Origin of the sequence: Pseudarcicella hirudinis (assembly GCF_900115665.1) — a bacterium.
Lineage (GTDB): Bacteria > Bacteroidota > Bacteroidia > Cytophagales > Spirosomataceae > Pseudarcicella > Pseudarcicella hirudinis.
Genome location: NZ_FOXH01000004.1, coordinates 1 through 57,671 on the forward strand (window position 1 = coordinate 1; position 57,671 = coordinate 57,671).

Consider the following 57,671-nt stretch of genomic DNA (forward strand, 5'->3'; position numbering starts at 1 on the left):
CACACCCGATGATTTTAAAGATGTAGTAGATAATTCTGATTTGATTGGAGAGGATAAAACTATTGATGCAATCTCTGGTATGTGGTATTGGCAAAAAGAAAACATTAATTCAAAGGCTGACAGTATAGGGGAAGGATGCACGCTTAAGGAATTTAAAAAGATTACTCTAGCAATAAATAAAGCTGCTTTAGATGATGATAAAAGAAAAGAAATTTTTGATCATGCAATTAAAATATTAAAATAATTATGAAGAGAATATATCTATTGCTGAGTATAACTCTAAGCATATCAACTAAGGGGCAGATTCCAACTATACGTCAATATTTACAGGGAATTTGGAAAATGGAATGTTGTGATCCTGATTATTGGGTTTATAATAAGAATCAAATATATTGGGTTAATAAAGATACTACTCAAAACTATTTAAAACCGAATAGTTTATATTGTATACCTAGAACTCCTATTTTCAACTATAATAAATTTTATAACAAAGCATATAAAGAAAAAATACCTTTAGATTCTGTTGATTTTGATCGCCCATTTTATTTAGAGGAAACAACAAAATCAGAAATTTTTTATGTTCTCTATTATGATAGTACGGATATTGTCCATAATCAATGGCTAAAAGTTCGAGATAATATTTCTCGTCTTAATTATGACTACTATATAACTCCTAAGGAATTGAATCACTTCTATGTTTGGGATGGTGGGGCTCCATCAGCAATTGTCAATTACAATCGCATACTTTCGCCACCTAAATATGTCTTAGATTTTTATAAAAAAATTGCTTTTGAAAGTTTTAAGAAAATCAGATTTCAAAAAAGGTTCATTCTTGATGATTCGTTTACATTAACAAAAATGTATCTAATTGAAGGCGACGAAGTAGAAATATTAGAAGAAAAGTTAGTAAAAGGCATAAGTTGGCTAAAAATCCGATACTACGGCTCGAAAACCATCGAAGGCTGGATAAAGAAAACAGATGTAGAATAGCTATATATAATAAAGCAGGTCGGAAGGCTTGCTTTTCTTTTTGGCAGATCAATGTTCCCCCCCCTCATCTGTGTCCGTATAAATGAGCAAAACGTAAACAACATCGAAAATATCTTCCGTGAACAACAAACAGGTAAGAATTTGCTCGCCTTGACTCAAAACTTTTTTTGCTATTGCTTTATAACTGCCAATGAGTATAATTTTCAATTCCCCCAAAAAATCAGTTTGAGCCAGCATCATTCATCCTCCTGCTATTGTCAATTATTATAAAAAGGGTTATTTTGCCATACATTTTCAACTAAAAATCTTTATGAAAAAACTGAGACTATTATGCAATTTAACCATTGCAGCTCTACTACTATTCCTGAGTACTTTTAAGTCATTGGCACAAAAAATTCAATGGGATAAAAATTCCAGTTCATACACCAATCTGGAAAAAGGTGAAATTGTCAGAGTAACCTTACCTGACAAGCAAAAAAAAGTTGTTGCCTCTTCTGAACTGCTTACCCCTAAAGGTGCTAAAAACCCTCTCTCCATTCGGAGTTATGACTTTTCCGAAGACAATCAGAAAGTCATGATTTTTACTAATACCAAAAAGGTTTGGAGATATCACACCAGAGGTGATTACTGGGTGCTGAATTTAGTTACAAAAGAACTGAAGCAAATTGGTAAATCTTTCCCTGAGTCATCTCTGATGTTTGCCAAATTTTCTCCAAACGGGCAAAAAGCTGCCTACGTCTGCAAGCATAATATCTACGTGGAAGACCTTTCAGCGAATCAGGTAAAAGCGCTTACCAGCAATGGTACAACCAAATTGATAAATGGTACTTTCGACTGGGCTTACGAGGAAGAATTCAGCTGCAAAGACGGCTTCAGATGGAGTCCTGATAGTAAATCCATCGCCTACTGGCAGATTGATGCCAATACAATCAAGGATTTCTACATGATAAACAATACAGATTCTATCTATTCTAAAATCATTCCGGTAGAATACCCGAAAGTTGGCCAGAAACCTTCTGCCTGCAGGATTGCTGTAGTGAACATCGCAACGGCAAAAAGTGTCTGGATGAAAATTCCGGGAGATCCTGCCAACAATTATATTCCGAAAATGGAATGGGCTGCCAATTCTTCAGAATTAGTTGTTCAGCAACTTCCGCGCAAACAGAACGAAACCAAATTGTTTTTATGTAACGCCGCTTCCGGAGAAGCCAAAGCTTTTTATACAGAAACAGATAAAGCCTGGGTGGATGTAAATAATCGCGGGGATGATGCCATTGGCTGGGATTGGTTGAAAAATGGTAAAGATTTCATCTGGTCTTCGGAAAAAGACGGATGGAAACATCTCTTCAAAATTGGGAAAGACGGGAAAGAAACTCTTCTGACGACAGGTGCATATGATGTAATCAGCTTTCTTGGTTTTGATGAAGAGGGAAATAACCTCTATTTTACAGCATCTCCGGAAAATGCGACGCAGCAATATCTTTACAAAACAACACTCGATGGTAACGGAAAAGCTGAACGCCTTTCTTCGATAGATCAACTAGGTACTCATAATTACAATATTTCTTCTAATGGGAAATATGCTCAGCACAGTTTCAGCAGCAGCCTTTACAGCCCTTCTTCTGAACAGATTTCTCTGCCGGATCATAAACCATTGAATGAAAATGAGAGTATTAAAGCCAGATTAGCCAGAATCAAGCCAGCCAGACGTAATATCGAGTTCTTTCAGGTAACCACTGAAGATAATGTTACCATGGACGGCTGGATGGTAAAGCCTTTTGATTTTGATTCTACCAAAAAATATCCGATCGTATTCCATGTATATACCGAACCTGCCGGTGCTACCGTAAAAGATAGTTATGGTTACGGCGTAAATAGCCTTTATATAGGTGATATGGCTAAAGAAGGCTACATCTATGTCTCATTAGATGGAAGAGGAACTCCTTCTCCGAAAGGAAGAGAATGGCGGAAATCAATTTATCGAAAAATCGGGCAAGTCAATATCAGAGATCAGGCTATGGCTGCTAAACAGCTTTTAAAACGAGCTTATATTGATTCGTCAAGAGTAGCGGTATGGGGCTGGAGCGGCGGTGGCTCTACGACCTTAAACCTGCTTTTCCAATATCCTGAAATTTATAAAGTCGGTATTGCAGTTGCTGCGGTTGCCAATCAGCTTACCTACGACAATATTTACCAGGAAAGATATATGGGAGTTCCACAGGAAAACCCTGAAGATTTTGTAAAGGGTTCCCCTATTACTTATGCCAAAAATCTACAGGGAAAATTGCTGTATATCCATGGAACCGGAGACGATAACGTTCATTATCAAAATGCGGAAATGCTCATTAATGAACTCATTAAATATAACAAACAATTTCAGGTAATGCCTTATCCTAACAGAACACACAGTATCAGTGAAGGAGAAGGTACTGACTTACACCTGGCTACTTTATTTACCAATTATCTGAAACAAAACTGCCCTCCGGGTGCAAGATAAGCAGAAAGACTAATTATTCTAAAAAGGTGTTGGGAAACCAGCACCTTTACTCAGGCCCAAACCTGAGTTCCCTCTGTACAGTTTTTACACATTTCTATATCCGAACGGGATTTTATCAGAGTTTGTCTGAACTGCCGGTAAGCTTCTCCCTGCCAGAGTTCTGTAAAAGTCTGGTTCTTCATATCTCCCAACCTGTGGTGCGCATCTTTATCAAAACAACAGGGAACCACCAGCCCGTCCCAGGTAATTACACAGGAATGCCACATTTTCCAGCAATGATCTACCAGTTTGTTTTTGATTTTAAAAGTCCCGTCACTTTTCTGAGAATACCTCGAATATTTATCAATCGTCGGAATCAGTTCAGAACCCTCTTCATAATCATAAATCTGAGCTGTTTTCAAGCCTACTTCATCTACGCCCAATTCTTTCGCCAGTTGTTTTACTTCCTCAATCTGATGTTCGTTAGGTTTTACGACCAGAAACTGGAAAATCACATGAGGGGTACTCGATTTAAGCTCTTTTTTCCATTTAAGAATATTTTTTGTACCCTCAATCACTTTGTTCAGCTTACCCCCTACTCTGTATTGTTCGTACACTTCCTGTGTCGTCCCGTCAATCGAAATAATAAGTCTGTCCAGACCTGATTCCACGGTTTTTTTTGCCTGGGCATCTGTCAGATAATGAGCATTGGTTGATGTGGCAGTATAAATTCCCTTTTTCGAAGCATATCCAACCAGGTCCAGAAACTGTGGATGTAAATAGGGCTCTCCCTGAAAATAGAAAATAAGGTATAATAAGGTATCTGAAAGTTCATCAATTGTTCTTTTGAATAAATCCCCTTCCAGCATACCTGTAGGGCGTGTAAATGAGCGTAAACCACTCGGACACTCCGGACATCGCAGGTTACAGGAAGTAGTTGGTTCAAAAGAAATACTCATGGGCAAACCCCATTGAGAGGGCTTTTGTGAAACCTTGGAAGAATAAAAGCCGGAAATTACTTTCACAGCATTCCAGGCCCTTCTGAAGGTAAGCTTACTAAGAAAATTCAGCCCATCACTGATATTACTATTCATACGTTGTCTAATAAGATATTAATCGCAAGAAGTCAGACTTTAGAAGCGCAATTTTGTTTTTGGATAAAATTCAGACAAATCCTAATGAAATTAATTAACCTCCACGATATTAACAGGTCTCTCTCTTCAATCTTTTTTTGTGCCTCATTTTCCACGGCCCATGTCTCATTTCCCGTACTCTGACACCCCTAACAACGTTAAAGTTACTCCAAACATTTCATATAATCAGGACAAGTCATTATTCAAATCTCTTTATTTACTTTTATTTTTAAGTTGAAACTTTATTAACCTGAAAAACTATGAATAACTCAAGACGTGATTTTATTAAAAAACTGAGTGGTAGTTCTGCCTTAATGATAGGTGGTGCCAGTATTGCTGAATCCTATGGAAAAACATTTATTTTACAATCGGAAGCAAAAATTACCGCAAATGATACCGTTCGCATTGCACTCATCGGTGCCGGTATAATCGGCCATTATGATCTGGGAACAGCACTCAAAGTACCAGGAGTAGAATTGGTGGCAGTTTGCGATTTATATGACGGAAGATTGATTCGTGCCAAAGAAAAATGGGGGAACAACATTTTTACAACCCGTGATTACAGAGAAATTCTTCTCAGAAAAGATATAGATGCCGTGTTGGTCTGTACTTCAGATCATTGGCACGACAAAATTTCAATTGATGCCATGAATGCCGGGAAACACGTGTATTGTGAAAAACCGATGGTTCATCACATCGAGGAAGGACAGGCTGTAATTGATACCCAAAAGAAAACCGGAAAGGTTTTTCAGGTAGGAAGCCAGACAGCCAGCTCTGTAGCTACAGCAGAAGCTCGGAAGTATTTCGAACAGGGAATTATCGGAGATTTAACCTATGTGGAAGTTTTCAGAGACCGGTCTGATGCCAAAGGAGCCTGGCAATATACCATTCCGAATGATGCTTCTCCCCAAACAGTAGACTGGGACAGATACCTTGGCGATGCTCCTAAAGTACCTTTTGATGCCAACAGATTCTTCAGATGGAGAAATTACAAGGATTATGGAACAGGTTTAGCAGGTGATCTATTTGTACACAATGTCACTGGACTTCATAGCGTAACAGGTGCTATCGGGCCAAATAAAATATACTCTCTGGCTGCCTTAAATTACTGGAAAGATGGCAGAGATGCCTATGACCTGATAACCGGAATCATGCAATATCCTAAAACGGCCAAACATCCTGCTTTTCAATTTGTAACGAGGGTAAATCAATCTGACGCCAGCGGTGGAATTAATTCAACAAGATATGTCGGAACAGAAGGTGTTATCGAAATGGGCTGGACAGGTTTTACCGTAAGACATTTCAAAAGGCCTAAAGCGCCGGGGATCGGCGGGTATGATTCTGTGGAAAGTTTCCCTAAAGCTCAACAGGATGAACTCATGAAAGCTTATAACGAACTTTATTCGGCCGAGGATAAATTGTGGCAGAAAGATCCGGAAATCAAATTCCAGGCTCCGGATGGTTATGATGACAGATTAGACCATTTTATCAATTTCTTTGAGTCAATAAGAACCGGAAAAGCCGTATTTGAGGATGCCACTTTCGGTCTGCGTGCTGCAGCGCCATCATTAGCCTGCAATCTCAGTGCCCAATTACAAAGACCAGTGAACTGGGATCCGATAAAAATGAAAGTATTACCTTCATAAATAAAAAAGAGAGGCTTTTCAGCCTCTCTTTTCTTTGCTCTATCCGTATAACTCTTTCTTCTGCTCTTTTACTCTTGCATCTGAAATATAATCATCGTAAGTCATTAACTTATCGAGGTATCCTTTCGGAGCTAATTCGATAATTCTTGTCGCAACAGTCTGAGTAAGCTGGTGATCATGACAAGTAAACAAAACCGTTCCTGAAAAATCTACCATCCCGTTGTTCAGGGCCGTAATAGATTCAAGGTCAAGGTGGTTAGTCGGTTCATCAAATACACAAACATTAGCACCAGAAAGCATCATTCTTGAGAACATACAACGTTGTTTTTCTCCTCCGGAGATTACTGTACATTTCTTAAGCGCTTCATCTCCTGAGAAAAGCATTCTTCCGAGGAATCCGCGGATGAAACTTTCGTCTTTTTCAGTAGAATACTGACGAAGCCAGTCAACCAGATTCAGAGCTCCGTCTGTAAAATACTTTGTATTATCATTTGGCAGGTAAGTCTGTGTTGTGGTAATTCCCCATTTGAAATCACCGCCGTCAGCCTTACGTTCTCCCATAAGGATATCAAACATTGCAGTTACAGCCAAACCACCCTGGCTGAAAAACGCAACTTTATCGCCTTTATTAAGGGTGAAAGAAACGTCTTTAAAAAGATAAGAACCATCTTCCGCTTTAGCAGAAAGGTTTTCAACTGTCAGCAACTGATCTCCGGCCTCTCTTTCAGGTTTGAAATTGATGAAAGGATATTTACGAGAAGAAGGTTTAATATCGTCCACCTGAAGCTTATCAAGCATTTTCTGACGGGCAGTAGCCTGTTTAGACTTAGCCACGTTAGCAGAGAAACGTCTGATAAATTCTTCGAGTTCTTTACGTTTTTCTTCCGTTTTCTTATTCTGATCAGATCTTTGGCGGGCAGCTAACTGAGATGATTCATACCAGAAAGTATAAGTACCACCGTACAATTGAATTTTACCAAAATCCAAATCCGCAATGTGTGTACACACGTTGTCCAGGAAGTGACGGTCGTGAGAAACTACAATTACAGTATTTTTAAAGTTCTGAAGGAATCCTTCCAACCACATAATTGAATCAATGTCAAGGTTGTTGGTTGGTTCATCCAATAACAAAATATCAGGGTTTCCGAATAATGCCTGTGCTAAAAGTACTTTTACTTTATCCGCACCATTCAGTTCTTTCAATAAAGAATAGTGCTGATCTTCTTTGATACCCAAACCACTCAGGAATGCGCCGGCTTCAGACTCAGCTTCCCAGCCATTCATTTCAGCAAATTCAGCTTCCAGATCTGCGGCACGGTTTCCATCCTCTTCTGTAAAATCTTCTTTGGCATAAATCGCATCTTTTTCGATCATAATATCAAAAAGGCGCTTATTTCCCATAATAACCGTCTGTAAAACAGGCACTTCTTCATATTCAAAGTGGTTCTGCTTCAGAATTGACATACGCTCACCCGGATTCATGCTTACTGAACCAGTCTGCGATTCCAATTCTCCTGACAATATTTTAAGAAAAGTAGATTTTCCGGCTCCGTTTGCCCCGATTAAGCCGTAACAGTTACCTTCAACAAACTTGATATTAACTTCTTCAAAAAGGACCCGTTTGCCGAAACGGAGTGAAACATTAGATACGTTGAGCATTATTTTTAATTTCGGATTTCATCAGTAAGGTAATTTTGCCATTTACTTTCTCTGATGGAACGACCTGAACTTCTTTCGGGTACGTTTCTATTGCATTTCTAAATAAAGTGCAAATTTACTACATTGCAGCCACATAGTCACGCAGCTGATTCGTTTAATCACAAAAAAATCATTAAATTTTAATTATGACCCCTGTAATTCTTTCCCGGCTTCAATTTCAGCATTTAGTTCTTGATTCTTTGCTGGAAAATGTATCATCAGAAAAAATCAGCACCCGGCCCGAATCAGGTAAATGGTCAATTTTAGAAAACATCTGCCACCTCGGAAGGTACCAGGAAATTTTTCTGGAAAGAATCGAATTGGTGCTGCAAGGAGAAAAACCTCTTTTTGAAAGATATGATGCAACCCTGGACGATGGTTTTACCGAATGGACAAAAAAGGATTTTGAAGAAATCTTACAGGAATTAAAAATTTCCAGAATCAGTATGATCCAGCGGATCAGTGCTTTATCAGAAGAAGAGGAATTACATAGCGGATCACATCCGGTTTATGGAGATATGACTATCAGAGCCTGGTGCGACTTTTTCCTTTTGCATGAAGCGCATCACCTTTTTACCATCCTGAAACTCAAAGCATAATTATTTAGTTTCTCAACTGTTTATTCCTTTTAAATCCATTGAGTCAACAAATGAAAGAATCTGCTGAAAATGAAGTCCGGCAACTTTACGGCCGGAAACTGCGGCTCAGGGTTTGCGGAATTTGTCTCAGCAATGACAGGATTCTAATGATCCGCCATTCAGGAGTAGTCGAAAACGAAGATTTCTGGAGTCCTCCGGGCGGAGGTTTACAATTTGGAGAAACAGCTCATGAGGCATTAATCCGGGAATTTAAAGAAGAAACCAACCTGGAAATAGAGGTTGGGAAACTGCTTTTTGTCAACGAATTTCTGGGACCTCCGCTCCATGCCATTGAGTTATTTTTTCAGGTAAACTGTTTAAACAACGACATGGTCAGAGGGTATGACCCGGAAATGAAAAATCAGATTATCGAAGAGATACGATGGATGACCTGGAAAGAAATCAAAGCCATAAAAGCGCAAAATCTGCATAGAATATTTTCACTGGTGAATAGTTTTGAGGAGTTCAGCCATCTGGATAATTTTCTTGGTCAAAATCATCAATAATCCAATAAAATTCCCTGGAAAGCGCTCCTTTAACTAGATTATATTGAGCTACTGGCTTTATTTTTCAATAAATTTATAATTTTACAAACCTTAACATACTATTCACGTACTTTAAAACAATTTTGGAAAACATCATTACCATAGCTCCACAACTGAAAATCAGCAATCCTGCCTTTGATATCGAGTCAATCGCTCAATATAATATTTGCCAGGAAATCACTGAAAGCCGTTTCCGTTTTTGGGTTATTGACCATTTAAGTAATGAGTATATATGGTTGGAAGACTTCCATTTACAGGTTCCGGGAGAAGAGCTTAGTGCATTTGAAAGCCTGAAACTCATTTATTCAGAACACGATTTTTTAAAGTCAAACAAGTGGAAAAGTGTTAAAATCACTATTAACAACCAATCATTTACACTAATTCCTGCTGACATTTTCAGAAAAGAATACGCATTAAGGTATTTGCAGTTAGCCAAGGGAATGACCATCGGAAAAGATGAAGAAATTCATCAGGATCTGATCCCGGAGCATGAAGTTATCAATGTTTATAGTTCAGAAAGGGAATTGTATAACTGGTTTTCAGAAACATATCCTTTGATGGATGTACAATTTTCTCATCAAAGCAGCCAGATGATTCGTTTTGCACTGGCTTACGGAGCAGAACAAACGGCTTTTCTCTATCTGGAAGAAAAAACGGTTACGATGGTAGTCAGCCATGAAGGAAATTTGAAATTTTGTAATCGTTTTTCTTATGAAAATGCCCGGGACCTCGTTTATTACGTTCTTTTTGTCATGAATGAAATCCGGATTGAACCTGATGAAATTCTTGTCAAACTATTCGGGGAAGTCAGTGATGAATCTGAAGAGTTCAACCTTCTGACTAAATATTTACCTAAAATTCAGATTGGAGGTATTCCGGGCGAGACTTTGCGCTTTCAGGAAATCCCGGCACATCGTTTTATCAATTTATACCTCTAGTAATTATCTTAAAAATGGCCAAAAAAATCGCCTTTTTCCCTGGTTCTTTCGATCCTTTCACCAAAGGTCATGAAGATATTGTCCTGAGAGCCCTGTCCCTATTCGATGAAATAATCGTAGGTATCGGACACAATGCCAATAAAACAAGGTATTTCTCTTTAGAAAAAATGACGGAGTGGATTGAAGCCACTTTCGAAGGAAAACCTGTTAAAGTAGTAACTTATAATGATCTGACAGCCAATGTGGCCAGAGATATGGGCGCTGGGTTTCTGCTGAGAGGTTTGAGAAATACCACAGATTTTGAGTATGAAAACTCTATTTCTCAGGTAAACAGACATCTTGTGGAAGGGTTAGAGACAATATTTCTGATTACCTCTCCGCATCTGGCTCCGATCAGCTCAACTATTGTCAGAGATCTTCACAAATACGGAACAAAAATTGACGAATTTATTCCTTACAACATTCACGAGTAACAGATTTCTGTCCATAAAAAAAGCACAAGCCCGGTTATAGAACTTGTGCTTTTTTTATGTTAGTCCTCCGCTTCATAATAAGTTTCAAGAACATATCTGATTGAAGTATAAGAGTTTAACATAGCTACTCTGATTTCTTTTCTTTCCATCCAGGACAATTTTTCGATATTTTCCTCTATCTGCGGTTTCATTTTCGAATCATCCAGCAAATCCATCTCATACCATTTGGTTTGTTTGAGAATTCTTTCACTCTTCTGGGTGTAAGTATGATAAGTTGTACATATTTTTTTGCCCAATGCTACCCTTACATTACATTCCTCTTCTACTTCTCTTACCGCGCCGTCTTTGGGCTTTTCATTCCTTTCCAGTTTTCCTTTAGGCAAATCCCATTTTTTATAACGGTACATCAGCAAAAGTTCTCCCTTTACATTTCTTACAACTCCTCCCCCTGCTTTGATTACCTGATAAAGTCCCTTTATAAATGCTTTGGTTTCTTCCGGATTTTTAGAAAACAGTACAATCGACTGTAAGTGAGACAATGGATTTTCTTCTAAAATTCTGAAAAGTCTTTCGATAGTCGGGTTAGTAACATTCAGCAGTAAGACATGCCCTGACAAACTTTCCGGCTTAATTACTTCAAGTTGAGCATCAATCAGGCGGTCATATTCCACATCTGCCTGGATCTGCTTTGCTTTTTTTTCACCCACAATTTTGATGGGGCGGTCATTAATAAAAATTATCATTGATTTGTAAATGTTCTCCTTGGAATAAAAGATCTGACTTGTCGTAATTACACCTTAAAAATAACAATGTTAAGAATAATGTTTCGCAAAATTAAGATTTTGTCTTAAAAGATAAGCCAGACTTTTTAATTTTGCATTTGAACATGACAAATATCGAATGCTCTTTCGATATTTAACCCTTCAAACTCAATTTATGGAACAAACCACCATTGCACAGAATGTAGCTTCAATGCTACTTGAAATCAAAGCTATTCGCCTTAATCCAGACAAACCGTTTAAATGGGCATCCGGCTGGAATTCTCCAATTTATTGCGACAATCGTGTTTCTCTGTCCTATCCTAGCGTAAGAACCTATGTAAAAGATGCTATTTCTGCTGCTGTGAAGGCTTATTGGCCTGAAACTGAAGTAATTGCAGGTGTTGCTACTGCCGGGATTGCTCAGGGGGCTTTGGTGGCTGACTTCCTTGATTTACCTTTCTGCTATGTTCGTCCTGAACCCAAAAAACATGGCATGGGTAATCAGATTGAAGGTCAGGTTAAACCGGGTCAGAAGGTTGTATTGATTGAAGACTTAGTATCTACCGGAGGTAGTTCATTAAAAGCCGCTGATGCGCTTCGCGAAGCTGGCGTAGAAGTATTGGGGATGATTGCTATTTTCACTTATGGCTTTGATATCGCCAAACAGAATTTTGCAAGCAAAGGCGTTGATTTTTATACTCTGAGCGATTATAACACTTTAATTTCAGAGGCTGTAAAAAACAATTATATTTCTGAAAGCCAACTCATTACTTTACAGGAATGGCGTAATGATCCGGCAAACTGGAATGCCTGATATCGAGAAGCCCCGGAGCTATTCCGGGGCTTTTTCATATATAAAAAGCATAAAATCCCGGAAATTTCACAAATATACCAGTGAGTATTTCTTGCCGGGCAATGATCTCACTATGCCCTGAAATTCAAGATTAAGGAGCAAAGAAGCTAATTGCCCCATATAAATCTGGGTTTTCCAGGCCATTTCATCTATCTGCATTTCCCTGTGTTGTCTTAACAGGAAAATTACCTGACTTTCATTTTCAGTAAAACCTGTTAAGTCAAGCTCTTTCGGGTGGAGTTCAATATGCTGATCCGGAGCCGAAAAGTTCCAGTTCATTGAATCAATAAAGTCGCTTGTTCCGGTAAAAATCTGTGCCTTATTATTGCGGATTAACCGGTTACAGCCTTCAGAGGAAGGTTTTCCAAGAGGCCCCGGTACCGCAAAAACTTCCCGGTGGTAATTATTGGCAAATTCTGCGGTAATCAATGCTCCTCCTTTCGAAGCTGCCTCCACCACAATAACCGCGTCTGACATCCCTGCGATAATCCTGTTTCTTTGCGGGAAAAAACGTTGATCCGGTTCTGTTCCAAAAGTATGCTCCGTCAGCAATCCTCCGTAATTTATCATTTGTTTCGCCACTGATTTATGGCTTTTCGGATACACAATATCAATACCACTGGCCATAACGCCAATGGTTTCAACCTGACTTCTCAGGGATGCCCGATGTGCAACAATGTCTATCCCGTAAGCCAGTCCGCTAACGATCAGGGCATTATATTGTTTCAATTCTGAGACAAGCTGCTCCGTAATCTGTTTTCCGTATTCCGTTGACTGACGTGTACCAACAACAGCAACCACACGCTGCTTGTTCAAATCAGCATTTCCCCGGTAAAAAAGCAATACAGGCGCATCATACAATTGTTTCAGACGTGCGGGATATTCAGGGTCTGTATAGAAAAGAAGTTTCGTTCCCGAATCATCAGCCTGCTGCAATATTTTCCGGGCCTTCTCCAGCACAGACTTATTCTGAAGACTATCGGCCAGAATGTTTCCGATATGAGGTATTTTAAGAAGCTTACCTTTGGGGGTTTTGAAAACCTGTTCTGCCGATCCGCAATAACTGATTAATTGCCGGACCAGAACATCACCGATTTTGGGGATGAGGGTTAAAGCGATCTGGTGTAGTTTTTTTTCCGTAGTTTCCATAAAGAAAACAAAGATAAAATTTACACCCCGAAATGTCTAGCTGACTGGAAAATAACGAATGAACTCTTAATTTTATCTAATGAATCGAGCATTTTCGATTGATTTTCATCAAAATTTTCAATTTATTTTCTGAAAATTAAAAAAAGAATGGCTGATATCTGTAGCTGATTTTACTCTTCTTCCGGCAGAAAATTATCGGGATTTGACTCTTCTGAATCTGATTCATTTTCATTATCAAGTCCTTTTCTCAAAAATACCAGAAAGTCTTTCAGATCTTCCAGTGTCTTAATTACTTCAGCATTCTGCGGTTTTTTATACTCTTTTGTTCTGATAGCCCGCTTCGCCCCTTCAATGGTATACCCCTGAGTATCAATCAGATTTACCAGTAATTTCACATGATCAATATCTGCCGAAGTATATTTCCTGTCACCTGCACGATCACGCTTAGGTTTTAATGAAGGGAACTGTTCTTCCCAAAAACGTAATTTTGAAATATTCATTTCAAACATTTCAGCTACTTCTGAAATCGAATAATATCTTTTGGTCAGTTCCATATTGGGCTGATGCACGATTTGTCTCATCGTGTAACAATTAAGCTACTTTTTTCTGTAAATTTGCGAAATTTCTGTCAGGAACTACTTAAATAAAAGCAATCCCTTACATCGAAATTAAAAACAAAATCCGAAACAGCAATGACTGAGTCGCAAATCCGAAATTAATTCATGATGACTTCCAAAGAAATACGTCAACAATTTTTAGACTTTTTTAAATCAAAAGAACATTTAATTGTACCTTCTGCTCCATTAGTGGCCAAAAATGACCCTACTTTGATGTTCAACAATTCGGGGATGGCTCAGTTTAAAGATTTCTTTCTGGGAAATGGTACTCCCCCGTCAAAAAGAATTGCTGATACCCAAAAATGTTTAAGAGTTTCCGGAAAACACAATGACCTGGAGGATGTGGGTTTTGATACTTACCATCATACCATGTTTGAAATGCTGGGAAACTGGTCGTTTGGCGATTATTTCAAAAAAGAAGCATTGAGCTGGTCATGGGAACTGCTCACGGAAGTTTACAAATTACCGAAAGACAGAATCTACGTTTCGGTATTTCAGGGTGATGACAAAGACGGCGTGCCTTTCGATCAGGAAGCATGGGATATCTGGAAAGCCATTGTTGGAGAAGAACGTATTATTTTAGGAAATAAAAAAGATAATTTCTGGGAAATGGGTGAGACTGGTCCTTGCGGTCCATGCTCTGAAATCCATATTGACTTACGTGATGAAGCTGAAGTAGCGCTGAAATCAGGAAAAGAATTAGTCAATAATGATCATCCTCAGGTAGTTGAAATCTGGAATAACGTTTTCATGCAATTCGAACGCATGGCTGACGGATCTCTCGTGCCGCTTCCTTCCAGACATGTTGATACCGGAATGGGCTTTGAGCGTCTTTGTATGGCTGTTCAGGGCAAACAGTCTAATTACGATACTGACGTTTTCCAGCATACTATTGGTTTTGTCGGTAATAAATGTGGTAAAGTTTACGGACAGGATAAATGGTCTGATATCGCTCTCAGGGTTATTGCCGATCACATCCGTGCTATTGCCTTTGTTATTGCAGATGGTCAGCTTCCTTCAAATAACAAAGCTGGTTATGTAATTCGCCGGATTTTACGCCGTGCCGTACGTTATGGCTATACTTACCTGGGATTCAGAGAACCTTTCATGCACAGCATTATTCCTTTACTGGCTGATCAGTTTGCGGAAGTCTTTCCCGAATTGAAAGCACAGCAGGACTTTGTGGCAAAAGTAATTCTGGAAGAAGAAAACTCTTTTTTGAGAACACTTGAAAATGGTCTGACTCTTTTAGACAAAATTATCGCTGAAACCAAAAGTCAGCAATCAACTGTCATCAAAGGAGATGCCGTGTTTGAGTTGAATGATACTTTTGGCTTTCCGGTAGATTTAACTGCTCTGATTGCCCGTGAAAACGGTTTGTCAATCGATGAGGAGGGTTATAAAGCTGCGCTTCAGGCGCAAAAAGAGCGTTCACGCAAGGACGCCACCACTTCTGCGGAAGATTGGGTGATTCTGGACGAAGATTTTGAAAAAGTCGAGTTTGTCGGATATGACGAATTTGAAACGACCTCACAACTTGTAAAATTCCAGAAAGTTCAGAATAAACAAGGAACGCAATATAAAATTGTGCTTGACAGAACTCCATTCTATGCCGAATCCGGAGGACAGGTTGGGGATACCGGAACTTTAACAATCGGAAACACGGTTATTAAAATAGAGGATACTAAAAAAGAGAATGATCTGATTGTTCATCTGACCTCAGATAAAAACTTTGAAAAACTGGTAGCTGAAAATGGTTCTCAGATTTCTGCAAAGGCCAGAATTGACCTTTCCCGCAGAAATTTAACCAATAACAATCACTCGTCAACACACTTGATGCAGGCAGCCTTAAAACAGGTTCTGGGTGCTCATGTGAACCAGAAAGGGTCTTTGGTAAACAATGAATTACTTCGTTTTGATTTCTCTCATTTCCAAAAAGTTACAGATGAGGAAATTGCAAAGGTTGAGGACATTGTCAATCAGAAAATCCGTGAAAACATCAGTTTACTGGAAGAAAGAAATGTGCCGATCGCAGAAGCTACTACCCGTGGAGCTATGGCACTTTTTGGTGAAAAATACGGTGATTTTGTCCGGGTAATAACTTTCGACAAGAATTTCTCTGTTGAACTTTGCGGAGGAACTCATGTTCCTTCAACGGGTCATATCGGTTTATTCAAAATTATTTCTGAAAGTTCGGTAGCAACGGGTGTCCGTCGTATTGAGGCGGTTACTTCAGAAAAAGCCCTTGCGTTAATCAATGAGCAGTTATCAATTGTCAATTCTTTGAATGATTTGCTGAAATCACCAAAAGACCTTGTTAAAGCTGTTTCCTCATTGATTGAAGAGAAAAATGCACTGGCTAAGAAAATCGAAGTGTTTGAACAGGAAAAATTACAGGAGGTAAAAGAAAGACTTCTGACTAAAATTGTTTCTGTAGGTACGGTTAACGTTATTGCAGAAATTGTAGAGGTGCCTTCGGCAGATGCTTTGAAGCAACTGGCTTATGAACTGAAAGCAAAAATCGGGGATTTATATTGTGTATTAGTAGCTGAAATTGCCGGAAAACCACAGTTAGCGGTTATGATTGCAGATAACCTTGTTGCAGAAAAAGGATTAAATGCCGGACAAATTATCAGAGAGATGGCAAAAGAGGTAAAAGGCGGTGGCGGCGGACAGCCATTCTTTGCTACAGCAGGAGGTTCAGATGTTTCAGGTTTATCAAAAGCACTTGAAAAAGGTAAAAGTTTTGTAGCGTAAGATTAAAGCCCATTAAATTAAGTTTCTTTGAAAGAAGTATTTTCTTCTTTTAATAAATTTCAGACCAATAAATATCTTAGTCTTCACTTCGTATTTATTGGTCTTATTAATTTCTGAAATCTTATGAAAAACCGCTCAATTAATCAACTCAGTAAAGCCATTCTGGCAATATTAGGTTTGATGTGTCTTGGTTTTTCTATCGTAATTATTATTTTACTAACTCCGGGAGAGCAATTTATACAAGAACCTAATTACTCCTTTTATTGCGGCGTTCAAAGCGAAACGGAACCTCATACAGACATTACGCAAATTTCCGTATTGGAACAAAGGGGAATGATTTTATTTAAAGAATCATGTGCACCATGCCATCAATGTTCTTCGGAAGCTTTGGTCGGACCTGGTCTTAAAGGTATTAGTTCCAGAAAATCTTTCAGGTGGATTGTTAATTGGATTCAGAATCCATCAAAAGTCTTAAAAAAAAGAGACAAGTATGCATTAAAACTATTTGAAAATTTTAATCGTGCTGAAATGCCAGCCTTTCCAAATTATAAGAAGGAGGACATTAAAGCCATTTTAGCTTACATCGAACTATATCCTTGAATTACAAAAAACAAATATTAACCCCGGAGGCATTAAAGGCCTGTGAGAAAATGAATGCCTTGGGTTCACAAAGAACACCATTCATTTTCATCATTGATTACGGGATGAATCATCCGGAGGTATTCACCTTTGAAGAACTGGAAAAGAAGAATATTTTTTTCAAAATTAACGATACGACTAATTATTCTTCCGAAGCTAACCAATATCTTCACGATACTTCTCTCAAAAAATTTCCGATTAGTTTCGAGGCTTATCACCAGGCATTCGGAACGGTAAAGCACCATTTACAAAGAGGAGACAGCTTTCTGATTAACCTCACTCAGCCTACTCCTGTAGAAACTGAGATGAGTTTACTCGAAATTTTTGAAAGAAGTCAGGCGAAATATAAACTTTATTTTCAGGATCAGTTTGTCTTATTTTCTCCTGAAACTTTCGTCGGTATTCAAAACGGGATTATTTCTTCTCATCCCATGAAAGGTACCATCTCTGCCAACATTCCGAATGCCGAAGAAGAGATTCTGAAAAATAAAAAGGAACTGGCCGAACATACCACAATCGTAGATTTGATCCGGAATGATATCAGCATGGTTGCCGAAAAAGTATGGGTTGAACGTTTCAGATATATTGACAGAATTACTACCAACGACGGAGATTTGTTACAGGTAAGCTCTGAAATATGCGGAATTTTACCGAAAAACTATCATCATCAGCTCGGTACGCTTTTATTCAGGATGCTTCCCGCAGGATCTATCACAGGAGCTCCTAAACCTCAGACAATTGAAATTATCAGAGAAGCAGAAGGTTATAACCGGGGATTCTATACAGGTGTTTTCGGGATTTTTGACGGAGAAAATCTTGATAGTTCTGTGATGATACGATTCATTGAAAAAACAAAAGATGGTCTCATTTTTAAAAGTGGAGGCGGTATTACCGTATTTTCAGACGAACAGTCTGAATATCAGGAAATGATTGATAAAGTTTATTTATCTTTTTAAATTAAGCCCCGGGATCAGAAATCAGATTAAAACAAACACTCTCATACGTTATGAAACTTCTTGAAACAATACAGGTAAGTGACGGGAAAATGCTGAACATAGCCTACCACTCTGCCAGATTCAACAGGGCAAGAGAGGAACTATTTGAAGTAATAACAGAAATTCACCTGGAAAAGATTATAGGGATTCCCTCCCAATTCAAACAAGGGCTTTTCCGATGCAGGGTAATTTATGATGAGCGGATTGAAGAAGTAAGTTTTACGCCATACCAATATAAAGACGTTAAAAAACTTAAAGTTGTTGAAGCTCCTCATATTTCTTATCACTACAAATGGGCAGACCGCAAAGAATTTTCTGACCTGTTGACACTCCACCCCGAAGCAGACGAAATCCTGATTGCGCAAAATGGCTTGCTTACTGATTGTACCATCGCCAATCTTGCATTCTGGAATGGAAAATCCTGGATTACTCCCTCCAGTCCGTTGCTTAAAGGAACCCGGAGGCAGCAACTGCTTGACCAGAAACTGATTACGGAAAATGAAATAAAGATTTCAGACCTTAAGAAATACAAAAAGGTCTGTCTGATTAATACTTTCCGGGAATTAGACCCTGAAAATTCAATTGATTGCAAGGGAATCATTTACTAAGCCGGCAATAGTAATTTGTGATTCTTCTGGCTATTTTCTTTATTTTTGCGATATGTCAGAACAACCAACTCCCTCATTCCTCCTCCGGCAAAAATTTCCATTTGAACCAACAGACAGTCAGGTTGAGTTATTCAAAAAAATGGATGATTTTTTGTTGAATGATGATGATTTCGGACCTATTTGTTTTCTCCTGAAAGGTTATGCAGGAACGGGAAAAACAACTGTTATCAGTTCAATCATTAAGGTTCTGCCAAAATTTGGTTACAAATCAATTCTTTTGGCACCTACCGGACGGGCCGCTAAGGTAATGAGCAATTATTCCAGGAAAAAAGCCCAGACCATTCATAAAAAGATTTACAGACAGGTTGCCAATCAATATACCGGAAACCTGGAATTTCAACGTCAGAATAACTACGCAACCAATACCATTTTTATCGTTGATGAGGCTTCAATGATTTCTGATGATGCCGAATTTGGCACAGCAGGATTACTGACCGATCTGATGGAATTTGCTTTCACTCATCCTGAAAGCGGACATACAGGTAATAAAATCATTTTTGTCGGAGATACCGCCCAGCTTCCTCCGGTCGGGAAATTGATGTCGCCCGCGCTGGAGCGGGATTACATGGAAGGTCAGTTTCATATTGCTTGTCTGGAGCAGGAATTGACGGAGGTTATGCGTCAGGATTCAGCTTCGGGGATTCTCTTTAATGCTACCAATCTTCGTTCCCTGCTCAAAGTTGAAAAACCTGCTATCAGTTTCAACACAAAGGGTTTTCGAGATTTTTATAAAATGACCAGTGAAAAACTGGAAGACGGTTTAACTTATGCTTACCGGAAATTTACCAGGGAAAATACCATTATTCTAACCCGCTCCAATAAAACCGCAGTACAGTATAACCGATATATCCGTCAGAGAATTTTCTTTCAGGAAGATGAATTATCTACGGGAGATTTATTGATGATTGTGAGAAACAATTATCACTGGCTGGATGAGGATTCTCCGGCAGGATTTCTGGCCAACGGGGATTTTGTGGAAGTAATGAAATTAAGAGGCATTGAGGAAATGCATGGTTTCAGGTTTGCAACACTATCTCTGCGTTTGCTGGATTATGAAGAACATCCTGAAATAGAAGCTAAGGTTTTACTGGATACACTTTATTCAAATTCTCCGGCCATGTCTAAAGAAGACAACAAATTACTCTATGAGTCTGTTGTACAGGACTATGCCCATATAACCAGTAAAAAAGAACGGAATGAGGAAATAAGAAAAGATCCTTATCTGAATGCTTTGCAAATAAAGTTTGCTTACGCGCTGACTTGCCACAAGTCTCAGGGTGGACAATGGAATGCTGTATTTATTGACCAGGGTTATCTTACCGATGAAATGATTAATGAAGATTTTATCAGATGGCTTTACACAGCAATTACCCGTGCTACCCATGAGGTTTTTTTATTGAATTTTCACCAGGATTTCTTTGATTAATGATTCAGGAAAGCATAAAACTCTCATTAAACTCAGTTTCAGGGAGTTTTATGCCTGATAAAAGAATTTCAGCTATTTCCTTTCACAACCATCTGCATATCATTTGCAAATTTAGGACGATTATTTCCCTGTGCTTCTACTTCTGTAACCAATTCCTCAAGGATATCTTTCAGAACCGACAGCTTCTCCTGTCCTAATATTTCCCCGATTTTCTTATCTATATATAAGGAACATCCTTTCCAGTCTAAAATAAACTGCCCACCTGCCTGCGTAAGTGTAACAATGGTTGCCCGTGCATCTTTCGGATGTTTTGCTGTCTCTATAAAACCATATTCCACCAATTCCTTAACCATTTTACTCATGGCCTGCTTGGTAACATTAGCTCTTTTGGCTAATTCATTATTAGTTGTACCATCCAGATCAAGATTTACCAATAAAATCAAATGCCCGACCTTAAATCCGTCATATCCCAATGAGGATAAATATTCATTGGCTAACTCCGACATATATCTGTAAGATTTATTCAAAAGTCGGCCCATCAATTTATTTCTATGCGATTTAAATTCCATTAGTTTCTGCTTCAAATCTTCTGTCATGGCTTTTCTATGTGCATTTATTGGTAATTGAATGAGCAATTTAGGATTTATTTCACATTTAATTTAAACATTCTCCTACCAGTAATCAATAATTATTTTCTAAGTATCTATTTATTTTTTTGCCAAAATTAATACAAAAAAAAATAATTGTCAACTTACTTGACTTTTTTAGTCAACTTAGTTTACATTTGTACCGTCAATCAAGTTTACTATCTAATCAATAGCATGAATTGATGAGCGAAACTGAGCGAAACTCTCAAACCAAAATTCTTTAGTTTTTCTCTTTAATTAGTTTAAAAACATACCGTCATCGCTCAACATTCACAAAATCAAACAAACATGGAAAATCAAAGTCCAATCAAAAAGTATTTACCAAAAGTTATTCTGGTTGTTGTTCTGGTTGCAGGAGCATTTTTAGGTTATTCAAAATATAAATACGCTCAAACGCACGAAGATACAGACAACGCTCAGGTTGAAACCTATTTCGTACCGGTACTTCCACGTATGGCTGGTTATGTAAAAAGCGTAAGTGTTAAAGATTACGACAATGTTCAAAAGGATCAGTTACTCGTTGAAATTGATACAGACGAGGCAAAATTAGCGTTAGATGAAATGGAAGCTGATTTAGTGCAGGCTCAGACTGACGTTGAAAATGCTAAAGCAAATATTCAAAACCTTCAATTGGTAATCCGTTCAAACGAAGCGAATCTTAAAGCCAGTATTTTAAGAAGAGATAAAGCCAAAAAAGATGCTGATCGTGATGCAGCTTTAGTAGCAGACCATGCTATTACACGCAAACAATCTGATGATACAAAATCTGCTTATGAGGTACTTGCTGCACAATATGAGGCAGGTGTAAGTGACCTGACTGCTTCAAAATCCCGTTTGCCAATCCTGACTTCAATCCTTCATAAAGCAGAAGCTTCACTGACCATCAAAAAGGTTAAAATTGATCAGCAGAAACTAAAACTTTCATATGCAAAGGTATATGCTCCGGCTTCTGGCAAAATCGGACGTAAGAACGTAGAGGTAGGTCAGTTCATTCAGGCAAGTCAACCGCTGATGACCATTGTGAAAGATTCTACATTCTGGGTTATTGCCAACTTTAAAGAAACGCAGGTTGAGCATCTTAAAATCGGAGACGTAGCTGAATTGAAACTGGATGCTTATCCTGAAATTAAACTGGAAGGAAAAATTGCCTCAATTGCAGAAGCAACAGGTGCAAAATCTTCATTACTTCCTCCGGATAATGCTTCGGGTAACTTTGTGAAAGTAACACAGCGTGTTCCGGTTAAAATAGAGATTATTGACTTCCAGAAACACCTTGACATTCTCAGAGCCGGACTTTCATTAGAAGTTTCTGTAGAACTGAAAAAATAGTTTAAGAGTCAGCCATAAAGCAGAATATCTCTGTCTTTACAACTGTTCATTTAAACTTTAAACGCAAAGATTATGTCATCGGTAAAAGGTTTCGCAAAATTTATAATCGTTCTCACGACGATCACAGCGGCGATAATGGAGCTGTTGGATACGACCATCGTGAACGTTGCCCTAAACCAAATGGCTGGTTCTTTAGGAGCAACAATTGAGGACATCGCCTGGGTAATTACTTCTTATGCCATCGCAAACGTAATTATCATCCCAATGACGGGATTTCTGGGAGAATATTTCGGTAGAAAAACATATTATCTGACCTCTATGATTCTCTTTGGTATCGCTTCATATTTCTGCGGTGCCTCTCATGGATTATGGGAGCTGGTATTCTGGAGATTTATCCAGGGTATCGGAGGTGGAGCGCTTCTTTCTACTTCTCAGGCCATTTTATTTGATGCTTTTACACCACAGGACAGACCAATGGCTTCCGGGCTGTTTGGGATGGGGATTATTTTAGGACCAACACTCGGACCTGTAATTGGTGGGTACATCGTTGATAACTTTACCTGGCAGCAAATATTCTTCGTAAACATTCCGATTTGTATCTTAGCAAGTATTCTGACCATAGTCTTTATTGATAAAAAGGAAGGGGAAGGACAGAAAAAGCACCTCATAACCATAGATTATACAGGTATTTTTCTTCTCACGCTGGGGATTGGTTCTTTACAGTATGTACTTGAAAAAGGTGAATCTGAAGATTGGTTTCAATCCCGTCAGATTGTAACCGTCAGTCTTTTGGCCGCGATAGGACTTATAGGCTTTATCTGGAGAGAATTAACAACAGACCACCCGGTTGTAAACCTGAAAATCTTTAATCACAAAGTTTTTGCTGTTTCAACCATTTTTACACTGGTTGCAGGGTTTGGTTTGTTTACTTCGGTCTTCGTTTATCCGGTATTGGTACAACGTATCAATGGATTTACACCTTATGAAACCGGGCTTTCATTACTTTTCCCGACATTGGCCGGGGTCGTACTTTTTCCACTCATGGGAAAAAGGATGTCGAAAGGAGATTCTCCTATTCCGTACATGACTATTGGTATTTTGTTCTTTATCTTCTTCGGATTTTACAGTGCAACAGCCACAACAGATATGGGAAGATGGGATTTCTTTCCGATGCAGTTAATGAGGATCATAGGAGTTGCAATGCTTCAGATGCCGCTCATTAATCAGGCAGTGGCCGGTCTTAAGCCAAGTGAATATCCGACAGGTATTGCTTTGACAAACATGATCCGTCAGCTGGGTGGGGCTTTCGGGATTGCACTCGCCAATAACTTTACCACCAACCGTGCTGCACAGCACCGTTCGGATCTGATGGCAAATATGGTGCAGGAAAATCCTTTGTTTAACGAAAGAGTATCAAATGCAGCAAGGAACATGATTAACCTTACGGGAGACGCTTATACAGCTACCACAAAGGCTTATATGCAAATTGAAATGGCAGTTAATAAGCAGGCATATTACCTCGCTTATCTTGATACTTTCAGATTGGTTTCAATCTTTTTCGTATTCGTTCTGCCCTTCCTCTTTTTGCTGAAAGGTAAAAAAGTTTCAGCCGAAGAAGCAAAAGCAGTAGCCAAAGCAGCCGCAGAAAGTCATTAACAGACTCGCGGTTCCGATATAAAATCAGTCAAATTTCTCCAGGAAACATTTTAATAAAACGATAAGTTTTTGGGAAATTTTAACCATAGGCTTTTCAATTCAAATGAAGACAAACAAATTATTCATACTTTTTTCTCTCTTAGCGGTACAACAGGGATTTGCCCAAGGGAAAACCGATGAAGCGCTGAATCAGTTAATCCGCTCAGCCATTGAATATTCTCCGAAAATTAAAGAACAGCAGCAAACCATTCTGATCGGAGATTATAAAACCAGAATTCATCAGGCTAATGAAAAACCAAATATCGCCGGTGAAGTCGGGGTTACCCGTTTCGATCCGGTAGCAAAAGCAACTTTGGGCGGTACAACCATTCAGTTTCAGCCAAATATGAACTATAATGCCAATGTAGGGGCAAATTATACAGTTTATGATTGGGGTAAGAATGCGCTGGAAGTTGAAAAATCAAAACTTGAAACAGAACTCTCTAAGACGAATGTAGAAGGTTTGAAAAATATCTATGCTTATCAGGTGGCAAATCTGTACTATGGAATTGTCTATCTGCAAAAAGCCATCGAGGTACAGAAACAGCAATTGAAACTGGTAAATGATAACGAGAAAATCATCAGTGATCGTTTGAAACAAGGTGATGCATTGGATTACGATCAGATTTCAGTTCAGGTTCGTTATAAAAATGCAGAATCCCGTTTAGCTGATTTACAAAGCCAGTTAGAACGTCAGTATATCTATCTTAATTCATTGGTCGGAAAAGATATCCGTGGCAGTATCACTGCTCAGACCACCTTTGATTTAGGCTTGCCGGAGCTGACAGTTGACAATGCCTATAATGATGCTCAAACTTCAAACTTTGATCTGAAAACTTTGAAAGAGAAAGATCTTATTTACGAAAGAGATGTTAAACTTTCACAAATGAGTCTGGCTCCAAGTCTTGTTGCAAATGGTTCTGTTGGTATCAAAAACGGTTATTTCCCAAGAATTAACGGAGAAATCCCTTCATTTTCAGACGACTTTAAACTAAACTCTGTTTTGGGTATCAAACTGAATATTCCGATTTATAGCGGGAAAAAAGGTGCTTACAACACTTCTATTGCTAAATTGAACCGTGAAATGCTGAAATATAGCGTGGACGTAACCAATCAGGCATTAAGACGTGATTTGGAACAAGCTCAGAATGATCTGAAAACTGCTCAGGAAAAAATGGATTTGTCTGAAAAAACTGTATTTCAGGCAGATTATGCACTTAAACTGGCAGAATCCCGTTTTAAGAACGGTGTCATTACCAATGTAGAAATTGAATCGGCGCAAACCGCTCTGAAAGAAGCTCAGTTAACCCAGTTACAATACCAATATCAGATAGTTTTAGCAAAACTGGAAATCAACCGTCTGACGGGGGTTAAATTCTGGTAGGCAGACAAGGTATGAATTATGAGTCAGGTAGAGTACCTCTTTCCTTGAGTAAAATACTTAATCATTAGTCATAATTCATACCTTAACCATTTTCATGAATAAATTTCACTGTTTACTTTTCTTATTTTTCCTGTCTTTTTGCCAGATCCGGGCAACAGATTTACCTGATTCTACCCGCTTTCAAAAACTAAGTAATTCCAGACTGGTACATTTCTTTACCGGGCATAAATACCTCATTTCTCCTTATCTTTTGTATATGCCTGAAACCAACTGGGTTTTCGGGGCAGGAGTAAAACGTTTCCTGAATGCCGGCGGTGAAAATGATACACTTACCAGGGTTTCAAATACAGCCGTTTTTCTGCAATATTCGCTGAACCAGCAGATCATTTTTGAACATAACTATCAGATTTTTACCAATAAAGAGAAGTATTATGTATTTGGATTCTATGGTTTCAGCCGATTTCCGGTATATTATTACGGAGCAGGAAAGGATGCCAGGCTTGAAAACCAGGAACAAATTACTTACGACCTGATCCGTTTTGACAACCTTACGCTGAGAAAAATCAGACCTTATACTTTCGCCGGACTGGGCTGGCGTTTTTTCAATATGTATAATATTCATGGACAGCCAAATGGTATTATGGAAAAGGAAAACGTCTCGGGAAGTCAGGGTTCAAGAATTTCAGGGCTCAACGCTTCAGTTTTATATGATAGCCGGGATAATGTACTCACCACCTCCAATGGTATTTTCGCACAGATAGAATTTTCTTACCATGCCGGATTTACAGGTAGTACGCACAATTTCCAACGTTGGATGATCGATTTGAGAAAGTTCATAAAACCTTTCAAAAACCGGGAAGATGTAATTGCTTTTCAGGCATACAGTATGCTCAACAACGGAGACGTTCCCTTTAATGAGTTAGGGCTTTTGGGTGGAGACATGATTATGAGAGGTTATTATCTGGGAAGTTACCGTGACAAGAACTTACTGGCATTCCAGGGAGAATACAGACTACAGGTATTAAAACGCTGGGGACTGGCGGGTTTTGCCGGGATGGGAAAAGTAGATGAAAGCATTTCGGGTTTAAATTTCCAGAACGTTTTACCAAGTTATGGTGCAGGGCTCAGGTTTAAGATTAATCGTAAGGAAAATGTTAATCTTCGAATAGATTACGGTTTCGGAAATGGTCAGCAAAATCTGTATTTCTTTATTGCAGAAGCATTTTAAAAGGGTTCCAACCCATACTCTTTGACTCACAGAGCATAAGCAACATTGTTTGAGATTGCGTTGTGAGACACAGCTCACGGTGATGATTATGCCAAAAAAAATGCCATTCTCGCTAGTGAAGAATGGCATTAAAAATAACCCTAATCAATTTAATTATAACTCTAAACTTTCTAAAGCTAATCCCCAGGCATCGGAAACGCCTTTATAAACTACTTTACCGTTCACGACATTAAGTCCTTTTTTCAATTCCTCATTATCTGTACAGGCTTTTTCCCAGCCTTTATTAGCCAATTGAAGTGCATATGGTAACGTTGCATTTGTTAAAGCCAGCGTAGAAGTATATGGAACAGCTCCCGGCATATTGGCAACACAGTAATGAACAATCTCATCGATTACAAATGTCGGATTTTCATGCGTAGTTGGTGTACAAGTCTCGATACATCCTCCCTGATCAACTGCCACATCTACCAATACTGTTCCGGCTCTCATATCTTTCAGCATTTCACGGGTAATCAGATGAGGTGCTTTTGCCCCCGGAATAAGAACCGCTCCAACTATCAGATCTGAAACCTTGATTGCCTCACGGATGTTATATTCGTTCGACATTACTGTATCAACGTTTGCCGGCATAACATCTTCAAGATAACGTAAACGCTGAAGGCTTACATCCATAATTGTCACGTTAGCCCCTAAACCAGCTGCCATTTTTGCAGCCTGTGTTCCTACAATTCCACCACCAAGTATTAATACATTCGCAGGTTTAACACCAGCCACACCGCCTAACAGAATACCACGTCCACCCATTGGTTTTTCAAGATATTTTGCCCCTTCCTGAATAGCCATTCTTCCGGCTACTTCCGACATTGGTACCAATAACGGCAAACTTCTGTCCGTTTTTTCCACCGTCTCATAAGCAAGGCAGATTGCTTTGCGGGCAATCATGGCATGAGTTAATTCTTCTGAAGAAGCAAAATGGAAATACGTAAAAAGAAGTTGATTTTCTTTAATAAGGTTATATTCAGAAGCAATCGGCTCTTTTACTTTACAGATCATTTCTGCAATAGCATACACTTCTTCAATTGTTGATAAAACCGTAGCACCTGCCTTCTCATATTCTTTATCTGAGAATCCGCTTCCTATTCCGGCAGATGACTGGACATAAACAACATGTCCGTTCTTCTTAAACTCAGCCACTCCGGCAGGAGTTACCGCAACACGGTTCTCGTTATTCTTGATTTCTTTAGGTACGCCGATTATCATAATATAAGGTATCTTTAGTTTGTTTAAGGAAAATTCTGTTCTCAATTCATTACTCAAATCGTCATTTATCAGATTTTTGTAAGTCGATAAGAAAAAGTGCCAGATCATGGCTGAAATGGCACGGACATCCGTTTTTGAAGTGTAATTACATCACAAAGTTAACCAATCAGAATATTTTTTGGATATCTCTCAATAAATAAGAAAATATTAAACGAAAAACGACATATCAAAGAAATAATGACTAAACATCATTTAAATTCATGGTTAAAACAGCAATAATTTCTGATTAAATAATTTTGAACAATTTGATTATATTTTATAATTATCCTTGAGTAATATAAGTTCAGACTGCTTTAATATCCTTTCCAAAACACTTCAGCAGATTTTTAATGCCTTTTTTTCCGAAAATTCTATCAGTCCATATCCGTTCCCTTTGGCAATTGATTCAAATTTGTATCTTTGCATTCAACATTGTTGAATTACAATAAACATTATTAAATATTCAGAATATGTCAGAAGAGCCGGTGTCCAATCAACTCAATATAGGTGATCGGATCAGAATTTTGCGAACCACTCAGAAAAGGACTTTGCAGGAAATTGCAGATGAATGTGAGTTGTCAAAAAGCATGATTTCCAAAATAGAAAACAACAGAACCATTCCTTCTGTAGCCGCCCTTATAAAAATTGCCCGGGTCCTCGGAACTACCATTTCGGGTCTGCTGGAAAAAGAAGGCTGGCTGAATGCTATTTTAACCACCAGACAAAAAGCTCAGGAAAATCTGACTCAAACGGAAAAAGGCTATTCAATCTATCCTTACGGTTCAGAATATCATGCAAAAAAAATGCAGCCAATGCTGTTTGTCGCCAAAAAAGGTGAAGTAAAACCCCATCAGCTTTCCCACGAAGGAGAAGAATTTATCTATGTAATCCGGGGTGAAATGAAAATGCAGGTCGGTGAAATCGAGTATCATCTCAAAGAAGGAGATGGTTTTTATTTCAACTGTACTTTAAAGCATGGCATCATGCCGGTTACCGAAGAAGTAGAATATCTGGACATTTTTGTCTGAAAGCATTTAAAACGATTTCATAAATACTCTTAAACACACAATAAACCTTTTAACTATTTTATTCTTATGATTCCAAAAAAGATCCTCAGAAATGTTTCAGGCAAAATAGCAGGACTGAGTCTTATCCTTTGCGCTATGGCATTTTCAGAAGGAAATGCACAAAATACAGAGCATGAAAAAGTGTCTGTTCAGGTAGATTTAAGTAAAGAAAATGGCAAACTGAACCCCATCTGGTCCTGGTTTGGCTATGATGAGCCTAATTACACTTATATGAAAGACGGGAAAAAACTGCTGACAGAACTTTCTCAGTTAAGCAAGACGCCCGTTTATGTACGTGTACATAGTCTGCTTGTTACCGGCGACGGAAAAGCGGCTTTGAAGTGGGGGTCAACCAATGTTTATACAGAAGACCAAAACGGGAATCCGGTGTACGACTGGAAAATTATAGATAAAATTTTTGACACATTTATAGAACGAGGAATGAAACCTATTGCACAAATCGGTTTTATGCCCGAAGCGCTGTCGTCGAAACCGCAACCTTACCGTCATTTCTGGAAACCCGGCGATAATTACAATGATATTTACACAGGTTGGGCATATCCTCCGAAAGACTATCAGAAATTTGCCACTCTGGTAGCAAAATGGGTTCAGCATTCGATCGACCGTTATGGTAAAAAGGAAGTAGAATCATGGTATTGGGAGCTGTGGAACGAACCAAATATCGGTTACTGGAAAGGAACTGTTGAAGAATACATAAAATTATACGATTACACTGCTCATGCGGTAAAAAGTGTTCTGCCTACGGCAAAAATCGGTGGCCCGGAAGTAACAGGTCCTGCCTGGAATGTTTCGGAAAAATTCTTCAGAACCTTTATGGATCACATTGTTTCAGGCAAAAATGCGGTAACAGGTCAGACAGGTGCTCCACTCGATTTTGTTACATTTCATGCCAAAGGAGACCCGAAAGTGGTAAACGGTGCCGTTCAGATGAATATGGGCAAACAATTAAAAGACATTGATAAAGGATTTGAAATCGTAGCCTCCTACCCTACCTTAAAACATTTACCCATTATCATCGGAGAATCTGACCCGGAAGGCTGTGCTGCCTGTTCAGAAGAGCTGAATCCACAGAATGCCTATCGGAACGGAACCATGTATTCCAGCTACACAGCAGCTTCTTTTGCCAGAAAATATGATTTGGCAAAAAGCCGCGGGGTAAATCTGCTGGGAGCCGTTACCTGGGCTTTTGAGTTTGAAGATCAGCCTTGGTTTGCAGGTTTCAGAGATCTGGCAACCAACGGTGTAGACAAACCTGTCTTAAATGTTTTCAGAATGTTTGGTATGATGCCGGAAAACAGAGTGGAAGTTCATAAGAATCTGGCTTATGATTTTGCCAGAATCAGAGATGAAAGTGTAAGAAAAGAAGCCGATGTAAATGCACTGGCCTCAAAAAATGCAAAAACCGCCGCCGTAATGGTTTGGAATTATCATGACGATAACCTTCCGGCCAAAGATGCATCTGTTGATTTAGAGATAAAAGGTGTCCCGGCCAAAAAAGTCCGGCTTTTTCACTACAGAATAGACAAAGAAAACAGTAATTCATACGAAGCCTGGAAAAAGATGGGTTCTCCGAAAGACCTTTCTCCTGACCAAATTGCCGCTTTGGAAAAAGCCGGGAAACTCAGGCTTTTAAACGACCCGGAATGGTTAACTGTAAAAAAGGGGAAAGTGGTTATTTCAATGAACCTGCCACGTCAGGGAGTATCATTGTTTAAATTAAACTGGTAAAATTCCTTTCTCTGAAATATAACATGTCATCATAAAAAGTGGCAAGATTACTCAAATTGATATATTTGTGAATGATTTTCGATGAAAGTCATTCACAAATCACAATTCTAAAGAGATGATTGATAAAACTGACCTTAGAATACTCCAATTGTTGCAGCAAAATGCCCAGCTGACAATCAAAGAGTTATCCCAGCAAATCAACCTTTCCATGACCCCGATCCACGATCGTATCAAACGCTTGGAACAGGAAGGAATCATTGAGAAATATGTTACGATTTTAAACAGAAAGAAAGTAGGTGCTTCTCTGGTTGTTTATTGTAATATCACACTTGATAAACAAACCAAGAACAATTTCGCAGAATTTGAGGAGGCAATTATTCAGTTTCCGGAAGTAATCGAATGTAATATTGTTTCAGGAGGATTTGATTATCTGTTAAAAATTGTTGCAAAAGATATGGAAGCTTATAATGAATTTCATCAGCAAAAGCTTTCTGTGATGAGAACAGTTGCTCATATTCACAGTTTTTTTGTAATGTCAGAGATAAAAAGTACCACGGTATTACCTTTGGAAAATTAAATTTTGAGATTTTCATTTTTTACCCATTTGGCACGATGATTGTAGTACAAGGAGGGAAAATCAATTAGTACTGCTGAAATGTTGATTTTTCACATTTTTAACTGCATCTGTCTCAAATTTTGCCAAAACAGAAAAATGGCATAATATTTGATAATTAATATCTTAGCCTGCTTTGCCGCCACGAAGAAAGGATTGAAGCTCAAGTCTGAGTCTTTCATTGAATTTAGAAAGACTCAGAAAAGCTTGAAAATTTATTTGAACCTTTTGACATTTATAATGGTGGCACACACTTCTAAAAACAAAACCAAAGTTCCCTTTCATAACGAACAAGGTAATAATCTTCAGGTTATTTTCCAGAGCATTCTTCAAGGAAATATACTTTCGTCCGGAATTTGATATTACTCAATATTTTACGAATGGATACTTCTGCCAACCGCCCGCTTATACAGCGAAGTGTCTCAGCATTTTAGAATAAAAATATATTTCAGGAAATATTGTAGCTCATCAGGGATATACTATTTCCGACCTTATTAAAGACTGTTCCCGAATACTGGAATTTAATGTATTGGCGGATGCATTGAATTTAGATTGTAGGTTTTCGGGCATTTTTACGGATCAGGTACGTTTTGCTTTTTGTCGAGTGTTGGCGGACGCAAAACATTTGGCAAGACTATCAAGGCCCTCTCCGTATATTAGCAGAAGTGATGGTGTCTGTCCTGACTCAAAGTGTTGGCGGACATGAAGAGATCCAGGATAGCTCCATCTTTCTTCTGTGTTTTAGTCATTTTAAGTCCTTTGTAACGCTTAACCCATTACAGGCACATGAATAGGATCCCGGAAGGCAGATGCTTCCCGGGATTTCTTGTTTAAATACCTGATTCTTCTTTCAAAACAGTTTTTTTTCGGGAAAATTTCTTATTTTTGCAGACTAATCTACCTGGGGACGACCGGTATTGACAGCATGTGCAGGTCGTTTGTAAGCACGTCGGGAGTTGGGTACACCTCCCGTGACCAATGTATCCGAACAATAACTGGCAATACTCAGTATGCCATGGCTGCTTAATCCAGAGGATTAACCAAATGCCATCGTTCAGCCCCATCCAAACTCTGCCGAAGGGGAGCTCTGAGCGTCGAAATGCAGAGTCGGGTTTTATTGATTGCTCTAGATAAAATCCAGTACCAAGAGACTAAGGAATCTGATTTGGTTAGTCGCTGACCGATCAGGATCCCGACAATCTAAAAGCGAATAAGCGTGTAGAAAGCAAATGAGTTCCTTGTCTGGACGAGAGTTCGAATCTCTCCGTCTCCACCAAACCGAAGCTTAGCGAGGTTTAACAATTCAAAAAAGCCCCTGGTTCATGAAATCAGGGGCTTTTTTACTAAAATTTTACTTGAATCTGTCATTATTCGGTATGACGGAAAAAATGAAAAACGTGGCATTCTTAAAACACATTCTTTCTCTTGCTCAATCAAATTAATTTTAGTTTCCGGAATAACATTTACTTGAACTTCGCAAATAGCGTAATGATATTGGATGTCATACCTGTTGTACGCGAATAGTTTCCATATCTCAGTTCTATACTATTCCAGTTTTTAATCCCCAGCACTCCATTTGGTGGTGCAATTCTGAAACCAACTCCTAAAAAGCTGGAGTTAAAATCTGAAATATCGTAATCACTTGTATAATAAGTACTATTCGAATCATTTTGCCCGTAAGGATGAAAATATTTAACAGCCGATTGATGATTAAAACGATAAAACGGACTTATTGACATATACGGGCTTAACTTAATACTACTCTCCAAATTGACTGTGTGAGCTTGCATTCCCCAGTTATCCGTGTAATATCGATAGAATGTCCGTAAAATAACTCTGTCACCTAAGAAATAGCTCAGGCGCATTCCAACGGGAAGTTTAAGTCGGTTTCCCGGTAGCTTTTCTACTGTTTCAGAACCATCCCTGAAATAAATTCTATGAAATGGGGTACTCAGTAATCCTTCCTGATAAGCAGGTTCAACGGTAAACAGGACCTGCAATCTTTTGTTAATCACCTGAGATAAAGAAAAAGCCATATTGTATGAATTCCTGGGTTTATAGTCAACCGGATCTCTATCACCATGAGCTCCTGATCCATACCCGTTTGGTCGTAATTCAGCAGGAAGTATAATGGTCCAGGTATCAAAAAAGGCCCCTCCTTTTATACTGAATTCGCGATTGTTGTCTTTAGAGGTTTTGGAGAAATTCAGATTCAAACCATAGGATTTGTAATCATACTCCGTTGAATATGAAAGACTCAATCCCTTAGATGTACGATTCAGATCATTTTTTATGCTCCAACTTAATGTAGGATAAAAATGTGTATCTTTTCTCGAAGCTGAAGAAATCGTCAAAGGATCAATTTTATCAGAGGAGGCTGAAGTGTAAAAATCAACGTTTAAATCTATGTTGAAGGTATGCTGGCGATTATGCTTGTCCAATTTGATTAATTTTAAATCAATTGAATTTGCAATATCTGTGAGTTGTTCTGTTCCGATTCCTCCGGTTACTGCCGAAGTGTTCCCATTTTGGGAATAATAACTTGATACAAAGTTTACTTCTTCCAGTTTGAGTTTTCGCTTTTCGTAAACAGATTCGTCAACCTGCGTACTTTGCGCAAAACTTTTTCCGGACCATCCCGCGATAAGTAATGCTACCGATATAATTATTTTTTTCATAAGATTATCTGAAAGTGGTTAATGTATTGAGAAGTTTGGAAAATTAATTACAGCCACAGCCACCACCACTTTTTCCCCCATTTGCACCGGAGGCGCCTTCCCTGTAGAGATAAAAACTTTGCTCAAACTTTTCAGATTTTCTTGAAGAAAGCTCCATTTCAGAATCGTTAATTCTGCTTTTTTGATATTCCTTTACTGAGGTACAGGATGAAAGTACACTTAGCAAGCATCCGAATGCCCCCATGATTTTAATATATCGTTTCATATTTTTGATAATTTAGCGGCCATCGGCAGGTAAAACATAAGGCCATTATTGGTTTAAGAATTAACAAATATTGATATTGGAAGACGTAAATAATCTATCCTGATCATCTATGATAATACATCCGACATTTTTTAATTGATTAATAAAATGAAGACCAACTGATGTTCCCATAACTGTTATAGGAGTTGCCAGTGCATCCGCAAGTTCAGCGTTGGGTGCCAGTACAGTAGCACTTTTTATTCCGGAAACTGGAAAGCCTGTTTTGGGGTCAATTGTGTGAGAATATCTTTTTCCGTCAATTATTGCAAACTTCTCATAGTTACCGGAAGTGGCAATTGCTACATCACTGATCTGCAATGAAGAAAATACAGAATTCAACACATTCGGATTCGCAATGCCTACAGTCCAGGCTTGTCCATTCGGTTGTTTCCCCCAGGTCGTCAAATCACCTGCGGCATTTACCACACCATGCCCGACACCGTTCTGCCGCATAACAGATTTGGCCTTCTCTGCTGCGTATCCTTTTCCAATTCCTCCGAAACCTATTCTCATACCTTTTTCTTTCAGAAAGACTGTCTGTTCCTTTCTGCTGGTAATAATATTTCGGTAATTGATCAGATGAACTATCTCTCTTGCTGTTTCCCGGCTGGGCAGAGACGTCATATTTGTATCAAAATTCCAGAGCCTTTTGTCTATGGAGCCGTAGCTGAGATCGAAAGCCCCCTGAGTTAACTCAGAAATACGAAGCGAGCGTTCTATCAAATCAAAGATTTCAATATCGACTTTTACAGGATGAATACCTGCAAAACGATTAATCAGATTTGTTTGACTTTCTTCATGAAAAGTGGTGAGTAGTGCTTCTATTCTTTTGATTTCCGCAACCCCTTCATCTATCCTCGCTTCAGCCCATATTGCATCCTCACTGACAACACTCAGTTCAAATCTATTTCCCATTAATCTGAGAACTCTGCTATGGAGATTTTTATTTTTTTGCATCGACAAAGACATTTATTTCACTGATAAATGTTTCAACTGACAGTGTGGAAGGATAACCATCCCATGTCTTTATAACCTTTCCATTTGAATCAAGCAGGATTGTGAGCGGGAATTTACCTTGATTATTGTATTTTTCTGCAAGCAATTCGTTCTGAGAAGTTTGTCTAGAATCTAACTGATTCTTTTTAAGACGCGGGAAATCTGCTCTCACCAAAATTAAATTTTCAGCAGCAAAGCGCATGAACTTGTCAGACTCAAAAACATTTTTCTTTAATTTTATACAGGGAATGCACCAGTCTGAACCGGAAAAGTTCAGTAATACATATTTATGAGATTGGGCAGCTTCAATTTTTGCTTCTTCAAAATCCAGTTTCCATTCTTCGGAAAATGAGAGTAATGTAGAAAATAAGGTTATCAGAATGAGTGACTTCATATGATATGATGTTAATAATTAGTAAATAAAAGCATTGGATTTAACCCGATAGCTCTGCGTATTACAAGAAATAACCGAAATGAAATATGAAAACTTCAATTAGCGGAAACAGATTAAAATTAGGATGAGAGTTAGTTTTATGAATAGATTACTATTTTTTTCCCATCAGTCGCCACCTTATAAATGGTTAATCCTCCACTCCCGAAGCTGTTTTTCCCTTTTCCTTCTAATGTAAACCTTGCCCCGTGCTCGGTACAATAGAACTCCGTTACATTAAAAATCACTTTTTTCTTAGGTTCGTGAGAACAGGTTTGTGTGGCAGCTACATATACACCAGCACTTGATTGTGCCACTACTATTCCATTTTGAGTAATATATCCGCCAACTTTTTTTAGATTTGCTGCCGAACCTGACGACAAATCTATATTAAGAATAGGGTTTTTGATTGTACTTAAATCAATCCCTCCGGATGAAGGATTACCAGAGGTTCCTCCGTTTGAACTCGAGTCGGCAGGAGTAGTTGCCCCGGGAGTATTCTGAGCAGGACTAAGGGTTAGTACATTTAAAATAGAATCTTCCTTTCTCGTGCAGGAACTAAGTACTGCCATTAAAGCAGCTCCTCTAAAACCTATTGATTTTAAAAATTCATGCCTTTTCATAAATATTTGTGGTTAAATGTTTGAATAATTAAAAGATAGTTTCTCAAACATATAATACACAGAAAAAAGAAACTATATTGTTTCTCAGAGATGAGAAAATGTAGTTTTTTCTAAGACTATTTCTAAACTATAAAGGACATGTGTTTTCTTACTGAGTATAAAGGAAGACAGGAGGGATTTTCAGAGAGAAAGATAGCTTTAAAAGACTATTCCTTAGAGCGGATAAAACTTATTAATGGAATATTTTTATTGAAAAAGGGTCGAGGCATAATGCCTCAACCCTTTTCTATTTACACCTTTTTCTACGGAATTAATCAGGAAAAACCTGAGTTAAATGGCTGATTATAATATCTTCTCCCTTCCATTTTATAAAGTGCATTTGCCACTGCTCCAAAAACCGGCGGAAACGGAGGTTCACCAAGTCCGGTTGGATCTATGTCATTTTTTACAAAATGAACATCGATCTTTTTAGGAGCTTCGTTATGTCGGATTATCCGATAATTGTGAAAATTATTTTGTTCTGCAACACCGTCTTTATGTGTTAATGCCCCATAAAAAGCATTTCCAATGCCATCAACCACAGCCCCCTGAACCATATTGATTGCCGCATCCGGGTTTACAACAACCCCGCAATCTATGGCACTGGTTACTTGTTCTACATAAGGTTGCCCATTCCGAATAACCATATCTACCACATGTCCCGCATAAGAGTTATGACAGAAATAAGCAGCAACGCCCCGCTTCTTTCCGCTATTTTCGGGTTTACCCCAACCTGATTTTTCTTTGAGCAGGTTTAATACCCCTGCGTATCGATCGGCATCATATTCATTATTCTTACCCACCGGGTTTTCTTTCGCACGTTTCAATAAATCAAGTCGAAAATCAATCGGATCTTTGCCCATCGCTTCAGCTACTTCATCCAGAAATGATTGTTCGGCAGCAGCATTAAAGTTGGAACGAGGCGCTCTAAAAGCGCCGATTGTAATATTGGAACGTATTTCCCATCCTTCAGCCAGATAATTATCAATGGCTCCGGCAGGAAAGCGGTTTGCATGAATAGGGTTTTCAGGAATTCCTCCGCCTTTTACATGAAAAGCTATAAGGTTTTTATTGGCATCTAAAGCTGCACGATATGTTGCAGTATACATCGGGCGATAGATTCCATAAGTCATATCATCTTCACGGGAGTAGATAAGTTTGACCGGAGCTTTTACCTTCTGAGAAATTCTGGCTGCTTCATAAACATATTGAGCATATGCTCTGCGTCCGAATCCTCCACCCATTCGGGTCATCTGAATTTCAATTTTATCGGCAGGTAAATTTAAAATTTTAGCTAAAGTAGGCTCCATCCAGCCTGGTGCCTGAATAGGTCCTGCCACTAAAGCTTTATCAGCTTCCACATGGGCAAAGAAATTCATTGGTTCCATGCAGTTATGTGCCAGAAACGGAGCATTATAGGTACGCTCTATAATAGTTGCGGCATTTTTGAAAGCTGTTTCCGGATCGCCATCTTTTCGGTATTGCTGAGCAGGCATTTTAGCCATTTCCTGCATTTTTGCCAGTTGAACCGATGTGCTTTCTAAGCCTGAAGGTATGATAAGCTCTGTTTTTCTTCCGCCCCAGCCATTTATGATTTCCTTGGTTTCCGGAGCGTTTTCCCATTTTACAATAAGCTTCTTACGAGCATTCATTACTTCCCACGTAGATTTACCTACAATTGCTATCAATTCATTGAAAGTACGGGTATCGAAACTGGCTTGTTCGAAACCATCATCATATAATTTAAAGCTGAAAATATCTTTGATTCCCGGCATTTTCAGGGCTTGCGAGGCATCAAAAGATTTTAATTTCATACCAAATGCAGGCGGATGCTGAATCATGGCAATCATCATTCCCTCCACACGGTAATCCATTCCAAAAAGAGGTTTCCCTGTAACAATTTTTGAACCTTCCGTATTTTTCTTTGAATTTTTTACAATCGTAAAATCCTTCGGGGATTTTAATTTTACATCTTTCGGAACCGGGAGAGTTGCCGCTTTATCTGCTACTTCACCATATTTTGCTGATTTACCGCTTGAATGAGATAATATCCCTGATTTTGTAGTAATTTCTGCAGCAGGAACACCCCAGGTTTGTGCAGCAGCTTCGATGAGCATTTGTCTGGCCGTGGCTCCTGCATTTCTCAGTGGCTGCCAGTACATTCTCACAGAATTGCTTCCACCTGTAAACTGTGAACCATATTTTACATTGTCATGCGGACTCATTTCTACAACCACATTTTTCCAGTCAGCATCAAGTTCTTCTGCAACAATCATCGGAAGGGAGGTCATTACATTCTGACCGAATTCCGGATTCGGACAAAAGATTTTGATAATATTATCCGTAGTGATCTTGATATAAGAAGAGAGTTCAGACCAGTGTTCAGATAAATTCAGTTCAGGGATTTTTTCAGCAGCTTTTGCCTTCGAAAACCATGTGAGACTTAACATCAAACCTCCGCCTGCAAGTACAGAAGACTTTAAAAATGAACGACGGCTTTGAGTATCTATATTTTCCATTTCCAATAAGTTTTAGGGTTAATTACTTTCCGGCGGCAGACTTAATTGCTTCTTTAATACGCAAATAAGTACCACAACGACAAATATTTCCGCTCATATAATTATCAATGTCTTCATCCGAAAGGTTAGAACGGTTAGTCGCTGCAGTTTCTTTCAATAAAGCGGCTGCACTCATAATCTGACCAGCCTGACAATAGCCACATTGCGCTACATCGTGTTCAATCCAGGCCTTCTGAACCGGATGAGTACCATTTACAGATAGACCTTCGATAGTAGTAATCGCTTGTTTACCAACCGTCGATACAGGCAGACTGCAAGACCGTACCGGTGCATCATCCAAATGAATTGTACAAGCCCCGCACATACCCATTCCACAGCCAAATTTTGTACCGGTCAGATTAAGATGGTCTCTCAAAACCCAAAGAACAGGAGTTGATGGTTCAACATCTACCTGCTGAATTTTACCATTTATTTTCAGAGAATACTTTGTCATAACTTCTTGCTTATTTTATTATTTAAATAATAAATCACATAAATATTTCAATCAAACAACCTATTTCAAGATGCTACCCGTTTTGATTATTCCAAACTCTTCTTCCCGAAACTTAACAGCCCGGGCAAATTCCAGGTGATACTTCTAGTACTAAATATCTGGCTTCTGCGCTTTCGAAGATCAGGTAACTATCATTTGAGACTTCCGTCAACCTTTCACATTTGCATTTTTTTTGTACATATCCTATATACAATTGTTTATTATCTACAAAGATCATCCTATTTCAATAAATGAATTGTATAAAAATTACTGCTTTTCCTACCATTTTAACTGATTGGAATTATCACTTTGATATACTTCTGATAGAATTACTACTTTTGTTTCAAACAGGAAAAAGATGGAAATTTTATATCCGATCAATAATATTAGTAAGTACAATGCTGATAACAATCACAAAACACTTCACCCTTTGATAAGTGTTATTGACTTTTCAAAAGCTGACCTGAGAAATTGGGGGAGTGATGCTAAAACTGTTAAGTTCCAATACGGGCTATATTGTATTTATCTGAAAGACGTGAAATGCGGAGATATCCGGTACGGACAGGATTATTACGACTATCAGGCGGGTACTTTAGTGTTTTTTTCTCCGGGACAAGTATCGGAAATTGAAAACCTCGGCGTTCCTTATCAGCCAAAAGGCTATGGATTGGTTTTTCATCCCGACTTACTTCACGGAACAGTACTTGCCAGGACTATCAGCGATTATAATTTTTTCAGTTATAAAACAAACGAAGCGTTACACATATCCGATAACGAACGTCAATTGGTTTTAGACCTTTTCGCAAAAATTGAATTTGAACTGAAACAGCCTATCGACAAACATAGTAAAAAGCTCATTTCGGCCAATATAGAGTTGTTTTTAGATTATTGTCAACGATTTTACGACCGTCAGTTTATTACCAGAGAAAGAGTTAATAAGGGCATTTTAGCAAAGTTTGAAGAACTGTTAAGTGATTATTTCCATTCCGAAAAACCACAAACCATTGGCCTGCCTTCTGTGGCTTATTTTGCAGAACAACTTCATTTATCTGCCAACTATTTTGGTGATTTGTTCAAAAAGGAAACAGGGCAATCAGCGAAAGAATACATTCAGGAGAAAATCATAGACATTGCAAAAGATAAAGCTTTTGAAAAGGGCAAAACGGTGAATCAAATTGCCTACGAATTAGGTTTTAAATATCCGCAACATTTTACCAGATTATTTAAACAACGTGTTGGCTGTACGCCCAACGAGTACAAGAATTTAAACTAACCGATATGCAGACTGTAAGATTAAATAACGGAATTGAAATGCCTGTTTTAGGCTTCGGAGTGTTTCAGATTCCGGATGCAGCTGAATGTGAGAAATCTGTAATTGATGCCATAGAAACAGGTTATCGCCTGATTGATACTGCTGCATCCTACATGAATGAGCAAGCCGTTGGAAAAGCTATCAAAAATTGCGGGGTGCCAAGAGAAGAACTTTTTGTCACTACCAAACTCTGGCTACAGGACACAGGCTATGAAAGGACGAATGCAGCCTTTCATAAATCCTTAGAGCGATTGCAGTTAGAGTACCTGGACTTGTATCTGATTCATCAGCCTTATGGTGATATTTTTGGTTCCTGGCGAGCAATGGAGGATCTTTACAAAGAAGGTAAAATCAGAGCCATTGGTCTTTCTAATTTTCAGCCTGACCGCGTTACTGATTTGTTAGTTTTAGGTGCAGACATTCCTCCGGCGATAAATCAGGTAGAAACTCACCCGTTTTGCCAGCAACTTGAAAATCAGAAATTCTTACAGGAAAACAGTATCCAGATTGAGTCATGGGGACCTTTTGCGGAAGGGAAAAACAATATTTTTCAAAATGAGTTATTACTTGCTTTATCAGCAAAATATGCTAAAACGGTGGCTCAGATTATTCTGAGATGGCTTACGCAAAGAGGCGTGGTAGTAATTCCAAAATCTGTACGTAAAGAACGAATGGCGGAGAATTTAAACAGTCTTGATTTTGAGTTGGAGGCGGCAGATATGGAAAGCATTAAAAGTCTGGATACTAAAACGAGTCTTTTTTTCGACCATAGAAACCCTGAGATTATTAAATGGCTGGCTAATAGAAAATTAGAAATCTGACATTGTGTTTATATGTAAAAACTGTAAATTCAGCACATCTCTGAAAAACAGAAACCCCGGAATCTGCTTTGTCACCATTGGAAACAGTCTGGGAATTGATGACTGCGCAAAGAAAATATTCAGCTTAAAACCAAGACTTCATACCTCTTTTCAAACCGATAAATCTATCCCCACCTCGCCCTGAAAAGGTCTGTCTGCTTAAAGTACAGATGAAGCAAAGGCCTAGACAAGTTGTTCTTCCGAAAAAGAAAACATAGCAGTTTTGAGCTTTTCAGCAAGACCAAATGAGCCTTACAGTAAAGAAAACTGATAATGAAATGATTACTTTTGCAATAGCATAATAATCTCCGGCTAGCTACAACAATGGAACAGACAGATAAATTAAGAACTATAAATTATTCAGGAATATTTCTTTCATGCTTTTCGGCTTACAGCGAAAAATGTGTTCATGCCGCTCCTGAACATGTATTGCTGTATCTATACTCAGGCGAACAGGTGATAGAAGATGGAAATAAAAAAATAACGATAAAAGCAGGAGAATGTGCTTTCATCAGACGCAATCATCGTTTGATGATGTACAAAAACAGCAAAGGAGAAGAGCTTTACAAAGGCATTTCGCTGACTTTTAATCGCCATATATTAAGAGATTTTTACAGTAGGCTGAGTAAAGCAGACTTACCCCAAAAGGTATCAGTTTCAGATAAAAATGTATTTAAAATTGAATCTAGGGCAGATATTACCAGTTTATTTCAGTCGCTTACACCCTATTTCAATGAGGAGATAAAACCAGTTGAAGGAGTTTCACATTTAAAATTACAGGAAGGTATTTATGCTTTATTGAATACTTCGGATATTTTTTTTCCAATATTGTTCGATTTTAACCAGCCCTGGAAAATAGATATTTTGGAATTTCTGAATGACAACTACATGGATGACCTTACCATGGAGCAGATTGCAGCTTACACAGGCCGCAGTTTAGCAACTTTTAAAAGAGATTTCCGGAAAGTCAGCAATCTGAGCCCTGAGAAATGGCTGATAAAAAGACGACTGGAAGCTGCCTACTCAAAGTTAAAAGAAGACGGTGAAAAAGTGCAGAATGTATGTATCGAAGTAGGCTTTAAAAATCCCTCTCACTTTTCCACAGCATTTAAGAAACAATACGGTATTCCACCGACTGAAGTCTAAAAAGGTTATCTTAAATTGAGCTTGTCAGTAATGTAAATTGAGCCTCACACCAAAACGGTTGTGGGGCTTTCTTTTTAATTTTGCCTTATCAAAATACGATAAAGTAATGAAGAGAGAAGAACAACCAACAGACATATTTGAACGTTTGAGGAACGGGGAAACAGTACCATCTGACGACCCGGAGTCTTACAAACTGCGTGAGGCTTCCTATGCTACGAAGAAATTACTCATTCAGATGAACAATTCTTCAGACCCGGCAGCAATAAGAGATCTGCTGAGTCAGATTACCGCTGCTGAAATTGACGAAAGTACAGCGGTATTTACCCCTTTGTACATCAATTATGGAAAGAATACGAAAATCGGCAAAAATGTATTTATCAATTTTGATTGCACCTTTCTGGATTTGGGAGGCATTACCATAGAAGATAACGTCCTGATAGCGCCAAAAGTCAGCTTGCTGTCTGAAGGGCATCCTGTATCCCCGGAAAACAGACAGGCACTTGCAACAGGACACATTCATATCAAAAAAAATGCCTGGATCGGTGCAAATGCCACTATTCTTCCCGGAGTGACTATCGGCGAAAATGCAATCGTAGCAGCAGGTGCAGTAGTGTCAAAAGATGTTCCTGATAATGCCATTGCAGGTGGAATCCCTGCGAAAATTATTAAAACAATTTAAACAGGACACGAAGATCTGTACGATAAGACTCCAACCCTATCCTCTTTAAAGAACAATTAAAATAAAAATAATGAAACAGCCACTTTTAGCAATAATATTAATCGTTTCTGTTTTGTGCAATAGTACAGCATCCTGTAATGAAGGTGATAACATGACAAATAATAAAATTACGATAAAGGTTAATTCAAAAACCTTTACGGCTACACTTTTCAATAACGGCCCGGCAAAAGCATTTAAGGAAATATTGCCTTTAAAACTCAATATGACAGAGCTAAACGGAAACGAAAAGTATTATGATTTATCAAAAAATCTTCCGGCAAACTCATCGAATCCCGAAACAATAAATAATGGCGATTTAGCACTGTATGGTTCAAAAACAATCGTATTGTTTTATAAAACCTTTTCTACTTCGTTCAGCTATACAAAGCTTGGACAAATTGAAGATCCTTCCGGCCTGGCAGAAGTTTTAGGATCTGAAAATGTAAGCGTTGTTTTCGAATTAAAATAATGGTAAAATATAGCAAATCACCATCTATAAATATGACGAAAAGACTTTTGGAGTATTTTAATGATGGAGCCATTCATTCACTTACGTTTGCAGTACCTGCTTATGCAACAGTCCACAGATTATTTTCCCCTAAAGTGGCTGTCAGATTGTATATATTTAATGGAAAGGCAAATACTGAAGAGTTCATAATGGCGTCCTGGCTAAGAACTGCTGTGGTTTGTATCTGCTGTGTAGTGGCTGCTACCCAAAAAGTCGTATCAGAATCAAACATCTGCATTGTATTAACGAGAGACTGTTTTACGGATATAGCAAAACCAGACATTCCTATACCTGTTGAAAAAATATTGTTTGGAATATTACTGCCTTGTACAATCGAAAATCCGCTGGGAGAAGCGATCTGAACAGGAGGTGAAAGTTGTGGAGTATTGTCTTTCGAATCAAAGGTTGTCTCATTTCCGGTTGATAAATCGGCTGCTATACTACCCCCGGAACCAGGAGTTACACCCACCTGTAGTTTACCTGTATCAAACCAGTGAAAAGAATAATCGGCCGACCATCTGAATGTCATAAAAGACTGAGTACCAATTTTATATGGTGATGCCATCCAAATCAATGAATAAATATCATTATTTGACTGATCGGATATTCTTTGATAGATATAGAAATACCAATTATTGGAAGATTGGTTAATGCATTTTAAGGAATATTGTGCTCCGTTGTCGGAGGAAAAATCTAAAATCATACCTTCTCAGATAAATGGAGCGGGCTTGTATGAGCCCGCTCCATCTCAGGTTTAACAAATATTATCAGCTGATTGTCCACTGGTTATCCGGCCCTAAATTTGCATTTACCGTGTAAACGTTTATCGGAAAAGCAAATGACTGCGCCTGACTTACAGTTTCAGCAAGAACAGCACCCATTTGCATTTGAGAGGCAGCTGCAACCCAGTATTTAATTTGAGGAGTATATTGCTGTACTGTATTTGCTAATGCCTGTTGAACGAAAGTTCCGCTACCAGACATACCAATACCCGTACTAAATACACCATTAGGTATATTTGAAGATTGGTAAATAGTTAAGCTTCCAGGTTGTCCGCCGGGAACAGGGGTACTAAGCTGAGGAGCATTATTATCCATACTGAAAGTAGTCGTATTTGCTCCGGTCAAACTACAATCCCTAACTCCACCGGCATCAAATGTAATCCCCGGAAATACTGAACCGGTATTACCCCAGACAAAGGAGTAATCCAAAGACCATCTGAAAGTTATTCTCGAACCCACCGATATTTTAAAAGGCGATGCAAACCAGGCCAGGGAAAATACCTGTGATGGTTGATTAGGCATAGTTTGATATACATAAAACACCCAATCCACAGAAGAGTTGTTTGTACATACCAAGCTGTAAGTTGTAGAATTGCTGCTTAACGTTTCGTCAGCAAAGTTCATTTGTAAATGACTCATAGTATTGATTTTGAGATTTTTCTTCCTACTCATATGGCTTTTCGGAATCCGCCTCAGCTTTATTACCCTGTGTGATCAGGTTAGTTTTTTGAGTGGTTTCAATCTCCACTTTTCACATTTAAATAAAGGTATAGTTTACTCGTAAAACCTTCAGACGCACTGAAATTTAAGGTATCAGTGATCTGTATATTATTCATAATATTATTAAGTGTAATTCAAGAAAGGCTTTGTAACGAAAGCTAACAGACTATTTTATCAAATTTCCGGAACGCTCTTCTGATCAGGTATTATATAAAAACTAATTGAAAGAGGTTCCTGTAAATTTTTAAATGAGGCTATATCAAGGCTATCCATGTGCTAACTTATTGCTGAATATAATGGTTAATCGTATTAAAATGTATTTCACCAAAATTTAAGGGCTTTTTTTTATTAAAAGGTCGATTTCCCATGATGAAAATAACAGACACAAAACCTATCGCTCCTAAACAACAAATGGAGTCGGAATCTTTAATTCCGACTCCATTTGTTATTTTTAATGTATTTATTCACCGTGTTCCCAGACCCATGGAACACCAGACTTATGCTCTGTGAGCCACTGAGCATGGATTAGGACGAAGGACAGAGCTCTGGGTATATTAAATTAACAGCAGTCATAAAATATACAAATATCCGATATCAAAGGCTAAAAACAGATTTACAATTATGGGATTAAATTAAAGCATAGTATCTTAGTACCTATTCTCATTTATATCCAAAAATATATCTTAACTATGAAATTCGGCCTTTTTGTTGCAATCTGTCTGTTTTCAAACCTGGTTTTTGCACAAAACCATCCCAACGTCATTTTTATCATTTCAGATGACCACACTTCTCAGGCCATCAGTGCTTATGGAAGTAAACTGGCAAAAACCCCGAATATTGACCGTATAGCCAGGGAGGGTGCAATACTTTATAACAATGTTGTCACAAATTCGATCTGCGGACCTAGCAGAGCTACTTTATTGTCTGGTAAATATAGTCACAGCAATGGCTATAAATTCAATGAAAAACAATTTGATGTTAGTCAGCACGTTTTTCCGGAAGACTTACAGAAAACCGGGTACCAGACTGCTTGGATAGGCAAAATGCACCTTGGTACATTACCTCACGGATTTGACTACCTGAATATCTTACCGGGTCATGGCAGTTATTACAATTCTGATTTTGTTAATTCAAAAAATGAAACACATCGGTATAATGGTTATGTAACGGATGTGATTACACAACTTTCGAAAGAATGGCTTGAAACGAGAGATAAGAAAAAACCTTTTTTTATGGTTGTCGGACATAAAGCTACTCACCGTTCATGGCTGCCTTCTCTTCAGGATTTAGGAGCATATGATAATATAACTTTCCCGCTTCCAAGTACTTTTTATGATACTTATGAAGGCCGTATCGCAGCCCAGGATCAGGATATGAGTATCGAGAAAACAATGGTGCTCAAGGAAGATTTAAAGGTTGATGCTGATTATGACAGTAAAAGTTCCTGGTCTTCTTACAACCGCTTCACACCTGAGCAAAAAAGTAAGTTTAAGGCTTATTATGACAAAATTGCTGCTGAGTTTGCCGAGAAAAAACTGACAGGGAAAGCATTGACAGAATGGAAATATCAACGCTATATCCGTGATTATCTCTCAACTGCGAAGTCTCTTGACCGTAACATCGGAGAGTTATTAGATTATCTTGATAAAACAGGTTTGTCAAAAAATACAGTGGTAATTTATACTTCAGATCAGGGATTTTACCTTGGAGAACATGGTTGGTTTGATAAACGTTTTATTTACGAGGAATCCCTTAAAACTCCTTTTGTCATCCGCTATCCGGGAGTGATTAAAGCCGGAACAAAAATAAATCAGGTAGTATCAAATGTAGACTGGGCTCCCACTTTGCTCAACATCATGAATACTAAAGTTCCTGAAAGCTTCCAGGGCCGGTCGTTTTTACCATTGCTTAAAGGTAAAACCAGCGGCTGGAAAAATGAATCTTATTATCACTACTATGAATATCCGGAGCCGCACCATGTATATCCTCATTTTGGAATCCGTACCGAACGTTATACTTTAGCCAGATTCTACGGCGTTAAAAACTTTTGGGAGTTATATGACATTAAGAATGACCCTAAAAATCTTAAAAATCTGTATAATGACCCGCAATATGCTAAGATTATAATCGATTTGAAGAAAAAATTAAAAGGACAAATTGTGCAGTTAAAAGATGATGAGGCGCTTAACCTCCTTGATTAAAAGAAAGTAATAATTCCTGAAAAGATCAGAGAAGCTCAGCCGGAATCCAGGCAGGGTTTCTCTGATCTTTTCAGGTAAAACCGAACCGGAAAGACAAAAGGCTGCCGGTCACCAAATCCCTCCCTCCTTATCTGTCTTTTCAGGGATTTTTAGCAGAAAAATCATAAATTGCATTACCAAAACCAGTAGTTCCCGCATGAATCTGGTTTTAAATATCTGAACATTATTAATTTCCGCAAATCTAAGTTGCCGGTAATGTTCTGACTGACCGCTGTATTGCCAATCTTTTCATAGCTGGCAATCAGCCTGAATATATGATTGTTATGAAATCTGTTTTATGGGGGATTATATTCTCAATCTCTGCACATATATTATACGCTCAAAACACCATCGGACTGCCTGAAATCACCAACTTTAGTAAGAAAAACTATGTTGCCGGAACCCAGAACTGGGGGATTCTTCAGGACAAAAATGGCATTATGTATTTTGCCAATAATGAAGGTCTTCTCACTTTTGATGGTGTTTTCTGGAAAACCTACCCCCTGCCGAACAAATCAAAAGTGCGGTCAATGGCTTTTGGAAATGATCATAAAATTTATGTCGGGGCTGAAGATGAATTTGGTTATTTCTCCCCTGATAAAAATGGAAATCTGACTTATTTCTCCCTGAAAAAATTAATTCATGACAAAGACAGTGCTTTTTCAGATGTCTGGAATATCTGTGAATATAACGGGGGTTTGTTTTTCAGAGCCAGCAACAAGATTTTCCAGTACAAAGATCATTCTATCGCTGTTTATAAGCCTGTTTCTCATTGGAGATTTCTGGGAAAAAGCCACGATTTGCTCATTGCACAGGATTTCGATAAAGGTATTCTTCAATATCATAACGGCGGGTGGCAGCCATTCCTCCAAAATAGTGCTTTACCTTCCGGAGCTTTAGTTACTGCCTTTATTCCTTTGGAAGACGGCCGTTCTTTACTTACCACACTTGAACACGGCATCTATCTGATCAAAGACCAGACTGCAAGCCCTCTTTATTCTCCTTTTCTGAGTCTGGTATCAAGCCATCGGATTTATAGTGCGGTGCAGGTTTCACCGGACAGGCTGGCTCTATCAACCAGTCTGGCGGGTTGTTATATCATCAATACCAGAGGAGAATTTATTCAAAAAATAACTAAATCTGAAGGCCTCCAAAATAACAATATTCTCAGCAGTTTTATTGATAAGAACCATAATTTATGGCTCGGTCTCGACAATGGTATCACCTCTATTGCCTATAACAATGCCATAAAAAATATCTTTCCTGAAAATGACAGGGAAAGTGGCGGTTATACTTCTGCGCTGTACAACAATACTTTATATCTTGGTACTTCTAAAGGACTGTATAAGGTTCCGGTAGGTGCTAATGTTTCAGACCTTAGTTATGTAACCGGCAAATTCAGCTTTGTTGAAAATTCAAAAGGTCAGGTATGGAATTTATCTGAAATTAATGGAAAAATGCTCATGGCTCACCATGAAGGGATTTTTCAGGTCGCAAACAATACGGCTCAAAGATTACTTGGCAACAATGGTTTCTGGACGTTTCTGCCACTTTCCTCCATTTCTCCTGCTCCTGTTATCGTTTCAGGGAGCTACAACGGTATTCATTTTCTGACTTATAAAAACCAGTCTTTTCAGATGACGGGGGCTGTTCCGGACTTTTACCTTTCTTCCCGTTTTATTTGTATTGACAATGAAAATACCATCTGGATGTCTCATCCATACCGGGGCGTTTACAGGATTTCTGTTAATAATTATACCAATGCCTCCTCTAAATTATACGATTCCAAAAATGGTTTACCTGTCTCTTTAAACAATAATTACGTTTATAAAGTAAAGAACAGAATTGTCGTCGCTACCGAAAAGGGAATTTACGAATACAATCATTTTAAAGATCGCTTTGAACCCTCAGAATATTTCAGAAAGCTGTTTAAAGATATCAAAGTCTTTCTTTTAAAAGAAGATGCTTCAGGGAATATCTGGTTTACCAGCAATAACCAATTGGGAGTTATTGACCTGTCAAAATCCAAACCGGAAACGGTCTATTTCCCGGAATTGACCAACAAAATGGTCTCCGGTTTTGAAAATATCACTATTCTCAATGAAAACAATGTTCTGGTTGGCGGGGAAACCGGATTTTACCACATCAATTATCCAAAATACAAACAAAATCAAAATGAAATAAGTGTACAGCTTAGATCACTGAAGGCTTATGGCCAGTCTGACAGCCTGATTTTCGGAGGATATTTCGGAGAAGTTAATATGTTGAAGCATCAGGCTATCGGACAAATTCCTAAAATAAGCAGCCAGTTTAACACCCTGGATTTTGCGTTTTCTTCAACTTTATTTAGTCAGCAATCGAGTATTGAATATGCTTATTTTCTGGAAGGTTTTGATAATTCCTGGTCTGGCTGGACGAAAAAAACGGAAAAAGAATATTCCCGGTTACCTTACGGATTATACAGATTTCAGGTAAAAGCCAGGAATAACTTTGGCAAAGAATCAGCGGTTGCGAGCTATTCTTTTGAGGTTTTACCTCCCTGGTATCTTACTTTCTGGGCGTATCTGTATTATGCGGTTCTAGTTGGCGTATTGGTATATCTGGCCTATAAATGGCAAAAAAGAAAGTTTGTCAGACAACAACTGAAGTACAGGGAGGAGCAGCAAAAACTTCAATACCTCCACCAACTGGAACTTGCCAGGAATGACAAGGAAATTGTCCGGTTAAAGAATGAAAAACTGGAATCAGAGATTACTCACAAAAACTCTGATCTCGCATCCTCAGCCATGCACCTTGTTCAAAAAGCAGAAATCCTGAATAAAATCAGAACGGATCTGGTAAAAATTGCCAGACAAACCAATATGGATGATCTGAAAGATGATTTGAAAAAAATGGTTAAAATGGTAGATGAGGAAAATAAAATTGACAGCGACTGGGGACAGTTTTCAGTTCATTTTGATAAAGTTCACAGTAATTTTCTGATTGCTTTAAAGGAAAAATACCCGAATCTGAGTGCTACTGAATTAAAACTCTGCGCTTATTTACGGATGAATCTCTCTACGAAAGAAATTGCCCAGCTAATGAATATTTCGTCCAGAAGCGTAGAGGTAAGCCGGTATCGTTTGCGTAAAAAGCTGCAACTTCCTTCGGAAATCAACCTTTTCAACTTCTTCCTGGATTTCCATGTTGAAGAAAATAAATCATAGAAAAACGGCTGTTCTTTTTACAGAAACAGCCGTCGGTTTTATAGAGGGAGTTTTGGGTAAATCATGGTTTTAATCGTATAATTCTACATTTAAAAAGCCTTATCAGGCATTGAAAAGGCACTATTTCTCAATCATTTTATAAACCCGTACATAATCCACTTCCATAGCAACAGGGAAAATTGAAGGATCCAGTCCTTTTGCTCCACCCCAGTCGCCACCTATGGCCAGATTCAGGAGAATATGGAATTTTTTATCAAATGGCCAGACCGCATAGCCTTTTCCTTCATTTACAAATTCAAAAATAAACTGGTCATCAATATACCCTCTTAATGCATAAGGAGTCCAGTCTAAACGATATTTATGAAAATCAGTAATCGCATTATCGATTTTACGGGTACTGGTTTTCTGGGTATTAATCTTGAAATAGTACGCCAGCGTATGCGCACTGATATGAATTACATTCGGGTCGTATCCTACATGTTCCATAATGTCAATTTCTCCTGAATTTGGCCATCCGCCATATTCCCAGTCGGTCGGGAGCATCCAGATTGCAGGCCAGGTACCTAAGCCTCCCGGGATTTTAGCATTAATTTCAAATCTCCCGTACAGAAAATCACCTTTCCCTTTCGTTACCATTCTTGCAGAAGTATAATCCTTCCCTCCCATACTTTCCTTTCTGGCGGTAATAGTCAGTTTGCCATTCGAAACCCTGGCATTACTGATGTTGTTGGTATAATACTCCAGTTCATTATTTCCCCAGCCATTACCTCCGATGTCATACCCCCATTTCTTTGAATCAGGGCTGCCTTCATAATCAAATTCATCTGCCCATACAGGGGTACTTTCAAAAACCCATTTCTTATCCTGTGGTGCTGTCGGAGTTACCGTTACCGGAGCAGGATTATCCTTATTCTGAGCGGAACATGAGAAAAATCCTCCGAAAATAAGGGTCATAGCTAAAATGCTTAACTTTTTCATAATTATCAGTTTTCAGGTAAAAAAAGGCTAAACCGGCCAGTAACAATTTGTATTTGCTCACTGAGCCGGCCAGCCGCTCTAACTTAGGGTAAATTAAGGATAATATCTGTAAGTTTCATGTTTATTTAGTGCCTCCCCATTCTTTACTTTGCTGAATTTTAGTATTTTCCATTTCCAGTAAAGGAATTGGCAGAATCTCATGTTTACCCTCTTTAAAACCTCTTGGTCCTAAAACAGTTCCTGCTTTCTTCCAGCGTACCAAATCCAGCCAGCGATGGCCCTCTCCTGCCAGTTCAAGGCGTCTTTCATTAATAATATTGTCCATTGTAGCAGGAAGGTGATGCAGATTATCATGGTAAGCTCTGTCCCGTACAGCATTTAACAAGGCTGAAGCCCGTTCTAAATTTCCTCCCCCTCTCACTAATGCTTCTGCTTCCAGCAAATACATGTCTGCCAGACGCATATCGTAGATATTTTGCGGGAAATTCAATTCCATGTTTCCGGCGCCTGTCCATTTAAAAGAATCTCTTCCGGCAAATTTTTCCAGAAAATATCCTGTATTCATATAACCTTTTTCATAAGTGGCAATCCCGTTTTTCTCAAGACTGTCGAGATTGGCAATGGTGTATTTATACCTTGGATCAAAATGAATGGCATTGAATAAATCCGGTGTAACAGGCAGAAAACTCCATCCTGAAACATAGTCAGGAGCGTTAGCTGTTTTTGCTTTGTAACCTCTCGGCCCAACCATAATATTCAATACATTTCCTTCTGTACATGATACACAACCCCAGGCTCCGGCAGAAGTATTGGTATAGGCAATTTCAAAAATTGATTCAGCATTGAACTTATTCTTAACATTCCAAAGGTCGCCGAAATTACTTAGTAACTTATAGCCATATTGACTTGCTCCGCCGGGCGTTCCGTTTACTGCTGCCAGTTCCTGAGCTGCCGGACCGAATTTCTCCTGCTGTAAATACACTTTACCCAATAAAGCATGACCTGCTCCCTGCGTAGCACGTCCACCTTCTGTAGCAACCGGAACGGCGGCAGGCAAATCTGCCATAGCTTCAGTCAAATCTTTCTCGATCTGTTTGTAAACCTCTTCCGGTGTTGCCTGTAAAACATTATTCATCTCGCTGGTTGAAACCGTTGAAGTAAATAAAGGAATGTTTTTAAAAAGTCTCACCAGATCAAAATAGAAATAAGCACGCAGGAATTTTGCTTCAGCAATGTATCTTTTCTTCAGCGATTCGTCCATCGGTACAGTACCTATTTTCTGAAGAATCACATTTGCCCTGAAAATTCCTGAAAAACCTTTTCTCCATAATTCATCCTGCGGGCCGGTTGCAGGAGTAAGCGTATAATTTGAAAATACCTGAAAACTGGTAATATCATTGGCTCCTCCGCCTCCTGCATAGTGGTCATCGGAGGCAGCATTTAAAGCCCCGATTTTAGTAACAAAACCACTTCCCTGCCAGCCTACCACATCATACACAGCAACAAGTCCGTTAAATGCTTCCTGCTGATTACGGTAATAATTTGATTCGAGGTCTGTTCCTTTAGGTTTTACTTCAAGGAAATCTGTCGTACATGAACTCAGCAATTGTACTCCGATTACCAATCCTGCGATATATTTATTAATGTTTCTTTTCATTGTATTCAAATAATTAAAAATTAAAACCCAAGATTCAACCCGACCATGAATGAACGTGCCTGAGGATAAATTCCACGGTCTATGCTCATTACTCCACCTCCGATTTCAGGATCATATCCGGTATATTTAGTGAAAGTCAGTAAGTTCTGGCTCATCACATAAACACGGGCTTTCTGAATACCTAATCTGCTTGTCAGATTCTTTGGTAAGGTGTAACCAACCTGCAAAGTCTTAATTCTGAAATACCCGCCGTCTTCAAGATAGAAATCAGAAGGATTACTGAAATTTTTGTTAGGGTCACCATTTACGATTCTTGGAAAAGTAGCAGATGTACCTTCTCCTGTCCAGCGATCGAGTGCTTTAGTCTGCCAGTTAGCGTTCGCAATATCAAGACGACGTAATCCCTGGAAAATCTTGTTTCCTGAAGCACCTTGTCCGAAAACCACTAAGTCAAATCCCTGGTAAGCCAGGTTAAATGTAAAACCGTAAGACAACGTAGGTGTCGGGTTTCCTAAGAAAGTTCTGTCATTTTCAGTAATAACACCATCTCCGTCTATGTCAGACCATTTAAAATCTCCCGGCTTGGCATTTGGCTGAATTCTTTTACCATTTTTGTCAACATAACTTTCAATTTGCGACTGGTTCTGGAAGATCCCAAGAGTTTTAAAGCCATAAAAAGCATTAATCGGTTGTCCGACCTGTGTTCTTGTAATCGGGTAAGTACTTGCCTGGAAAGTTTGTCCGCCTGATAAATACGTAATTCCTCCTCCCAGATTTGTTACCTCATTCTGGATAAATGAAACATTACCATTTACTGAAAAGTCAAATTTTCCGAATTTCTTCCGATAACCTGCTTCAAACTCAATCCCGGTATTCTGCATATCAGCAATATTGGCGGCAGGGTTAGAAATTGCCCCGACATAACCCGGAATGCGGGGATATTGCAAAATGTCTTTTGTTACCTTTTTAAACCATTCCAAAGTCACATTTACAGAGTTAAACAAAGTAGCATCCAAACCAATGTTTGTCTGACTGGTTTGTTCCCATTTTAAATCAGGATTGGCCGGTGCGTTGGGGCTATAACCAATAATATAACTTCCTGAAGTACCAAAAGCATAGTTTCTGCCGCTACCAACTGTTGACAGGAATGAAAAATCTCCGATAGCATCATTTCCTACTATACCGTAACCACCTCTTAATTTCAGGAAATTAACCACGGTATTAGTCGGGAAGAAATCTTCTCTCGACGCAACCCAGCCCAATGAAACAGATGGGAAAACACCGTATTTATGATTCGCACCAAATCTTGAGGAACCATCTCTTCTGACCAAACCTTGTACCAGGTACTTTTCGTCGAAATTATAGTTCAATCTGGCAAATAATGATGCTACAGTATGCTCTGCTCCTTCAGAACCATCTGAGGCACGCTGATCTGCCGGAACTTTGTAGTTCAGGGAAGCATCATTGAAGTTATCAACCGGAACATTATAGAAAGTTACACTCGTTGAATATGTTCTGTTTTCCAGATAAGCACCCTGTCCTAAAAGCAAGCTGACATTATGCTTGTTGAAGTCTTTGGTATAAGAAAGCGTATTTTCAATATTCCAGTCGAAACGGGTATTATTACTTCTGTTAAATGAGGTTTTAGAGGTTATATTTGAAGAGTTCAGCCATGAAAGCGGTGAAAAGTTTTCACTGCCGTAGAAAGCCATTTTAGAACCCAGCGTTGAACGGAATTTCAACCCTTTCATTGGCTGGGCTTCTACAAAAGCATTTCCTATAAAGTTGTCGCTCCAGCCATAATTTCCCAAACGGGTTTGGATATACGCTAAAGGATTAACCATCTCCTGACCTACCGCAGAAGAAATTCCATAAGGATTTCCATTGGCATCACGACGGATTCCGATGTTCTGATAAGGAGAACCTGCTGCTACAGAAGGGTCCGTGATAACCGCTTGTGTAATCGGGTCCAGGTTAATAGCAGAACTTAACGGGCCTCCAAATTCACTGTTTGTATTTCCTAAACCAATTGACTTATCATGTGCATAGCCAAGGTTTTGTCCTACAGTAATCCATTTTGACAATTTATGGGTACTGTTCAGACGAACATTGATACGGGTATATCTGGAAATGTCAGTAGCTACAATTCCTTCCTGGTCAAGATACCCGAAAGAAAGGTAAAAAGTAGATTTATCATTTCCTCCGCTGATGCTTAATTCATGATTCTGGCGACGTGCGCTGTTATTAAAAATAAGTGCCTGCCAATCGGTTCCTTGTCCGTATGAAGCAGGGTTTGGATACACAACCGCCCCACCTGCTGCTACAGAAGATTCATTTCGCAAAGTCGCATACTGGGTAGCATTAAGCATATCCAGTTTTTTTGCAGGGGCAGAAGTTCCATAAAATCCATTGTAATTTACCTGAATACTTCCTGCTTTTCCTTTTTTAGTAGTAACCAGGATCACCCCGGCTGCTGCTCTGGCACCATAAATAGCCTGCGATGCGGCATCTTTTAATACTTCAATTGATTCAATATCCGACTGATTCAGATAACCAATTCCGCCATTATCAACTACCACCCCATCAACTACCCAAAGCGGGTTATTGTTATTGAGTGTAGTTACCCCACGGACACGAACGGTTGCACTTGAACCCGGCTGGCCGGAGTTAGAGGCGATTGTTAAACCGGAGGTCCTGCCCTGAAGTGCTTCCTCAACTCTGTTGATTGGCATACTTTCCAGATCTGCCGCCTTTACACTTGAAATTGCCCCTGTGACAACACTTTTTTTCTGGGCACCATAACCTACTACAATTACTTCATTAAGGCTGTTAGAAAGTTCTTCCAATTGAAAATCATGAACGGCCGAATTCTTTACTATAAAACTTTGAGTAGCCGCACCCAGATAATTAACCACTAAAGTGGCCCCGGGAGAAACGTTAATCGTATATCTTCCGGTTGAATCTGTAATAACAGCTTTTGAGGTTCCCATTACTGCGACACTTGCTCCTACCAATGCTTCCCCGCCAGGTTTAGACGTTACTCTCCCGCTAACTCTCAGGCTTTGTGCCATCGAAGTTCCAATTACACCAAAGAGCAGTATGATACTTATTAGCAGTACAATTTTTCTTTTCATTCTTTAAAGGTTGTTTCAAATGGCAAAGATTTTACCATTGGGATTTTGATTTAAATTAGTTTTGGTATACCTGCTGCAAAGGTAGAACTGGCGCTAAAAAAAGTACAATTATTTATGACTACATTACTACAACAAAAACCTCACAACTGGTACTATTCAGACTTTTTCACCCCAACATTACCACAACAAAAGCCCATACATGGTTAAATTTTATCCAAATCTTACGATTTTATGTAGTAATCGTACAATCCCGGAATTTGTTAAAGAATGCTAAGCTGTTCTAGTAAAACGTAATAAAAACGCAGCGGTTTTTCAGGAGAAAATTTCAGTGATTAAAGGAAAATAAATGAAGTAGAGCTGCCTCAAAAAGAATTGAAAATTCTCCGAAATATGGTAAAACATTATTGAATAAATCTGATCCCGGCAACGGACTGTAGTGATTTTATTCATGAAATATACCTCTTGTAAGAGAAAGATAAAGAAACAGAGCAATGAGAAAATGGCAGGATCTATGAGATTTTATTTTCTGAAAATTCCATAAAAAAAACTCCCGCTTCTATGAAAAGAAAGAGGGAGTTTTTTGAAAAGAAGCCTGGTTTTGTAACAGAAACTAGTTCGTTTCCAACAACTCGACTTCAAAAATTAAAGTCGCGCCACCGGGAATATCTGCACCAGCACCACGCTCGCCATAAGCAAGATGGTATGGAAGAAAAAACTTATATTTACTTCCTGTAGGCATTAACTGAAGACCTTCCGTCCAGCCGCTGATTACCTGGTATAAACCAAAACTAATCGGTTCTCCACGTAAAACACTGCTATCGAAAATAACGCCGTCAATTGTCGTTCCGTGATAATGTGTAAGTACTTTACTTCTCG

The 57,671-nt window shown here is 38.7% G+C and carries 49 protein-coding genes and 1 other RNA gene (1 of these 50 running past the window's edge); 30 read left to right on the plus strand and 20 right to left on the minus strand.

Going from position 1 to position 57,671, the window contains the following annotated elements:
* The 3 genes from BM179_RS25235 to BM179_RS08125 all read left to right on the plus strand — a co-directional run.
* On the plus strand, positions 1-244 hold a 244-nt coding region (locus tag BM179_RS25235), incomplete at its 5' end, for a hypothetical protein (protein WP_177219334.1).
* Positions 245-246: 2 nt separating this feature from the next.
* On the plus strand, positions 247-990 hold the full coding sequence (locus tag BM179_RS08115) for a hypothetical protein (RefSeq protein ID WP_092015066.1): 744 nt from the start codon (positions 247-249) through the stop codon (positions 988-990).
* Positions 991-1,300: 310 nt separating this feature from the next.
* Complete coding sequence (locus BM179_RS08125; RefSeq protein WP_092015075.1) at positions 1,301-3,487, plus strand: S9 family peptidase; 2,187 nt, start codon at positions 1,301-1,303, stop codon at positions 3,485-3,487.
* A 50-nt stretch (positions 3,488-3,537) separates the two neighbouring features.
* Here BM179_RS08125 and BM179_RS08130 read toward each other — a convergent pair whose 3' ends face one another.
* Positions 3,538-4,560, minus strand: a complete 1,023-nt coding sequence (locus tag BM179_RS08130; RefSeq protein WP_092015078.1) for an SPASM domain-containing protein — start codon at positions 4,558-4,560, stop codon at positions 3,538-3,540.
* A gap of 299 nt (positions 4,561-4,859) precedes the next feature.
* On the opposite strand from BM179_RS08130, the gene BM179_RS08135 reads away from it, so the two are divergent.
* Complete coding sequence (locus tag BM179_RS08135) at positions 4,860-6,245, plus strand: Gfo/Idh/MocA family protein (RefSeq protein ID WP_092015081.1); 1,386 nt, start codon at positions 4,860-4,862, stop codon at positions 6,243-6,245.
* A 39-nt stretch (positions 6,246-6,284) separates the two neighbouring features.
* Here the strand turns inward: BM179_RS08135 and BM179_RS08140 are convergent, their stop codons facing one another.
* Positions 6,285-7,904 (minus strand): ABC-F family ATP-binding cassette domain-containing protein, encoded by a 1,620-nt coding sequence (locus BM179_RS08140; RefSeq protein WP_092015084.1) that lies wholly within the window; start codon positions 7,902-7,904, stop codon positions 6,285-6,287.
* 185 nt (positions 7,905-8,089) lie between these two features.
* On the opposite strand from BM179_RS08140, the gene BM179_RS08145 reads away from it, so the two are divergent.
* The 4 genes from BM179_RS08145 (at position 8,090) to coaD (ending at position 10,537) form a co-directional block, all read left to right on the plus strand.
* Positions 8,090-8,542 (plus strand): DinB family protein, encoded by a 453-nt coding sequence (locus tag BM179_RS08145; protein ID WP_092015088.1) that lies wholly within the window; start codon positions 8,090-8,092, stop codon positions 8,540-8,542.
* A 50-nt stretch (positions 8,543-8,592) separates the two neighbouring features.
* Positions 8,593-9,087 (plus strand): NUDIX domain-containing protein, encoded by a 495-nt coding sequence (locus BM179_RS08150; RefSeq protein WP_092015091.1) that lies wholly within the window; start codon positions 8,593-8,595, stop codon positions 9,085-9,087.
* A gap of 122 nt (positions 9,088-9,209) precedes the next feature.
* Entirely contained in the window at positions 9,210-10,064 is an 855-nt protein-coding gene (locus BM179_RS08155; RefSeq protein WP_177219335.1) for a DUF3822 family protein, read from the plus strand.
* Positions 10,065-10,078: 14 nt separating this feature from the next.
* The gene (gene coaD / locus BM179_RS08160) at positions 10,079-10,537 is read left to right on the plus strand and encodes a pantetheine-phosphate adenylyltransferase (protein ID WP_092015097.1); all 459 of its coding nucleotides are present in this window, start codon (positions 10,079-10,081) and stop codon (positions 10,535-10,537) included.
* A 59-nt stretch (positions 10,538-10,596) separates the two neighbouring features.
* Here coaD and BM179_RS08165 read toward each other — a convergent pair whose 3' ends face one another.
* Entirely contained in the window at positions 10,597-11,280 is a 684-nt protein-coding gene (locus BM179_RS08165) for an NUDIX hydrolase (protein ID WP_092015099.1), read from the minus strand.
* A gap of 193 nt (positions 11,281-11,473) precedes the next feature.
* Between BM179_RS08165 and pyrE the strand changes: the two genes are divergently transcribed.
* The gene (gene pyrE, locus BM179_RS08170; RefSeq protein ID WP_310586931.1) at positions 11,474-12,112 is read left to right on the plus strand and encodes an orotate phosphoribosyltransferase; all 639 of its coding nucleotides are present in this window, start codon (positions 11,474-11,476) and stop codon (positions 12,110-12,112) included.
* Positions 12,113-12,178: 66 nt separating this feature from the next.
* Here the strand turns inward: pyrE and dprA are convergent, their stop codons facing one another.
* Both dprA and BM179_RS08180 read right to left on the minus strand, forming a co-directional pair.
* A complete protein-coding gene (gene dprA, locus BM179_RS08175) occupies positions 12,179-13,300 on the minus strand; it encodes a DNA-processing protein DprA (protein WP_092015103.1) in 1,122 nt (373 codons plus the stop codon).
* A 170-nt stretch (positions 13,301-13,470) separates the two neighbouring features.
* Positions 13,471-13,881 carry a MerR family transcriptional regulator gene (locus tag BM179_RS08180; protein ID WP_092015106.1) on the minus strand — a complete coding sequence of 137 codons (411 nt, stop codon included), beginning with the start codon at positions 13,879-13,881 and terminating at the stop codon, positions 13,471-13,473.
* A 144-nt stretch (positions 13,882-14,025) separates the two neighbouring features.
* Here BM179_RS08180 and alaS point away from each other — a divergent pair, with 144 nt between their 5' ends.
* The 5 genes from alaS to BM179_RS08205 all read left to right on the plus strand — a co-directional run bounded on the left by alaS (position 14,026) and on the right by BM179_RS08205 (position 20,402).
* Positions 14,026-16,674 carry an alanine--tRNA ligase gene (alaS, locus tag BM179_RS08185; protein ID WP_092016136.1) on the plus strand — a complete coding sequence of 883 codons (2,649 nt, stop codon included), beginning with the start codon at positions 14,026-14,028 and terminating at the stop codon, positions 16,672-16,674.
* Between the two features lie 123 nt (positions 16,675-16,797).
* Complete coding sequence (locus BM179_RS08190; RefSeq protein ID WP_092015109.1) at positions 16,798-17,274, plus strand: c-type cytochrome; 477 nt, start codon at positions 16,798-16,800, stop codon at positions 17,272-17,274.
* Positions 17,271-18,269, plus strand: coding sequence for an aminodeoxychorismate synthase component I (locus BM179_RS08195; protein ID WP_229632923.1), 999 nt, complete (start codon positions 17,271-17,273; stop codon positions 18,267-18,269). Before BM179_RS08190 ends, BM179_RS08195 begins: the two co-directional genes overlap by 4 nt.
* Before the next feature lie 50 nt (positions 18,270-18,319).
* Complete coding sequence (locus BM179_RS08200) at positions 18,320-18,916, plus strand: aminotransferase class IV (protein WP_092015112.1); 597 nt, start codon at positions 18,320-18,322, stop codon at positions 18,914-18,916.
* A 52-nt stretch (positions 18,917-18,968) separates the two neighbouring features.
* The gene (locus BM179_RS08205) at positions 18,969-20,402 is read left to right on the plus strand and encodes an ATP-dependent DNA helicase (protein WP_092015115.1); all 1,434 of its coding nucleotides are present in this window, start codon (positions 18,969-18,971) and stop codon (positions 20,400-20,402) included.
* 68 nt (positions 20,403-20,470) lie between these two features.
* On the opposite strand, the gene BM179_RS08210 is transcribed toward BM179_RS08205, so the two are convergent.
* A complete protein-coding gene (locus BM179_RS08210) occupies positions 20,471-21,037 on the minus strand; it encodes a MarR family winged helix-turn-helix transcriptional regulator (protein ID WP_143095180.1) in 567 nt (188 codons plus the stop codon).
* 300 nt (positions 21,038-21,337) lie between these two features.
* Here BM179_RS08210 and BM179_RS08215 point away from each other — a divergent pair, with 300 nt between their 5' ends.
* The 4 genes from BM179_RS08215 (at position 21,338) to BM179_RS08230 (ending at position 26,685) form a co-directional block, all read left to right on the plus strand.
* Positions 21,338-22,378, plus strand: a complete 1,041-nt coding sequence (locus BM179_RS08215; protein WP_092015121.1) for an HlyD family secretion protein — start codon at positions 21,338-21,340, stop codon at positions 22,376-22,378.
* Positions 22,379-22,450: 72 nt separating this feature from the next.
* A complete protein-coding gene (locus BM179_RS08220; RefSeq protein ID WP_092015124.1) occupies positions 22,451-24,034 on the plus strand; it encodes a DHA2 family efflux MFS transporter permease subunit in 1,584 nt (527 codons plus the stop codon).
* 103 nt (positions 24,035-24,137) lie between these two features.
* Positions 24,138-25,457: a TolC family protein gene (locus BM179_RS08225; protein ID WP_092015127.1), complete on the plus strand. Its 1,320-nt coding sequence runs from the start codon at positions 24,138-24,140 to the stop codon at positions 25,455-25,457.
* 94 nt (positions 25,458-25,551) lie between these two features.
* Positions 25,552-26,685, plus strand: a complete 1,134-nt coding sequence (locus BM179_RS08230; protein ID WP_092015130.1) for a BamA/TamA family outer membrane protein — start codon at positions 25,552-25,554, stop codon at positions 26,683-26,685.
* A gap of 153 nt (positions 26,686-26,838) precedes the next feature.
* On the opposite strand, the gene ald is transcribed toward BM179_RS08230, so the two are convergent.
* Positions 26,839-27,945, minus strand: coding sequence for an alanine dehydrogenase (gene ald, locus BM179_RS08235; protein ID WP_092016142.1), 1,107 nt, complete (start codon positions 27,943-27,945; stop codon positions 26,839-26,841).
* A 509-nt stretch (positions 27,946-28,454) separates the two neighbouring features.
* Between ald and BM179_RS08240 the strand changes: the two genes are divergently transcribed.
* The 4 genes from BM179_RS08240 to ssrA all read left to right on the plus strand — a co-directional run bounded on the left by BM179_RS08240 (position 28,455) and on the right by ssrA (position 32,689).
* Complete coding sequence (locus tag BM179_RS08240) at positions 28,455-29,012, plus strand: helix-turn-helix domain-containing protein (RefSeq protein WP_218159183.1); 558 nt, start codon at positions 28,455-28,457, stop codon at positions 29,010-29,012.
* Between the two features lie 135 nt (positions 29,013-29,147).
* Entirely contained in the window at positions 29,148-30,800 is a 1,653-nt protein-coding gene (locus tag BM179_RS08245; protein WP_229632933.1) for a GH39 family glycosyl hydrolase, read from the plus strand.
* A gap of 115 nt (positions 30,801-30,915) precedes the next feature.
* The gene (locus tag BM179_RS08250; protein ID WP_092015136.1) at positions 30,916-31,377 is read left to right on the plus strand and encodes an Lrp/AsnC family transcriptional regulator; all 462 of its coding nucleotides are present in this window, start codon (positions 30,916-30,918) and stop codon (positions 31,375-31,377) included.
* Positions 31,378-32,316: 939 nt separating this feature from the next.
* Positions 32,317-32,689, plus strand: a transfer-messenger RNA (tmRNA) gene (gene ssrA / locus BM179_RS08255).
* Positions 32,690-32,876: 187 nt separating this feature from the next.
* On the opposite strand, the gene BM179_RS08260 is transcribed toward ssrA, so the two are convergent.
* The 7 genes from BM179_RS08260 to BM179_RS08295 all read right to left on the minus strand — a co-directional run bounded on the left by BM179_RS08260 (position 32,877) and on the right by BM179_RS08295 (position 39,495).
* Positions 32,877-34,091: a DUF3570 domain-containing protein gene (locus BM179_RS08260; RefSeq protein WP_092015139.1), complete on the minus strand. Its 1,215-nt coding sequence runs from the start codon at positions 34,089-34,091 to the stop codon at positions 32,877-32,879.
* Between the two features lie 43 nt (positions 34,092-34,134).
* Positions 34,135-34,356: a DUF4266 domain-containing protein gene (locus BM179_RS08265; protein WP_092015142.1), complete on the minus strand. Its 222-nt coding sequence runs from the start codon at positions 34,354-34,356 to the stop codon at positions 34,135-34,137.
* Positions 34,357-34,416: 60 nt separating this feature from the next.
* Positions 34,417-35,352, minus strand: a complete 936-nt coding sequence (locus BM179_RS08270; RefSeq protein ID WP_092015145.1) for an FAD:protein FMN transferase — start codon at positions 35,350-35,352, stop codon at positions 34,417-34,419.
* On the minus strand, positions 35,339-35,785 hold the full coding sequence (locus tag BM179_RS08275; RefSeq protein WP_092015148.1) for a thioredoxin family protein: 447 nt from the start codon (positions 35,783-35,785) through the stop codon (positions 35,339-35,341). The genes BM179_RS08270 and BM179_RS08275 overlap by 14 nt, the downstream gene beginning before the upstream one ends.
* 137 nt (positions 35,786-35,922) lie before the next feature.
* Positions 35,923-36,444, minus strand: a complete 522-nt coding sequence (locus BM179_RS08280) for a Rieske (2Fe-2S) protein (RefSeq protein WP_092015151.1) — start codon at positions 36,442-36,444, stop codon at positions 35,923-35,925.
* A gap of 314 nt (positions 36,445-36,758) precedes the next feature.
* Entirely contained in the window at positions 36,759-39,002 is a 2,244-nt protein-coding gene (locus tag BM179_RS08290) for a xanthine dehydrogenase family protein molybdopterin-binding subunit (protein WP_092015157.1), read from the minus strand.
* A gap of 22 nt (positions 39,003-39,024) precedes the next feature.
* Entirely contained in the window at positions 39,025-39,495 is a 471-nt protein-coding gene (locus tag BM179_RS08295) for a (2Fe-2S)-binding protein (RefSeq protein ID WP_092015160.1), read from the minus strand.
* Positions 39,496-39,892: 397 nt separating this feature from the next.
* Here BM179_RS08295 and BM179_RS08300 point away from each other — a divergent pair, with 397 nt between their 5' ends.
* The 5 genes from BM179_RS08300 (at position 39,893) to BM179_RS08320 (ending at position 44,039) form a co-directional block, all read left to right on the plus strand.
* Complete coding sequence (locus BM179_RS08300) at positions 39,893-40,807, plus strand: helix-turn-helix domain-containing protein (RefSeq protein ID WP_092015162.1); 915 nt, start codon at positions 39,893-39,895, stop codon at positions 40,805-40,807.
* A gap of 5 nt (positions 40,808-40,812) precedes the next feature.
* Entirely contained in the window at positions 40,813-41,667 is an 855-nt protein-coding gene (locus BM179_RS08305) for an aldo/keto reductase (RefSeq protein WP_092015165.1), read from the plus strand.
* Between the two features lie 363 nt (positions 41,668-42,030).
* Positions 42,031-42,852, plus strand: coding sequence for a helix-turn-helix domain-containing protein (locus tag BM179_RS08310; protein WP_092015167.1), 822 nt, complete (start codon positions 42,031-42,033; stop codon positions 42,850-42,852).
* Positions 42,853-42,958: 106 nt separating this feature from the next.
* Positions 42,959-43,531, plus strand: a complete 573-nt coding sequence (locus BM179_RS08315; RefSeq protein WP_092015170.1) for a sugar O-acetyltransferase — start codon at positions 42,959-42,961, stop codon at positions 43,529-43,531.
* Between the two features lie 70 nt (positions 43,532-43,601).
* Complete coding sequence (locus BM179_RS08320) at positions 43,602-44,039, plus strand: cyclophilin-like fold protein (RefSeq protein WP_177219336.1); 438 nt, start codon at positions 43,602-43,604, stop codon at positions 44,037-44,039.
* Between the two features lie 100 nt (positions 44,040-44,139).
* Here BM179_RS08320 and BM179_RS08325 read toward each other — a convergent pair whose 3' ends face one another.
* Together BM179_RS08325 and BM179_RS08330 are read right to left on the minus strand one after the other, a co-directional pair.
* Complete coding sequence (locus tag BM179_RS08325) at positions 44,140-44,781, minus strand: RhiA family protein (protein WP_092015173.1); 642 nt, start codon at positions 44,779-44,781, stop codon at positions 44,140-44,142.
* 64 nt (positions 44,782-44,845) lie between these two features.
* Positions 44,846-45,499: a RhiA family protein gene (locus BM179_RS08330; RefSeq protein ID WP_218159184.1), complete on the minus strand. Its 654-nt coding sequence runs from the start codon at positions 45,497-45,499 to the stop codon at positions 44,846-44,848.
* A 447-nt stretch (positions 45,500-45,946) separates the two neighbouring features.
* Between BM179_RS08330 and BM179_RS25240 the strand changes: the two genes are divergently transcribed.
* From BM179_RS25240 to BM179_RS08340, 3 genes are all read left to right on the plus strand, one after another.
* A complete protein-coding gene (locus BM179_RS25240; RefSeq protein ID WP_177219337.1) occupies positions 45,947-46,090 on the plus strand; it encodes a hypothetical protein in 144 nt (47 codons plus the stop codon).
* Between the two features lie 179 nt (positions 46,091-46,269).
* A complete protein-coding gene (locus BM179_RS08335) occupies positions 46,270-47,781 on the plus strand; it encodes a sulfatase family protein (protein ID WP_092015179.1) in 1,512 nt (503 codons plus the stop codon).
* A 323-nt stretch (positions 47,782-48,104) separates the two neighbouring features.
* Positions 48,105-51,026: a triple tyrosine motif-containing protein gene (locus tag BM179_RS08340; RefSeq protein WP_177219338.1), complete on the plus strand. Its 2,922-nt coding sequence runs from the start codon at positions 48,105-48,107 to the stop codon at positions 51,024-51,026.
* Between the two features lie 120 nt (positions 51,027-51,146).
* On the opposite strand, the gene BM179_RS08345 is transcribed toward BM179_RS08340, so the two are convergent.
* The 4 genes from BM179_RS08345 to BM179_RS08360 form a co-directional block, all read right to left on the minus strand.
* A complete protein-coding gene (locus tag BM179_RS08345; protein WP_218159185.1) occupies positions 51,147-52,004 on the minus strand; it encodes a glycoside hydrolase family 16 protein in 858 nt (285 codons plus the stop codon).
* 121 nt (positions 52,005-52,125) lie between these two features.
* The gene (locus BM179_RS08350) at positions 52,126-53,661 is read right to left on the minus strand and encodes a RagB/SusD family nutrient uptake outer membrane protein (RefSeq protein WP_092015185.1); all 1,536 of its coding nucleotides are present in this window, start codon (positions 53,659-53,661) and stop codon (positions 52,126-52,128) included.
* Between the two features lie 20 nt (positions 53,662-53,681).
* On the minus strand, positions 53,682-56,795 hold the full coding sequence (locus BM179_RS08355) for a SusC/RagA family TonB-linked outer membrane protein (RefSeq protein ID WP_092015188.1): 3,114 nt from the start codon (positions 56,793-56,795) through the stop codon (positions 53,682-53,684).
* 610 nt (positions 56,796-57,405) lie between these two features.
* Positions 57,406-57,671 carry the 3' portion of an FKBP-type peptidyl-prolyl cis-trans isomerase gene (locus BM179_RS08360; RefSeq protein ID WP_092015192.1) on the minus strand. It continues 172 nt past the right edge of the window, so the window shows 266 of its 438 coding nt (coding positions 173-438); its start codon lies off the right edge, out of view — the gene reads right to left on this strand; the stop codon is at positions 57,406-57,408.

Coding starts and splice junctions, on each gene's coding strand:
- BM179_RS08250 (WP_092015136.1), top strand. CDS start 30,916: ATGATTGATAAAACTGACCTTAGAATACTCCAATTGTTGCAGCAAAAT.
- BM179_RS08260 (WP_092015139.1), bottom strand. CDS start 34,091: ATGAAAAAAATAATTATATCGGTAGCATTACTTATCGCGGGATGGTCC.
- BM179_RS08135 (WP_092015081.1), top strand. CDS start 4,860: ATGAATAACTCAAGACGTGATTTTATTAAAAAACTGAGTGGTAGTTCT.
- pyrE (WP_310586931.1), top strand. CDS start 11,474: ATGGAACAAACCACCATTGCACAGAATGTAGCTTCAATGCTACTTGAA.
- BM179_RS08315 (WP_092015170.1), top strand. CDS start 42,959: ATGAAGAGAGAAGAACAACCAACAGACATATTTGAACGTTTGAGGAAC.
- BM179_RS08350 (WP_092015185.1), bottom strand. CDS start 53,661: ATGAAAAGAAACATTAATAAATATATCGCAGGATTGGTAATCGGAGTA.
- BM179_RS08200 (WP_092015112.1), top strand. CDS start 18,320: ATGAAACTTCTTGAAACAATACAGGTAAGTGACGGGAAAATGCTGAAC.
- BM179_RS08325 (WP_092015173.1), bottom strand. CDS start 44,781: ATGATTTTAGATTTTTCCTCCGACAACGGAGCACAATATTCCTTAAAA.
- coaD (WP_092015097.1), top strand. CDS start 10,079: ATGGCCAAAAAAATCGCCTTTTTCCCTGGTTCTTTCGATCCTTTCACC.
- BM179_RS08295 (WP_092015160.1), bottom strand. CDS start 39,495: ATGACAAAGTATTCTCTGAAAATAAATGGTAAAATTCAGCAGGTAGAT.
- BM179_RS08145 (WP_092015088.1), top strand. CDS start 8,090: ATGACCCCTGTAATTCTTTCCCGGCTTCAATTTCAGCATTTAGTTCTT.
- BM179_RS08180 (WP_092015106.1), bottom strand. CDS start 13,881: ATGAGACAAATCGTGCATCAGCCCAATATGGAACTGACCAAAAGATAT.
- BM179_RS08205 (WP_092015115.1), top strand. CDS start 18,969: ATGTCAGAACAACCAACTCCCTCATTCCTCCTCCGGCAAAAATTTCCA.
- dprA (WP_092015103.1), bottom strand. CDS start 13,300: ATGGAAACTACGGAAAAAAAACTACACCAGATCGCTTTAACCCTCATC.
- BM179_RS08310 (WP_092015167.1), top strand. CDS start 42,031: ATGGAACAGACAGATAAATTAAGAACTATAAATTATTCAGGAATATTT.
- BM179_RS08165 (WP_092015099.1), bottom strand. CDS start 11,280: ATGATAATTTTTATTAATGACCGCCCCATCAAAATTGTGGGTGAAAAA.
- BM179_RS08215 (WP_092015121.1), top strand. CDS start 21,338: ATGGAAAATCAAAGTCCAATCAAAAAGTATTTACCAAAAGTTATTCTG.
- BM179_RS08270 (WP_092015145.1), bottom strand. CDS start 35,352: ATGCAAAAAAATAAAAATCTCCATAGCAGAGTTCTCAGATTAATGGGA.
- BM179_RS08355 (WP_092015188.1), bottom strand. CDS start 56,795: ATGAAAAGAAAAATTGTACTGCTAATAAGTATCATACTGCTCTTTGGT.
- BM179_RS08240 (WP_218159183.1), top strand. CDS start 28,455: ATGTCAGAAGAGCCGGTGTCCAATCAACTCAATATAGGTGATCGGATC.
- BM179_RS08335 (WP_092015179.1), top strand. CDS start 46,270: ATGAAATTCGGCCTTTTTGTTGCAATCTGTCTGTTTTCAAACCTGGTT.
- BM179_RS08115 (WP_092015066.1), top strand. CDS start 247: ATGAAGAGAATATATCTATTGCTGAGTATAACTCTAAGCATATCAACT.
- BM179_RS08225 (WP_092015127.1), top strand. CDS start 24,138: ATGAAGACAAACAAATTATTCATACTTTTTTCTCTCTTAGCGGTACAA.
- BM179_RS08245 (WP_229632933.1), top strand. CDS start 29,148: ATGGCATTTTCAGAAGGAAATGCACAAAATACAGAGCATGAAAAAGTG.
- BM179_RS08305 (WP_092015165.1), top strand. CDS start 40,813: ATGCAGACTGTAAGATTAAATAACGGAATTGAAATGCCTGTTTTAGGC.
- BM179_RS25240 (WP_177219337.1), top strand. CDS start 45,947: ATGATGAAAATAACAGACACAAAACCTATCGCTCCTAAACAACAAATG.
- BM179_RS08280 (WP_092015151.1), bottom strand. CDS start 36,444: ATGAAAAGGCATGAATTTTTAAAATCAATAGGTTTTAGAGGAGCTGCT.
- BM179_RS08275 (WP_092015148.1), bottom strand. CDS start 35,785: ATGAAGTCACTCATTCTGATAACCTTATTTTCTACATTACTCTCATTT.
- BM179_RS08220 (WP_092015124.1), top strand. CDS start 22,451: ATGTCATCGGTAAAAGGTTTCGCAAAATTTATAATCGTTCTCACGACG.
- BM179_RS08130 (WP_092015078.1), bottom strand. CDS start 4,560: ATGAATAGTAATATCAGTGATGGGCTGAATTTTCTTAGTAAGCTTACC.
- BM179_RS08300 (WP_092015162.1), top strand. CDS start 39,893: ATGGAAATTTTATATCCGATCAATAATATTAGTAAGTACAATGCTGAT.
- BM179_RS08320 (WP_177219336.1), top strand. CDS start 43,602: ATGAAACAGCCACTTTTAGCAATAATATTAATCGTTTCTGTTTTGTGC.
- BM179_RS08140 (WP_092015084.1), bottom strand. CDS start 7,904: ATGCTCAACGTATCTAATGTTTCACTCCGTTTCGGCAAACGGGTCCTT.
- BM179_RS08340 (WP_177219338.1), top strand. CDS start 48,105: ATGAAATCTGTTTTATGGGGGATTATATTCTCAATCTCTGCACATATA.
- BM179_RS08345 (WP_218159185.1), bottom strand. CDS start 52,004: ATGAAAAAGTTAAGCATTTTAGCTATGACCCTTATTTTCGGAGGATTT.
- BM179_RS08290 (WP_092015157.1), bottom strand. CDS start 39,002: ATGGAAAATATAGATACTCAAAGCCGTCGTTCATTTTTAAAGTCTTCT.
- BM179_RS08330 (WP_218159184.1), bottom strand. CDS start 45,499: ATGAGTCATTTACAAATGAACTTTGCTGACGAAACGTTAAGCAGCAAT.
- BM179_RS08150 (WP_092015091.1), top strand. CDS start 8,593: ATGAAAGAATCTGCTGAAAATGAAGTCCGGCAACTTTACGGCCGGAAA.
- alaS (WP_092016136.1), top strand. CDS start 14,026: ATGACTTCCAAAGAAATACGTCAACAATTTTTAGACTTTTTTAAATCA.
- ald (WP_092016142.1), bottom strand. CDS start 27,945: ATGATAATCGGCGTACCTAAAGAAATCAAGAATAACGAGAACCGTGTT.
- BM179_RS08190 (WP_092015109.1), top strand. CDS start 16,798: ATGAAAAACCGCTCAATTAATCAACTCAGTAAAGCCATTCTGGCAATA.
- BM179_RS08230 (WP_092015130.1), top strand. CDS start 25,552: ATGAATAAATTTCACTGTTTACTTTTCTTATTTTTCCTGTCTTTTTGC.
- BM179_RS08265 (WP_092015142.1), bottom strand. CDS start 34,356: ATGAAACGATATATTAAAATCATGGGGGCATTCGGATGCTTGCTAAGT.
- BM179_RS08125 (WP_092015075.1), top strand. CDS start 1,301: ATGAAAAAACTGAGACTATTATGCAATTTAACCATTGCAGCTCTACTA.